General features: G+C 70.0%; 52 protein-coding genes and 1 riboswitch (2 of these 53 only partly in view). Of the genes, 22 read left to right on the forward strand and 30 right to left on the reverse strand.

From position 1 onward, the window contains the following. A protein-coding gene (locus KZC51_RS07745) for a RidA family protein (RefSeq protein WP_247629421.1) crosses the window boundary here: on the reverse strand, positions 1–171 show its 5' end (the start). It extends 234 nt beyond the left edge of the window; 171 of the gene's 405 nt are visible here — the first part of the coding sequence; the start codon lies at positions 169–171; its stop codon lies off the left edge, out of view. A 25-nt stretch (positions 172–196) separates the two neighbouring features. Here KZC51_RS07745 and KZC51_RS07750 point away from each other — a divergent pair, with 25 nt between their 5' ends. The 5 genes from KZC51_RS07750 (at position 197) to nagB (ending at position 7,720) form a co-directional block, all read left to right on the forward strand. Then, a complete protein-coding gene (locus KZC51_RS07750; RefSeq protein ID WP_247629422.1) occupies positions 197–1,414 on the forward strand; it encodes an alanine racemase in 1,218 nt (405 codons plus the stop codon). Next, the gene (locus KZC51_RS07755; protein ID WP_247629423.1) at positions 1,405–4,686 is read left to right on the forward strand and encodes a family 20 glycosylhydrolase; all 3,282 of its coding nucleotides are present in this window, start codon (positions 1,405–1,407) and stop codon (positions 4,684–4,686) included. Before KZC51_RS07750 ends, KZC51_RS07755 begins: the two co-directional genes overlap by 10 nt. Positions 4,687–4,760: 74 nt before the next feature. Beyond that, positions 4,761–5,948, forward strand: coding sequence for an ROK family transcriptional regulator (locus KZC51_RS07760; RefSeq protein WP_247629424.1), 1,188 nt, complete (start codon positions 4,761–4,763; stop codon positions 5,946–5,948). A 34-nt stretch (positions 5,949–5,982) separates the two neighbouring features. Beyond that, positions 5,983–6,948: an ROK family protein gene (locus KZC51_RS07765; protein ID WP_247629425.1), complete on the forward strand. Its 966-nt coding sequence runs from the start codon at positions 5,983–5,985 to the stop codon at positions 6,946–6,948. Continuing rightward, positions 6,941–7,720 (forward strand): glucosamine-6-phosphate deaminase, encoded by a 780-nt coding sequence (gene nagB, locus KZC51_RS07770; RefSeq protein WP_247629426.1) that lies wholly within the window; start codon positions 6,941–6,943, stop codon positions 7,718–7,720. The genes KZC51_RS07765 and nagB overlap by 8 nt, the downstream gene beginning before the upstream one ends. Before the next feature lie 6 nt (positions 7,721–7,726). On the opposite strand, the gene KZC51_RS07775 is transcribed toward nagB, so the two are convergent. The 6 genes from KZC51_RS07775 to KZC51_RS07800 form a co-directional block, all read right to left on the reverse strand. Further along, positions 7,727–8,134 carry an NUDIX hydrolase gene (locus KZC51_RS07775; RefSeq protein WP_247629427.1) on the reverse strand — a complete coding sequence of 136 codons (408 nt, stop codon included), beginning with the start codon at positions 8,132–8,134 and terminating at the stop codon, positions 7,727–7,729. Then, the gene (locus KZC51_RS07780) at positions 8,127–9,491 is read right to left on the reverse strand and encodes an FAD-binding oxidoreductase (RefSeq protein WP_247629428.1); all 1,365 of its coding nucleotides are present in this window, start codon (positions 9,489–9,491) and stop codon (positions 8,127–8,129) included. The genes KZC51_RS07775 and KZC51_RS07780 overlap by 8 nt, the downstream gene beginning before the upstream one ends. Positions 9,492–9,515: 24 nt before the next feature. After that, complete coding sequence (locus KZC51_RS07785) at positions 9,516–9,887, reverse strand: YrdB family protein (RefSeq protein ID WP_247629429.1); 372 nt, start codon at positions 9,885–9,887, stop codon at positions 9,516–9,518. Between the two features lie 9 nt (positions 9,888–9,896). After that, the gene (locus tag KZC51_RS07790) at positions 9,897–11,987 is read right to left on the reverse strand and encodes a sigma-70 family RNA polymerase sigma factor (protein WP_247629430.1); all 2,091 of its coding nucleotides are present in this window, start codon (positions 11,985–11,987) and stop codon (positions 9,897–9,899) included. Between the two features lie 470 nt (positions 11,988–12,457). After that, a complete protein-coding gene (locus tag KZC51_RS07795; protein ID WP_247629431.1) occupies positions 12,458–13,630 on the reverse strand; it encodes an N-acetylglucosamine-6-phosphate deacetylase in 1,173 nt (390 codons plus the stop codon). Next, entirely contained in the window at positions 13,627–15,138 is a 1,512-nt protein-coding gene (locus tag KZC51_RS07800) for a beta-N-acetylhexosaminidase (protein ID WP_247629432.1), read from the reverse strand. Before KZC51_RS07800 ends, KZC51_RS07795 begins: the two co-directional genes overlap by 4 nt. A gap of 111 nt (positions 15,139–15,249) precedes the next feature. Then, positions 15,250–15,334: riboswitch (ZMP/ZTP riboswitch) on the forward strand. 38 nt (positions 15,335–15,372) lie between these two features. Here KZC51_RS07800 and glyA point away from each other — a divergent pair. Both glyA and KZC51_RS07810 read left to right on the forward strand, forming a co-directional pair. Continuing rightward, the gene (glyA, locus tag KZC51_RS07805; RefSeq protein WP_247629433.1) at positions 15,373–16,647 is read left to right on the forward strand and encodes a serine hydroxymethyltransferase; all 1,275 of its coding nucleotides are present in this window, start codon (positions 15,373–15,375) and stop codon (positions 16,645–16,647) included. A 125-nt stretch (positions 16,648–16,772) separates the two neighbouring features. Further along, complete coding sequence (locus KZC51_RS07810) at positions 16,773–17,651, forward strand: bifunctional methylenetetrahydrofolate dehydrogenase/methenyltetrahydrofolate cyclohydrolase (RefSeq protein ID WP_247629434.1); 879 nt, start codon at positions 16,773–16,775, stop codon at positions 17,649–17,651. Positions 17,652–17,726: 75 nt separating this feature from the next. Here the strand turns inward: KZC51_RS07810 and KZC51_RS07815 are convergent, their stop codons facing one another. Beyond that, complete coding sequence (locus tag KZC51_RS07815) at positions 17,727–18,296, reverse strand: phage holin family protein (RefSeq protein WP_247629435.1); 570 nt, start codon at positions 18,294–18,296, stop codon at positions 17,727–17,729. A 173-nt stretch (positions 18,297–18,469) separates the two neighbouring features. Here KZC51_RS07815 and KZC51_RS07820 point away from each other — a divergent pair, with 173 nt between their 5' ends. From KZC51_RS07820 to KZC51_RS07845, 6 genes are all read left to right on the forward strand, one after another. Then, positions 18,470–19,234 carry a helix-turn-helix domain-containing protein gene (locus KZC51_RS07820; protein WP_247629436.1) on the forward strand — a complete coding sequence of 255 codons (765 nt, stop codon included), beginning with the start codon at positions 18,470–18,472 and terminating at the stop codon, positions 19,232–19,234. A gap of 85 nt (positions 19,235–19,319) precedes the next feature. After that, a complete protein-coding gene (locus KZC51_RS07825; RefSeq protein WP_247629437.1) occupies positions 19,320–20,315 on the forward strand; it encodes an ABC transporter substrate-binding protein in 996 nt (331 codons plus the stop codon). After that, entirely contained in the window at positions 20,312–21,352 is a 1,041-nt protein-coding gene (locus KZC51_RS07830) for a FecCD family ABC transporter permease (protein ID WP_247629438.1), read from the forward strand. Before KZC51_RS07825 ends, KZC51_RS07830 begins: the two co-directional genes overlap by 4 nt. Further along, the gene (locus tag KZC51_RS07835; protein WP_247629439.1) at positions 21,349–22,371 is read left to right on the forward strand and encodes a FecCD family ABC transporter permease; all 1,023 of its coding nucleotides are present in this window, start codon (positions 21,349–21,351) and stop codon (positions 22,369–22,371) included. The genes KZC51_RS07830 and KZC51_RS07835 overlap by 4 nt, the downstream gene beginning before the upstream one ends. Next, a complete protein-coding gene (locus tag KZC51_RS07840) occupies positions 22,371–23,192 on the forward strand; it encodes a siderophore-interacting protein (RefSeq protein ID WP_247629440.1) in 822 nt (273 codons plus the stop codon). The genes KZC51_RS07835 and KZC51_RS07840 overlap by 1 nt, the downstream gene beginning before the upstream one ends. Continuing rightward, a complete protein-coding gene (locus KZC51_RS07845; protein WP_247629441.1) occupies positions 23,189–23,977 on the forward strand; it encodes an ABC transporter ATP-binding protein in 789 nt (262 codons plus the stop codon). The genes KZC51_RS07840 and KZC51_RS07845 overlap by 4 nt, the downstream gene beginning before the upstream one ends. 18 nt (positions 23,978–23,995) lie before the next feature. Here the strand turns inward: KZC51_RS07845 and KZC51_RS07850 are convergent, their stop codons facing one another. The 7 genes from KZC51_RS07850 to KZC51_RS07880 form a co-directional block, all read right to left on the reverse strand. Next, positions 23,996–24,715: a DUF6882 domain-containing protein gene (locus KZC51_RS07850; protein WP_247629442.1), complete on the reverse strand. Its 720-nt coding sequence runs from the start codon at positions 24,713–24,715 to the stop codon at positions 23,996–23,998. Positions 24,716–24,788: 73 nt separating this feature from the next. Then, positions 24,789–25,589 carry an HpcH/HpaI aldolase family protein gene (locus KZC51_RS07855; RefSeq protein ID WP_247629443.1) on the reverse strand — a complete coding sequence of 267 codons (801 nt, stop codon included), beginning with the start codon at positions 25,587–25,589 and terminating at the stop codon, positions 24,789–24,791. Beyond that, entirely contained in the window at positions 25,574–26,359 is a 786-nt protein-coding gene (locus KZC51_RS07860; RefSeq protein WP_247629444.1) for a 2-keto-4-pentenoate hydratase, read from the reverse strand. Before KZC51_RS07860 ends, KZC51_RS07855 begins: the two co-directional genes overlap by 16 nt. 122 nt (positions 26,360–26,481) lie before the next feature. Then, a complete protein-coding gene (gene hpaD, locus KZC51_RS07865) occupies positions 26,482–27,618 on the reverse strand; it encodes a 3,4-dihydroxyphenylacetate 2,3-dioxygenase (RefSeq protein WP_247629445.1) in 1,137 nt (378 codons plus the stop codon). 33 nt (positions 27,619–27,651) lie between these two features. Further along, complete coding sequence (gene hpaE, locus KZC51_RS07870) at positions 27,652–29,151, reverse strand: 5-carboxymethyl-2-hydroxymuconate semialdehyde dehydrogenase (RefSeq protein WP_247629446.1); 1,500 nt, start codon at positions 29,149–29,151, stop codon at positions 27,652–27,654. Beyond that, entirely contained in the window at positions 29,148–29,834 is a 687-nt protein-coding gene (locus KZC51_RS07875) for a GntR family transcriptional regulator (RefSeq protein ID WP_247629447.1), read from the reverse strand. The genes hpaE and KZC51_RS07875 overlap by 4 nt, the downstream gene beginning before the upstream one ends. Continuing rightward, a complete protein-coding gene (locus tag KZC51_RS07880) occupies positions 29,831–31,333 on the reverse strand; it encodes a fumarylacetoacetate hydrolase family protein (protein WP_247629448.1) in 1,503 nt (500 codons plus the stop codon). The genes KZC51_RS07875 and KZC51_RS07880 overlap by 4 nt, the downstream gene beginning before the upstream one ends. Before the next feature lie 140 nt (positions 31,334–31,473). Here KZC51_RS07880 and KZC51_RS07885 point away from each other — a divergent pair, with 140 nt between their 5' ends. Further along, positions 31,474–32,853 (forward strand): MFS transporter, encoded by a 1,380-nt coding sequence (locus KZC51_RS07885; protein ID WP_247629449.1) that lies wholly within the window; start codon positions 31,474–31,476, stop codon positions 32,851–32,853. Positions 32,854–32,962: 109 nt separating this feature from the next. Here KZC51_RS07885 and KZC51_RS07890 read toward each other — a convergent pair whose 3' ends face one another. After that, positions 32,963–33,670 (reverse strand): IclR family transcriptional regulator, encoded by a 708-nt coding sequence (locus KZC51_RS07890; protein ID WP_247629450.1) that lies wholly within the window; start codon positions 33,668–33,670, stop codon positions 32,963–32,965. 157 nt (positions 33,671–33,827) lie between these two features. Here KZC51_RS07890 and KZC51_RS07895 point away from each other — a divergent pair, with 157 nt between their 5' ends. Next, positions 33,828–35,699 carry an FAD-dependent monooxygenase gene (locus KZC51_RS07895; protein ID WP_247629451.1) on the forward strand — a complete coding sequence of 624 codons (1,872 nt, stop codon included), beginning with the start codon at positions 33,828–33,830 and terminating at the stop codon, positions 35,697–35,699. Positions 35,700–35,812: 113 nt separating this feature from the next. Further along, positions 35,813–36,187, forward strand: a complete 375-nt coding sequence (locus KZC51_RS07900) for a VOC family protein (RefSeq protein WP_141872774.1) — start codon at positions 35,813–35,815, stop codon at positions 36,185–36,187. Between the two features lie 32 nt (positions 36,188–36,219). On the opposite strand, the gene KZC51_RS07905 is transcribed toward KZC51_RS07900, so the two are convergent. From KZC51_RS07905 to KZC51_RS07925, 5 genes are all read right to left on the reverse strand, one after another. After that, positions 36,220–36,759 (reverse strand): hypothetical protein, encoded by a 540-nt coding sequence (locus KZC51_RS07905; RefSeq protein WP_247629452.1) that lies wholly within the window; start codon positions 36,757–36,759, stop codon positions 36,220–36,222. Then, on the reverse strand, positions 36,756–38,327 hold the full coding sequence (locus KZC51_RS07910) for an HNH endonuclease signature motif containing protein (protein WP_281731727.1): 1,572 nt from the start codon (positions 38,325–38,327) through the stop codon (positions 36,756–36,758). The genes KZC51_RS07905 and KZC51_RS07910 overlap by 4 nt, the downstream gene beginning before the upstream one ends. A gap of 304 nt (positions 38,328–38,631) precedes the next feature. Further along, entirely contained in the window at positions 38,632–39,066 is a 435-nt protein-coding gene (locus tag KZC51_RS07915; protein WP_247629453.1) for an NUDIX domain-containing protein, read from the reverse strand. A gap of 46 nt (positions 39,067–39,112) precedes the next feature. Further along, a complete protein-coding gene (locus KZC51_RS07920) occupies positions 39,113–39,967 on the reverse strand; it encodes a PhzF family phenazine biosynthesis protein (RefSeq protein WP_247629454.1) in 855 nt (284 codons plus the stop codon). 25 nt (positions 39,968–39,992) lie between these two features. Continuing rightward, positions 39,993–41,642: a thiamine pyrophosphate-binding protein gene (locus KZC51_RS07925; protein ID WP_247629455.1), complete on the reverse strand. Its 1,650-nt coding sequence runs from the start codon at positions 41,640–41,642 to the stop codon at positions 39,993–39,995. A gap of 206 nt (positions 41,643–41,848) precedes the next feature. On the opposite strand from KZC51_RS07925, the gene KZC51_RS07930 reads away from it, so the two are divergent. The 4 genes from KZC51_RS07930 to KZC51_RS07945 all read left to right on the forward strand — a co-directional run bounded on the left by KZC51_RS07930 (position 41,849) and on the right by KZC51_RS07945 (position 45,926). Next, positions 41,849–43,546, forward strand: coding sequence for a circularly permuted type 2 ATP-grasp protein (locus KZC51_RS07930; RefSeq protein WP_247629456.1), 1,698 nt, complete (start codon positions 41,849–41,851; stop codon positions 43,544–43,546). Beyond that, a complete protein-coding gene (locus KZC51_RS07935; RefSeq protein WP_247629457.1) occupies positions 43,540–44,466 on the forward strand; it encodes an alpha-E domain-containing protein in 927 nt (308 codons plus the stop codon). The genes KZC51_RS07930 and KZC51_RS07935 overlap by 7 nt, the downstream gene beginning before the upstream one ends. After that, on the forward strand, positions 44,463–45,308 hold the full coding sequence (locus tag KZC51_RS07940; RefSeq protein WP_247629458.1) for a transglutaminase family protein: 846 nt from the start codon (positions 44,463–44,465) through the stop codon (positions 45,306–45,308). Before KZC51_RS07935 ends, KZC51_RS07940 begins: the two co-directional genes overlap by 4 nt. 90 nt (positions 45,309–45,398) lie before the next feature. Further along, the gene (locus tag KZC51_RS07945; protein WP_247630609.1) at positions 45,399–45,926 is read left to right on the forward strand and encodes a phosphoribosyltransferase; all 528 of its coding nucleotides are present in this window, start codon (positions 45,399–45,401) and stop codon (positions 45,924–45,926) included. Between the two features lie 27 nt (positions 45,927–45,953). On the opposite strand, the gene KZC51_RS07950 is transcribed toward KZC51_RS07945, so the two are convergent. From KZC51_RS07950 to KZC51_RS07985, 8 genes are all read right to left on the reverse strand, one after another. Then, complete coding sequence (locus tag KZC51_RS07950; protein ID WP_247629459.1) at positions 45,954–47,477, reverse strand: ATP-dependent DNA ligase; 1,524 nt, start codon at positions 47,475–47,477, stop codon at positions 45,954–45,956. Positions 47,478–47,523: 46 nt separating this feature from the next. After that, on the reverse strand, positions 47,524–48,294 hold the full coding sequence (locus KZC51_RS07955; protein WP_247629460.1) for an enoyl-CoA hydratase/isomerase family protein: 771 nt from the start codon (positions 48,292–48,294) through the stop codon (positions 47,524–47,526). A gap of 25 nt (positions 48,295–48,319) precedes the next feature. Next, positions 48,320–49,483, reverse strand: coding sequence for a 1,2-phenylacetyl-CoA epoxidase subunit PaaE (gene paaE, locus KZC51_RS07960; protein WP_247629461.1), 1,164 nt, complete (start codon positions 49,481–49,483; stop codon positions 48,320–48,322). A 1-nt stretch (position 49,484) separates the two neighbouring features. Beyond that, positions 49,485–49,994 carry a 1,2-phenylacetyl-CoA epoxidase subunit PaaD gene (gene paaD / locus KZC51_RS07965; RefSeq protein WP_372491795.1) on the reverse strand — a complete coding sequence of 170 codons (510 nt, stop codon included), beginning with the start codon at positions 49,992–49,994 and terminating at the stop codon, positions 49,485–49,487. Further along, positions 49,991–50,842: a 1,2-phenylacetyl-CoA epoxidase subunit PaaC gene (paaC, locus tag KZC51_RS07970; RefSeq protein ID WP_247629463.1), complete on the reverse strand. Its 852-nt coding sequence runs from the start codon at positions 50,840–50,842 to the stop codon at positions 49,991–49,993. The genes paaD and paaC overlap by 4 nt, the downstream gene beginning before the upstream one ends. After that, on the reverse strand, positions 50,839–51,180 hold the full coding sequence (gene paaB, locus KZC51_RS07975) for a 1,2-phenylacetyl-CoA epoxidase subunit PaaB (RefSeq protein ID WP_247630610.1): 342 nt from the start codon (positions 51,178–51,180) through the stop codon (positions 50,839–50,841). Before paaB ends, paaC begins: the two co-directional genes overlap by 4 nt. Further along, entirely contained in the window at positions 51,180–52,157 is a 978-nt protein-coding gene (paaA, locus tag KZC51_RS07980) for a 1,2-phenylacetyl-CoA epoxidase subunit PaaA (protein ID WP_247629464.1), read from the reverse strand. The genes paaB and paaA overlap by 1 nt, the downstream gene beginning before the upstream one ends. A gap of 84 nt (positions 52,158–52,241) precedes the next feature. After that, complete coding sequence (locus KZC51_RS07985) at positions 52,242–52,661, reverse strand: pilus assembly protein CpaE (RefSeq protein ID WP_247629465.1); 420 nt, start codon at positions 52,659–52,661, stop codon at positions 52,242–52,244. Between the two features lie 74 nt (positions 52,662–52,735). Between KZC51_RS07985 and KZC51_RS07990 the strand changes: the two genes are divergently transcribed. Beyond that, positions 52,736–54,874, forward strand: coding sequence for a RecQ family ATP-dependent DNA helicase (locus tag KZC51_RS07990; RefSeq protein ID WP_247629466.1), 2,139 nt, complete (start codon positions 52,736–52,738; stop codon positions 54,872–54,874). A gap of 17 nt (positions 54,875–54,891) precedes the next feature. On the opposite strand, the gene paaK is transcribed toward KZC51_RS07990, so the two are convergent. Beyond that, entirely contained in the window at positions 54,892–56,190 is a 1,299-nt protein-coding gene (paaK, locus tag KZC51_RS07995; RefSeq protein ID WP_247629467.1) for a phenylacetate--CoA ligase PaaK, read from the reverse strand. 225 nt (positions 56,191–56,415) lie between these two features. On the opposite strand from paaK, the gene KZC51_RS08000 reads away from it, so the two are divergent. Beyond that, on the forward strand, positions 56,416–57,123 hold the 5' portion of the coding sequence (locus tag KZC51_RS08000; RefSeq protein WP_247629468.1) for an aldehyde dehydrogenase family protein. 702 nt of this gene lie beyond the right edge of the window; only the first 708 of its 1,410 coding nucleotides appear in the window; it begins with the start codon at positions 56,416–56,418; its stop codon lies off the right edge, out of view.

Here is a 57,123-nt window from a genome sequence, read left to right on the forward strand (position 1 = left end):
CGTGCGGGTGGTCTGGGCGGCGACATCGCCGGGGTACAGGTACTCGTTGGTCGCCGGGTCGACGGGGCCCTGACCGGACACCTGAACGATCGGCCCCTTGCGGATGCCCTGCGAGAACGTGTGGGCGGGAGCGGGGGCGGCGTCGGTGGAAACGCGGGTCTTCGCAGTCATGTGGCCAGCCTAGTAGCCTTGTTAGATGCCTCTACAAATTCCGGATCCCGTACTCGGTGCCTGGGCGAAGGGATTCCCGGCACGTGCCGCCGGCCTGCGTCTGTCGGAGGTCGCGGCAGCGGGTCTGCGCCTCTCGGACCTGAGCACTCCGGTGCTCACGGTGCACGAGGCCGCTCTCTCCCACAACGAGTCGACCGTGTTCGCCTGGGCGCGCGAGCAGGGCGTCCTGCTCGCCCCGCACGGCAAGACCACCATGGCCCCTGCATTGTGGCAGCGGCTGCTGGATGCCGGTGCCTGGGCGATCTCGGTGGCGACGCCCTGGCAGGCCGAGGTCGCCGTCGATGCCGGCGTTCCCACCGTGCTGATCGCCAACGCCGTGACCGACCCCGCCGCGGCACGGAGGTTCGCTGAGCTCCTGGCTGCGGACCCGGAACTGCGGATCCTCTGCTGGGCGGACTCCGTCGCCACGGTCGACATCCTCGCCGCGGCCACGATCGATGCCCCTCGGCCGCTGGACGTGCTGGTCGAGCTCGGAGGTGCGGACGGGCGCACGGGCGCACGGACCGTCGCAGAGGGGGAGCGGATCGCCGCGGCCGTCGCCGCAGCCCCCGGGCTCCGACTCGCGGGAGTCGCCGGGTACGAAGGACCGTTCGGCCCGGACCGCAGCGCCGCGTCGGTCGCCGCGGTGGACGCCTACCTGCAGACCCTCGTCGAGCTGCACGGGCGTCTCGACTACCCCTCCGGCATCCGTCCGGTGCTCAGCGCCGGCGGCAGCTCCTTCCCGGATCGGGCGGCCGCCGTGCTGGCCCCGCATCGCGAGAGTGCCGACGTGGTCCTGCGCTCCGGCGCGTTCCAGATCCACGACGACGGCTTCTACGCGCGCATGTCGCCGTTCGGACCTGTCACCGGCACCGCGCCGCTGCAGTCCGCGATGCACGCCTGGTCCCGGGTGGTCTCGCAGCCGGAGGAGGGGCTCGCCCTGCTCGACGCCGGGCGGCGCGACGTGCCGTTCGACCTCGACCTGCCGGTGCCGCAGTCCGTCGCTGGCGAGATCACCGCGCTGAACGACCAGCACGCCTTCCTGCGCCTCGCCGACGGTGAGACCGCCGGGGTCGGCGACGTCGTCCGGCTCGGACTCTCGCATCCGTGCACGGCTTTCGACAAGTGGCGGGTCGTCGCCGTGATCGATGACCCGGATGCCGTCGACCCCCGCGTGATCGGGGCGGTGGCGACGTGCTTCTGAGCGCCGAGAAGGCTGCCGCGGGTCAGGTGAGGGTGTACCGATCCGCGACGGTCGTCGACGGCACCGGCGCCCCGCGCTACGTCGCCGATGTCGCGGTGGAGGGCGTGCGCATCGTCGCGATCATCCCCGCCGATGCCGCCGCGGGTGAGCGGGCGTCGGTGGAGATGCCGGACGGTGCGGTCGAGGTGGATGCGCGCGGGCTGGTCCTGGCTCCCGGGTTCATCGACATGCACGCGCACAGCGACCTCGCGGTGCTCACAGGGAGCGCGCACGATGCCAAGATCCGCCAGGGTGTCACGACTGAGGTGCTCGGACAGGACGGGCTGGGGTACGCGCCTCTCGACGACGGCGCCGCGGCCGTGATCCCGGCGCAGATCGCCGGGTGGAACGGTCTTCCCGCCTCCGCGCCGTGGCGGGACATGGACGACCTGTTGCGCGACATCGATGCGGCATCCGTCGGCAACGCGGCTGTGCTGGTGCCCCAGGGCAATCTGCGGATGATGGTCGTGGGGCACGAGAACCGTCCGGCGACGCCGGACGAGATCGACGAGATGTCCGAGCTGCTGGGAGCGGCCCTCGATGCCGGCGCGTTCGGGATGTCGAGTGGGCTCACCTACACCCCGGGCATGTACGCCGACACCGCCGAGCTGGAGGCGCTGTGCCGCGTCGTCACCGAACGCGGTGGTTACTGGGCGCCGCACACGCGCAGCTACGGCGGCGGGGCGCTGGACGCATATCGGGAGGTGCTCGACATCGGTCGCCGCACCGGATGCGCCATCCACCTGACCCACGCGACGATGAACTTCAGCCCCAACCGCGGGCGGGCGGGCGCGCTGCTCGCACTGATCGACCAGGCCATCGCCGATGGGGTCGACGTCACCCTCGATACCTACCCCTATCTCCCCGGCGCCACGACGCTGGCGGCGCTGCTTCCGAGCAGGCTCGCCGAGAGCGGGGACCTGGTGCAGACGGTCGCCGGACTCGATGCCGCCGCCCGCGAACGGGTGCGCGTCGAACTCGAGGACGAGGGGTGCGACGGGTTCCACGGCGAGCGAGCCGACTGGGCGCAGATCCAGATCTCCGGCACCGCGAACCCCGCTCTCGCCGACCTCGTCGGCCGGACCGTCGCCGAGATCGCCGCGGCCTCCGGTCGCCGCGCGGTCGACGTGGTGCTCGACACCGTCGTCGCAGACGCGGGCGCGACCGGCATACTCATGCATATCGGCGACGAGGAGAATGTGCGCGCGATCATGCGGCATCCCCGTCACACCGGCGGCAGCGACGGCATCCTGATCGGCGCCCGCCCGCATCCGCGTGGACGCGGCACGTTCCCGCGGTACCTCGGCCACTATGTGCGCGAGCTCGGGGTCCTCACGCTCGAAGAAGCCGTCCGGCACCTCTCCGGAACTCCGGCGATCCGCCTCGGGCTGGATCGCGCGGATCTGCCCCGCGGTGTTGTCCGCGTCGGCGCGGCGGCCGACCTGGTGCTGTTCGACCCGCGGACGATCGCCGCGGGGGCGAGCTTCGACGAGCCGCTGGAGCCGCCGACCGGCATCGTCGAGGTGCTGATCGCCGGGGTGCCGGTGCTCGCGCAGGGCGAGGTCACGGGAGCGACGCCAGGGCGGGCGTTGCGCATGCCGCCGCCGGCCCACCGTGCCACGGTGCCACTCGTCGAATCCCGGATCGATCCTGCAGCGCCGACATTCATGTGGAGCGCCGACACCCCTATCGTCGCCCCGGCCGCACTCGCGGCGTCCGTCGCCCGGCTCGGCGGCGGGGGAGGTGCGGAGGCAGCGCCCGCCATCCATCTGCTGGTGGATGCCGAGGTCGGTGACGCCCCCTCGTCCGCCGGTCGGATCGGTGCCGAGGCCTTCACGATCTCCGTCACGGCCGACCGCATCGAGATCAGGGGTGCGACGGCCGCGGGCGTCTTCCGTGGCGCGACGACTCTGCGACAGCTCCGAGGCGCGGATGCCGACGTCGCTGTCCTGCCCGCGGGCGAATGGTGGGGTTCCCCGGCCTACGGCTGGCGGGGTGTGATGCTCGACGTCGCGCGGCACTTCCGGCCGGTCGAAGACGTCCGGCGGCTCATCGATCTGCTCGCGGACCATCAACTGAACATCCTGCACCTGCACCTGTCCGACGACCAGGGGTGGCGCTTCGAGGTGCCCGGGTATCCACGTCTGACCGAGGTCGGGTCCCGTCGCACGGCGACGCAGCGCGGACACGGTCCGCTCGCCACCGTCGAGCCGGGAGTTCACGAGGGGCACTACACGGCGGAGGAGCTGCGCGCGCTGGTGGCCTATGCGGCGGAGCGGTTCGTCACGCTCGTGCCGGAGGTCGAGCTGCCCGGTCATATCCAGGCGGCGCTCGCCGCGTATCCCGAGCTCGGTAACCTCGACGTCGGCGAGCCGGCGACCGGTCCGTGGGAGCGCTTCGGCGTGAATCCGCGCACGCTCGCGCCCACCGAAGCTGCGCTGGTGTTCGGGCGAGCCGCGATCGACGCGCTGTGCGATGTCTTCGATTCCGAGTGGATCGGGATCGGTGGAGACGAGGTGCCGGTCACCGAATGGGCGGAGAGCGCGGCCGCACGCGAGCGGATGCAGGAGCTCGGTCTGGCGACCGCGCACGATGTGCAGCCGTGGTTCACCGCGCATTTCGTCGCGCACGTGCGCAGCCGCGGACGCACAGCACTCGCCTGGGATGAGGTGCTCGAAGGCGACGTCCCCGAGGGGGTGAGCATCCTCGCCTGGCGCGGACCTGTCGCGATGCGCGAGGCGCTGCGGCGTGGCATCCCGGCCATCGCCTGCCCCGATCTCGAGGTGTACCTCGACTACCCCCAGTCGGAGTCCGCGGAGGAGCCGATCCGCGTCGGTCCGCCGCTGCCGATCGAGCGGGTCTACACGCTCCGGGTCGAGGAGGGGGCCGCCGGCGGTCAGGCGAACGTCTGGAGCGAGCACCTGGCGACCCGCGATCGCGTCGACTTCGCGATGTTCCCTCGGCTGGTGGCGGTCGCCGAGCGGCTGTGGGACGGCGGTGAGCCGAGGGCGTACTCCGACTTCGCGCAGCGACTCCCCACGCATCTGCTCCGCCTCAGGGCGGCGGGGGTGCGGTATCGTCCACTCGACGGCCCGACGCCTGAACAACGCCGTCCTGGAGTGCCCGGCAAGCCGTTGACGATTCAGGCGCGTGAGGGGATCGTCGCCGGTCTGGTCGAGCGCCTCGTGGAGAGGGCGAACGCGGCTGCTGCTGAGGCACCCGCATCAATGTAACGTTTCGGTAACCCTCGCCGCGCACCGCGGGGCAAAGGTTGCGTAATTTATGTTCGTAAGGTCTACTAACAAACATGTCCGTGTCGGATGAACCGCGTGTGCCACCGTCGTCAGAGTACGCCGGTGGGAACACGCATGCCTTCGGGCCAGGGCGGCACCTGCGCTCCCGTTCGAAGGTGCTCCCCGAGCACGCGCGCGGGCACAACCGCGCTCTCGTGCTGCAGACGCTCTACCACGCGGGCGCGATGTCACGCGCCGATCTCTCGCGCGAGACCGGGCTGACGAGAGTCACCATCTCCGACCTCGTCGCCGAGTTCATCGCCGACGGCATCGTGATCGAGATGGGCGTCCGTGAGACGGTCGGCCCCGGCAAGCCTCCGATCCTGATCGACATCGATCGGGTGGGGCACCAGATCATCGGACTGGACCTGTCCGGTCCGAATGCGTTCGTCGGTGCCGTGCTCAGCCTCGATGGCGACGTGCTGGAGCGCCGCGAGGTCGAACGCCCGGAGTCCGCCGACGGCGCCGCCGCCTACGCGGCACTTCTCGAGCTCGCGCGGCTTCTGGTCGCCGCGTCCACGCAGCCGCTGCTCGGCGTCGGCATCGGCACCCCCGGTGTGGTGCGCCCCGACGGTGTCGTGCTGAGCTCTCCGAACCTCGGCTGGACGAACTTCCGGCTCGAGGCGAAGCTCGGCGCCGACCTCGACCTCCCCGTGCTCGCGCGCAACGACGCGAACGCCGCCGTGCTCGCGGAGTACACCTTCGGCGACGCCAAGGCCGACTTCATGCTGATCAAGATCGGGCGAGGGGTCGGTGCCGGGCTCATCACCGGCAGCCAGCCGCTGCTGGGGAGCCGCTTCGCCGCGGGAGAGATCGGTCACGTCGTCGTCGGCACCGACGGCGGCCCCCGCTGCGCCTGCGGCAAGGACGGCTGTCTGGAGGCCTGGCTCAGCGTCACGCGCCTGCGTGAGGCTCTCGCCGCCGACCCGGGAGCCCGGGACGAGATCCTGCGTGACGCCGGAACACGCATGGCGATCGCGATCGCACCGATCGTCGCCGCCCTCGACCTCTCCGAGGTCGTGCTCTCCGGCCCCGCCGACCTGCTCGACGGCATCCTGATCGATGCCGCGATCGAGACGCTGCACGCCCGGACCCTCGAAGGCGTCTTCGAGGACGCGCTCATCCGTCTCACCCACCAGGACGACATCGTGCTGCGGGGCGCGGCTGTCATGGTCCTGTCCGGACAGCTGGGTGTCTCATGATCTCCGCCACGCAGGCGCTCGGGAGCGACATCCGATGAAGGGTGTCGACCTCGCCGACCGCTCCGGTCGGCAGATTCGTGTGGGCCTGGACGTCGGCGGGACCAAGATCGACGCGGTCGCCGTCGACCCCGAGGGAGAGATCCTCGGCCGGCTCCGTCGTCCCACCGGCTGGGGCGAGGACGCGGTGCTCGAGAACATCGCGCTCGCCGTCGGTGCCCTCGCCGATCAGGTCGGGTTCACGGTCTCCGGCATCCGCTCGGTCGGCGTGGGCATCCCCGGCCTCGTCGACGCCGGCACCGGGCGCGTACTGCACGCCGTGAACCTCGGCGTCGACTCGTTGGACCTCGCCGTGCGCGCAGAGCGGGCGCTCGGTGTGCCCTTCTGCGTCGAGAACGACGTGAAGGCGGCTGCCCTCGGCGCCGCCGCGCTCCGCGGGGTCAGCGGGTCCATGGCCTATCTGAACCTCGGCACGGGCGTCGCGGCCGGCATCGTGATGGACGGCCGCATCTGGCGCGGTGCGCGCGGCACGGCCGGCGAGGTCGGACACATCTCGGTCGACCCGAACGGACGACTCTGCGGCTGCGGTCAGCGAGGCTGCATCGAGACGTTCTGCGGGGGAGGGGCGCTCGCCAAGGCCTGGGGCCGGCCCGGGGCTCTGCCGGTGCGCGACGTCCTCGATGCCGCAGACGCGGGTGACCACGACGCCATCGCTCTGCGCGCCGATCTCTACCGGGGTGCCGCGGCCGCCGTGCGCGTGCTGGTGCTCTCGGCCGATGTCGAGACCGTCATCGTCGGCGGTGGCCTCACCTCGCTCGGCCGGCGGTTGGAGGACGGCATCCGGCGCGCCCTCCTGGCCGGGGCCGAGGCCTCGCCCTTCATGCGTTCCCTGCACCTCGATGAGAGAATCGAGATGCTGCCGGCGGGCTCTCCCGCGGCAGCCTTCGGCGCCGCCCTCGTCGGCGCATCCCTATCTGAGAAGGAGCCCGTTTCCCATGGCTGAGGTCGTCATCGTCGAGAACGCAGAGGCCGCGGGAACGCTGGTCGCGACCGAAATCGTGGAGCTCATCGCGCGGCGCGCCGATGCCGTGCTGGGGCTCGCCACCGGGTCGACGCCGCTGCCCGTCTACCAGGCTCTGCGCACCCAGCTCGCCGGACGCGACCTGTCACGCGTACGCGGCTTCGCTCTCGACGAGTACGTGGGGCTGGATCCCGCGCACCCGGAGAGCTACCGATCCGTCATCACGCGCGAGGTGATCGAGCCGCTGGGCCTCGACCCGCAGCGCATCCACGTGCCCAACGGCGCCCACGCGACCATCCAGCACGCGGGCGACGACTACGAGACCGCGATCGAGTCCGCGGGTGGGGTGGATCTGCAGATCCTCGGCATCGGCACCGACGGGCACATCGGGTTCAACGAGCCCGGGTCGTCGTTCGCGTCGCGCACCCGCGTGAAGACTCTCACCGAGCAGACCCGCGAGGACAACGCCCGCTTCTTCGACTCGATCGACGACGTGCCCAAGCACTGCATCACGCAGGGCCTGGGCACCATCCTGAAGGCCCGTCACCTCGTGCTGCTCGCCTTCGGCGAGGGCAAGGCCCAGGCGGTGGCGGATGCCGTCGAGGGGCCGCTCACGGCGTTCCTGCCCGGTTCGGCGATCCAGCTGCACCCCCACGCGACCGTGGTCGTGGATGAGGCGGCCGCATCGCGCCTGAAGCTCGCCGACTACTACCGCTACACCTTCGCCAACAAGCCGTCCTGGCAGGGCATCTGAGCGAGCTCAGCGGGCGAGCCCCGGCCAGGCGAGTGGCAGCAGGTACTCCAAGCTGAGAGGCGCGAGCGGGAGCATCGTCACGTCATCCGGGGTGATCCAGCGCAGCTCGGCGAGTTCGGCCTGCACGGCGACAGCGTCAGGGTCGATCGAGACGGCGAAGGCGTCGGCGACCACACGGTGACCCGGCTCGTTGGCGGCGGCAGCGACGAATCTGCCCAGGGGGCGCAGGTCGCTCTCGACGAGCAGCACCCCCAGCTCCTCGTGCAGTTCGCGGATCAGGGTCTCAGCGGCCGACTCCCCGGCCTCCGGCTTGCCGCCCGGCTGCATGAACCGGGTCGTGCCGTGTTTGCGGACGACGAGCACCCGATCGGCCTCGTCGACGATCACGGCTGCGCTCACATGGATGTCAGGCATCGGCGGAGAACACCTTCCCGGGGTTGAGGATGCCGTGCGGGTCGAACACCTGCACGATCTGCCGCTGCAGCTCCCACTGATCGGAGCCGAGCTCATCGACCAGCCAGCGTCGCTTGAGCACGCCGATGCCGTGCTCGCCGGTCAGCGTGCCGCCCAGACGGATGGCGGCACGGAACAGCTCGTCCGCGGCGGCCCAGATGTGCGGCGGGGTCTCGGGCCCCTCGAAGATGAAGTTGGGGTGCAGGTTGCCATCGCCCGCGTGCGCCACGGTGGGGATCGTCAGGCCGAACTCGCGTTCGATGCGAGCGATCTCGTCGAACATCTCCGGCATGGCGCTGCGCGGCACCGATACGTCTTCGATCAGCGTGGTCCCGAGCGTGGTCATCGCCGCGTGCATGGAGCGGCGGATGGCCAACAGCCGCTCGCCCTCGTCACGGTCATGCGACACCAGGGGCTCGCCGTCATGCGCGCGCAGCACCGTGGCGATCATGTCGGCCTCGGCGATCGCGGCAGGGCCGTCGGTCTGGATCGTGAGCTGGGCTGCGCCCGGGGGAGGGGTGGGGAGTCCGAGCAGGGCGTGGACGGCGGCGAGACTCGCGGCGTCCATCAGCTCCATGATCGCCGGCTGCACGCCCGATGCGGTCACGGCCGCGGATGCCGCCGCCGCGCTGCGCACATCGGGGAAGGTCGCGGTGACCGTGCACGTGGGGCCCACGACCAGGCGCCGCAGCTTGAGGGTTGCCCCCACGATCACCCCGAGGGTGCCCTCCGAGCCGATCACGAGCGAGGTCAGGTCGAGCCCGGTGACGCCCTTGACGCTGCGGTGTCCGAGGTGCAGCAGTCGCCCGTCGGCGAGGACGAGGTCGACACCGAGCACGGCATCGCGCACGACGCCGTACTTTGCGCACAGCAGCCCACCCGCGCCTGTCGCGATATTGCCGCCGACCGTGGAGATCTCGCGGCTGGCAGGATCCGGCGCCCACCAGACCCCGTGCGCGGAGAGCAGGCGGTTGAGGTCGGCGTTCAGGATGCCGGGCTCGACCACGGCGAGGAGATCGTCGGGACGGATCTCGACCACGGCATCCATGCGACGGGTCGACAGCACGATCTCGCCGGCCCCGGCATTGGCCGCCCCGGCGAGGCCTGTCCCAGCGCCGCGGACGACCACAGGAGTGCGCGTCGCGGTGGCGATGCGCAGGGTCTGCTGCACCTGCGCAACGGTCTCGGCATGCACGATGGCGAGCGGGCGGCCGGCGGCGGCATGGCCCGAGCGATCTGCGCGTGCCTGCTCCAGGGCCGCCTCGTCGAGTTCGACGAGATCTCCGAGTGCCTCCTGCAGCTGTGCGACGACGTTCATGACCCGGCGCTCATGCCAAGGCGGTCATGACAGCGCGCGGCGTCCGCTGATCACGCCGGCGGCGATCGCGACCAGACCGAAGGCCGTCCCGATCAGCGCCTGGTCCATCGACCACCACGCGATCGTGACGCCGACGTAGATGAGCAGCTCGACGGCCGCGCGGAGGAACGGATGCACGCGCAGCACCGGACGCGGGGAGAGGAACAGCGCCCAGACGAGCAGGACCACGACCGGGGTGCCGATGCCGAGGACGATGTTCCAGGGGAGCGGCCACGTCGCCAACCCCCACAGGGCGAGCGAGGCGATGGCCAGGACCAGGACGATCGCGCGGACGACGTCGATGGCGGTGATGACCGGACGCTCGACGCCAGGTACGGGTGCAGAATCCTGGGGCATGCTCCCAGTCTATTCGGCGCTCGACGGCTCCTCCGCCGCGACAGATGCGCTGTCTGCAGGCGCCTCTGCCGTGCTGGTGTCCGCGGCGGGTGCGGAGGCTGCTGCCACCTCTTCGACCGGAGCTGCTTCTTCAACCGGGGCTGCTTCTTCGACCGGAGCCTCTCCGACGGGAGCGGCAGGCGTTGCCGGCACCTCCTCGACCGGAGCCTCGACAACCGGCGTCTCATCGACAGGGGCGGCCGGCTCCAGGGGCGCGGTGGCGTCGTCGGTGCCGGGAACGGGTTCCTCCGCGACCGGCGCGTCGACGGTCGAGACGTCGATCGTCGACGGATCCGCACCGTCATCCGTGAGGACGCACACCAGCAGCCACCACTCGGGGAGGGGCGCAAGTTCCCAGAGCGTGGTCGTGGTCACCGTGCCGACCGTGTCGCCGTTCACATAGGCGAGGTCGACCGTGGCGTTGCCGCACAGCTGGGCCCGGCTCGCGGTGAGCGCGATCGTGCCGTGACCCACCGCAGCGCCCTCGACGTCGGGAGCGAGAGTCGTGGTCGCGCCGCCGCTGCCATCGATCCGGGCACGGACGGTGGCTGAGGCGGCGCCGGACACCTGCACGATGTAGTGCGCGACGAAGAACTCCTCCGCCTCGCCGATCCACTCGATCCAGGCCTCACCCTGGCCGACCGTGGGCGATCCCTCCGGAACCGCAGGGTCGACGGGATCGACCGGGTCGACGGGATCCACCGGGTCCACGGGGGTGACCGGGTCGACCGGCTTCCCGGGGACGACGGGAACGGGAGGAGCGATGACCGGACCGGAAGGCTCCACGGCATCGGATCTCGCCTCGTCGGCAGGCGGAGCGGCGTCTTCCTTCGGCTCGGGTGCCGGTGCTTCGATGACGACGGGCTCGTCGAGCGCCATCGAGGCGTCGGGCCCGACGTCTGCCGAGATCGAGGAGGGGTCGCTGTCGCCTGCGCTGGGTTGCGATGCGACCGGCTGCGCGCCGGTGAGACCGGGGATGATCGTCGCGGCCGCGACGACCCCCGCGACGACGAGCGCCGCGGAACCCGCGCCGACGAGAGCCCCCATGCCGGTGAGGATGCCGCCGCTTGCGGCCCCGCCGCCTGCCGAGCCGGCGGCGCCGCCGGCAGCGGTGGTTCCACCGGCCCCGCCGCCCGAACCGCTCCCCGCTGCGGAACCGCTCGCGGCGGTCCCACCGGACACGGCCGTGCCGGGGTCTCCGGCGACGACGACGCCGGGGATGGCCGAGGGCGCTGCGGCGAGGGCGACGATCGGAGCGCCCCCACCCTGCAGCGTCGCCAGGTAGCCGGCCGAGCCGGTGATGCCGAGGACGAGGGGAAGCAGGACCAGAGCGAGTCGCTTCGAGACATCCTTCGCCTCGGCGGCGACGATCATGCAGCGTGCGCACTCGTCGAGGTGCAGTTCGAGGCGCCTGTAGTCACGGGCACTGAGATTGCCGCGGGAGTAGGCACCCAGGTGCTCGATGGTCCACTGGCAGTCGGAACCGGGGGCGGCGCTGCGCAGGTGAGCCTGGATCCACGCCTCACGCAGCCCCTCCCTGGCGCGGAAGGCGAGCTGGGAGACGGCGCCGGACTTCATGCCGAGCAGCGGCGCGACATCCTGCGGCTTCATCTGCTCGATCTCGGTGTACCAGAGCACTTCCTGCCACCGCGAGGGCAGACTCCGGAACGCCTGTGCGGTGAGGCTGCGGTCGAGCGCCTCGTTCGCTGCTTGATCGGTGCTGTCCGGGTCGGCGACGGAGTCGAGTTCATCGATCGTCGACTCGCGGCGGGAGCGCCCCCAGGCGGCCGCAGTGTTGCGGATGCTCGTGAACAGGTAGGCGCGGAAGGAGCCGTTGGGTCCGCCGCCCTTCACGATCGCCTGGTAGATGCGTGTGTACGACTCCTGCACGAGGTCGTCGGGGTCGATGGAAGACGTGACGGAGCGGGCGACCGCGAGGCCGGACGGGTAGTGGCGTCGCCAGAGTTCTCCGAACGCCTCCGTGTCGCCCGAACGGGTGCGGAGGATCAGATCGGCGTCGGCGATCGGTTCGTCGTGCGGAACGTTCTCTTCTTCGTGCACTTTCATCCATCTGTCTCGGAGCACTCGTGTGCCCTCACAAGAGAGACGCGGGAGGGCGGCCCTCATCACGCGTCTTCTTCATTCTCACCCGAATTTCCCAGCAAGGCCACCCCTTCACGGAATTCCCTGCAAATCTTCTGACACAGAGAACCCCAGTTCGGAGGGCTGTTCGGTGCGGGCCGACGAAGAATCTCGAAAAAAGATCGCGAAGCCGCGTAATGAACCGGCCGCGCCTTCGTCTCATCCCATAGAGACAGCCATACGAGCTCCTCCGGGGGGCGGAGTTCGGGCGCTGGTGCGAGGGGCAACTGCACCAGCAGGGCGGGTCGGGAGCCTCGGGGGAGGAGTTCCCGGCCCCCCTCTCTATGAAGCGGGAACGAGGCCACCGATCTGGGGACCGGTGGCCTCCCTCCCGCGAAGATGAACCGGAGCACGCAGAGTTGCGCGTCGTCGCGCGTCGTGCGGACCTCTTACTCGTTGAGGCGTTCTCCCACCCACACGCGGACGACGCGCAGCGCGGCATCCCACAGCACGGCATCTCCGACGCGGCCGGGGCGCAGATCGCCGATCTCGGCGTCTCGGCCGATCGCTCGTGCCGGTGTCTCGGTCAGGGCTTGCACTGCCGCAGCCAGAGACGCACCGGCGCTCACCGCCCTCTGCAGCGCGATGTCCTGCGTGAGGGTCGAGCCGGCGATCGAGCCCGTGTCGTCGGCGCGGGCGATGCCATCGGCCACCGTGACGCTGACGGCTCCGAGGTCGTAGTGCCCGTCGGCGCTGCCGGCGGCGGCCATGGCATCCGTGATCAGTGCGACCCGCCCCGGGGCCGTGTCGAACAGCAGCTTGATCACGTGCGGGTCCAGGTGCACGTCATCGGCGATGGCCTCGAGCACCACCCGGTGATCGGCCGCGGCGGTGAGCACCGGGCCCGGCGCTCGGTGGTGGATGCCCGGCATGGCATTGAAGGCGTGCGTGAGGATCGAAGCCCCCGCCTCGAATGCGGCCGCCGCGACTCCCGCATCGGCGCTCGTGTGCCCGACAGCGGCCGCAGCTCCCGCCGCCACGATCTGGCGGATCGCGTCGTATCCGCCCGGCAGTTCCGGCGCGATCGTGACCTGGCGCACGGTGCCGCGCCCCGCCTCGAGCAGTCGGGCGACGTCATGCGCCGCTGGCGCGCGCAGCAGCGTCGGCTCATGCGCGCCGTGGTGCGCCGGATCCAGGAAGGGACCTTCGAGATGAGAGCCGAGGATGTCGGCGTCGGTGCGCATGAGGTCGGCGACCAGCGCCACGTTGCGGGCGAGTTCGTCGAGCGGTGCGGTGACGAGCGAGACGACCGCGCGCGTGGTGCCGTGCGCGCGGTGCAGCGCCCGCGCGGCGCGGATCGCGTCGACGCCGTCGTCGAACGAGGCGCCGGCTCCTCCGTGGCCGTGGATGTCGATCAGGCCGGGGGTGAGCAGTGCGCCCTCTCCCGCCGTCGCGACGGCATCCACGACCTCGTCGGCCGCTGCCCAGTCCGCACCGGTGCCGTGCGCGGCGACGCGTCCCTGCTCGATCCGGACCCAGGCGTCCTCCACGACCTCGCCGCGGTCGACGAGCCGGGCGGAGTGGATGAGCAGCGAACCGCTCGTCGAGGACTGCACACTCATCGTTCGCTCCAGGGGATCTCGGCTGCGGCGTGGAATTCGACCCCTTCAGCCTTCCACAGCGGCGCGAGCGTCCCGAGCCGCGTGCGGAACGATTCCCACGTGCGCTCGGGTCCCGCCTGCGGCGACCACGCGACCTCGGCCTGCGCTGCGGCGCGGGGGAAGACCAGTTGCTCGACCTCGCCGAGCGTGCGAGTGGTCTCGGACCACAGCGGCGCCTCGATGCCGAGGATCGCGGTGTCGGGCACATCGAGCACCGCCGTGGGCTCCCACTCGTACGCGGTTCGCACATCGGTGATCCCCGCCCAGGTCAGCCCGAGTGGGAAGTCGGGGTCGTACTTCATGTCGAGATAGGTCACGTCGGCCGCCGACATGAGGAGAGCGCCTCCGCGCTCGACGAAGTGCGCGGCCTCCTCGGCGTGCGTGCCCTCTGGTGTGGTCTTGCCCCAGTACTGCCCGACGGTTCCCTCGGCGATGTCCGCCGCGGAGCCCATCTCGTGCCACGCCACGGGGATCTTGCCCGCGTCGACGACGATCGCGGTCGCGCGCGCGGCGAACAGGTCGAAGTCGGCCTGGGGGGTGCCCAGGGACTCGTCACCGCCGATGTGGATGTACGGACCGGGCGTCATCTCGGCCAGTTCGCGTACGACATCGCGCACGAAGTCGTAGGTGTGCTCCTCATGGATGCGGACGCTGGAGTGCCCGACGCCCCAGCCGAGATACGTCTCTCCAGCGACGGGCAACGGCTGATCGAGCCGCGCCGAATCCGCGATGAGGTTGTCGTTCAGCACCGGTGCCTCGACGAGCTCGGGGTACGCGACGCCGATCGCGTGCGTGTGGCCGGGGAGGTCGATCTCGGGGATCACGAGCATGTGGCGTGACGCCGCGTACGCCACGATCTCCCGGTAGTCGGCCTTCGTGTAGAAGCCGCCGGGGTCACCGTTCGCCGAGGTTCGGGACGCCCTTTCGGTCAGCAGCGGCCAGGAGTCGATGTGCACGCGCCACCCCTGGTCGTCGCTCAGGTGCAGGTGCAGGTGGTTGAACTTGAGGGCACTGGTGCTGTCGATGAACTTCTTCACATCGTCGACGCCGAAGAAGTGGCGCGCTACGTCGAGCATGACCCCGCGCCGCGGGAAGCGCGGGGAGTCAGCGACGTCGGCGCCGAGCAGCGCCCATCCGGAGTCGTCCTGTCGCAGCAGCTGCAGGAGCGTCTGCACGCCGTAGAAGAGCCCGGCTTCGTCGGCGCCGACGAGGATCGCACGGTCGCCGACCTCGAGCGTGTATCCCTCCCGTCCTGAGGAGCGGGCGTCGACGAGGAGCTCGATCTCGGCGGGAGCCTCGTCGACGGTCGCGATTCGGATCCCGGTGCGCCGCTCGACCGCGTCGATGAGCTGGGCGACGGCGGGGGAGGAGCCGAGCACGCGCGTCGTCGGGGTGATCGGCATCCGTCCCTCCCGTGCGATCGCTGACACGGGCGCGGGGACGAGCGGAAGGGGGTGAGTAAGGACCATGAACAAAACCTACCCGTCGGCGTCGCCGAGCGGAACGGCGGATGTCGAATCGATTCTGCGATGGACTCCCGGTATGCGGCAGCCTGCGCAGCCTCCCTCATCGGCTATGCTCGTAACCGTCGCGACTGGCGTCTGGGTGGACTACCACCGGGGAGCGACTGACCACGGAATTCGACCGCGCGCCTGGGCCGATTGGTACACCCTTCGAATCCGTTGTCAGAGGAGCAAGTCATCATGACCGACCGTTATTTCAACGCCCCCCTCTCCGAGGTCGACCCGGAGATCGCCGAGGTCCTGGATCGCGAGCTGAAGCGTCAGCAGACGTTCCTCGAGATGATCGCCTCGGAGAACTTCGTGCCGGTCTCCGTGCTGCAGTCGCAGGGATCCGTGCTCACCAACAAGTACGCCGAGGGCTACCCCGGTCGCCGCTACTACGGTGGCTGCGAAGAGGTCGACGTCGCCGAGGAGCTCGCGATCTCGCGCGCCAAGAGCCTGTTCGGTGCGGAGTTCGCGAACGTGCAGCCCCACTCCGGTGCATCGGCCAACGCGGCCGTGCTGCACGCCATCGCCCGCCCCGGCGATACTCTGCTCGGCCTGTCGCTCGACCAGGGCGGCCACCTCACGCACGGCATGAAGATCAACTTCTCCGGCCGTCTCTACAACATCGTCGCGTACGGCGTGAACCCCGAGACCTCGACGATCGACATGGACGAGGTGCGTCGCCTCGCAATCGAGCACAAGCCCAAGGTCATCATCGCGGGCTGGTCGGCCTACCCGCGCACGCTCGACTTCGCCGCCTTCCGTGAGATCGCCGACGAGGTCGGCGCGCTGCTCTGGGTCGACATGGCGCACTTCGCCGGTCTGGTCGCCGCGGGTCTGCACCCGAACCCGGTACCCTTCGCCGACGTCGTCTCCTCGACCGTGCACAAGACCATCGGCGGCCCGCGCTCCGGCTTCATCCTCACCAACGACGCCGACATCGCCAAGAAGATCAACACGGCCGTGTTCCCCGGACAGCAGGGCGGACCGCTCATGCACGTGATCGCCGCGAAGGCGACCGCGTTCAAGCTCGCCGGAACGCCGGAGTTCAAGGAGCGTCAGGAGCGCGTGCTCCGCGGCGCTGCTCTGCTCGCCGAGCGGCTCTCGCAGCAGGACGTGAAGGATGCCGGCATCGCCGTGCGCTCCGGTGGCACCGACGTGCACCTCGTGCTGGTCGACCTGCGTGACGCCGAGGTCGACGGCAAGCAGGCCGAGGACCTGCTGCACGACATCCACATCACGGTGAACCGTAACGCGGTGCCGAACGACCCGCGCCCGCCGATGGTCACCTCGGGTCTGCGCATCGGCACGCCCGCGCTCGCCACGCGCGGATTCGGTGATGCCGAGTTCGCCGAGGTCGCCGACATCATCGCGCTTGCGCTGCTCCCCGGTGCCGATGTCGAGGCTCTGCGCGCCCGGGTCGACGCCCTGGCATCCGCCTTCCCGCTGTACCCCACGCTGCAGCAGTAGCACTCCCTCCCCCCACTCCCGCGAGTGCACGAGTTCTCGCCGAGTGCACGGCTTGTCGACGTGACGAAGCCGTGCACTCGCGCAGAAGTCGTGCACTCGGCGAAGAAGACCGAAGGAAGTCACACATGACCGCGAAGATCCTTGACGGGAAGGCGGCGGCGGCCGCGATCCGCGCCGAGCTGACCGAGCGCGTCGCGGCGCTGAAGGCGAGAGGGGTCACCCCCGGCATCGCGACGGTGCTCGTGGGCGCCGACCCGGCCTCGCAGCTCTACGTCGGCATGAAGCACCGGCAGTCAGAGGCGATCGGGATGAACTCGATCCAGCGGGAGCTCCCCGCGGATGCCACCCAGTCCGATGTCGAGGCGCTGATCGACGAGCTCAACGCCGACCCGGCGTGCCACGGCTACATCGTGCAGCTGCCGCTGCCGAAGCACATCGACACCGACGCGATCCTGGAGCGCATCGACCCGGCGAAGGATGCCGACGGCCTGCACCCGACCAACCTCGGTCGGCTCGTGCTCAACGTCAACAGCCCGATCCACACCCCGCTGCCGTGCACGCCGCGCGGAGTGATCGAGCTGCTGCTGCGCAATGACTACGACCTGAAGGGCACGCATGTGGTCGTGGTGGGCCGCGGCGTCACGATCGGACGCTCGATCGGTCTGCTGCTCACGCGCCGCGACCTGAACGCCACGGTCACGCTCACGCACACCGGCACGGTCGACATGCCGCGCTACCTGCGCGAGGCCGACGTCATCGTCGCGGCAGCGGGGGTGAAGCATCTGATCCGTGCAGAGGATGTGAAGCCCGGCGCGGCCGTCCTCGACGTCGGCGTGACCCGCGAGACCGACCCCGAGACCGGCAAGAGCCTCGTGTTCGGCGACGTGCACCCGGATGTGGCCGAGGTCGCCGGCTTCCTCTCCCCGAACCCCGGTGGGGTGGGGCCGATGACGGTCGCCCTGCTCATGACGAACGTCGTGGAGGCCGCCGAGCGCGTCGCCTGACCACTCCGTTCGCAGCGAGGCACCCCTTCCATCGCGGAGGGGTGCCTTTCTGCGACCTGAGCGGATGCGGCGGCGTCAGCCCAGCTCGTCGAGCATGCGGCGCTGCTCCGGCGTCAGGCCATCCTTCAGCTCTGCGCGGGCCGCGGCCGTCTCCGGAGCCTCCGCCGCAGGAGCAGGAGAGGCGGACGACGAAGCGGCGTCCGACGTGCGGCGCGCCTGCACCTTGCCCTGCACGGCGTCGTAGACCTGGGCGGCCTTCGCGCGCAGCTTGTCATCGACCTGGTCGTAGATCATCCAGCCGAAGAGCAGGAAGAGGGGAGGCAGCGCGAAGCCCCAGAAGCCGGATGCGCGCACGCCGCTGAGCCAGACCGTGAGCACCCACACGATGAGCTCGACGAGGTACACCAGCACGTACTGCACGACCTTCTCGCCCGCCTTGGTGCGCTCGGCCGCCGACTTCGCGGCGGACCGACGGAACGCGGCCGCGAGCGTCGGCTTCACGAACAGCGCCACCAGCGTCAGGATCACGGCCGCCCACAGGGCGTGCAGGCCCACGGAGACACCGGGGAACAGCAGGCCGATGAGCAGCAGGACGGCCACGTTGAACACGTACAGCGCGGCGAACCGGATGATTCCGTTCTTCATGCGACCAGAATCCCACACCCTTCCGTCGGTCGGCAGCATCGCGACGGCGGGGGAGTCGTCGTCGACGGAGCCCACGCCCGCGGCCCGGTCATACACTGGGGGCGCCGCATCCGCATCCGCGTCCACGCATGTTCGGCCTCCGACGATCCGCCTCCGCCCCCGGGAGCCCTCCCATGACGATCGATCCCGATCCGCTCCTGGATTCCGTCGACATCCTCACCACCTCCGAAGGGGCGCACTGGCCCGCCCACGTCCACGACGACCATGAGCTGCTGTCGGCGATCACGCGTACCGTGACCGTGGTCACCCCGGACGCCGTCTACATCGCGCCTCGCGGAACGAGCATCTGGATCCCGGCGGGCGTCGTGCACGAGGTCACCGCAGCGCCGGGCAACAGCATGCGATGCACCTGGTTCGAGCCCGATGCTGCTGCAGAGCTGAGCTCTCGCGTCGTCGTGACCACGGTGCCGCCGTTGCTGGACGACGTGCTCGCGCAGCTCTCGCGCTACACCGATCCCGTGCGCCGTGCGCGGGCCGAGGCCTTCGCCCTGGATCTGCTCGGCGACTCCGGCGACGCGGAGGTCGGACTGCCGACGCCGTCCAGCCCGTGGTTGCGGGCGGTCACCGATGCGCTGGTCGCCGCGCCGGCCGACCGACGCACGGTGGAGGTGTGGGCTGCGCAGTCGTCCGTGAGCGTGCGCACCTTCACCCGGCAGTTCGCGACGGAGACGGGGATGGCGTTCTCGCGCTGGAGGGCGGAGCTGCGCCTGCGCATGGCGATGTCGATGCTCGCGAACGGGACCGAGGTCGGCCGAACCGCCCGCGCCGTGGGCTTCGAATCGCTCGCCGCGTTCTCTGCGGCGTTCCGGCGGCGCACCGGGGTGTCGCCGCGCGCCTTTGCCCGCAACCACGGTTCGGTGACCGATTCGCGCGCATAATCGACCGATCAACGCAACTTCGGCCATCGAACCGGCAGAAGAGGCGCGACATAATTAGGTAACCCTTGCCTAATTGGAGATTCTCTTGCGCCCTTCCCCGCGCCTGCGAGCCGCGCTCGCCGCAGCCGTCATCGTCCCTCTCGTCCTCACGGCCACCGCATGTGCGCCCGATGCCGACTCGTCCTCCGACGACGGCGCGGCAAGTGGCGACACAGTCGTCGTCGACTCCGTGTACGGCGAGGTGACCGTTCCCGCCGCCCCGGAGCGGGTCGCGGCGATCTCGTATGACACCCCGTGGCAGGTCATGTCGCTCGACCTGCCCGTCGTGGCCGCGATCGACTACACCCAGTGGATCGACGGCTACACCGAGGACCAGCAGGCGTACATCGCCGATGCGGCGAAGGTCGGCAGCTACGGCGAGGTCAACTTCGAGGCACTCGCCGGCGCCGCCCCCGACGTCATCGTCGGCGACGCGTACGAGGTCGACGAGGCGACGTTCACGCGTCTCAGCGAGATCGCCCCGACCGTCATCGTCGGCGGTGACGAACGCGGCGACTGGCAGTCCATCACCGAGGATCTGGCCACCGCGCTCGGCGCGCACGATACCTGGGAAGAGGCGAAGGCCTCGTACGAGGCACGTCGCGACGAGGTCAAGGAGCAGTACGCCGACGTCATCGCCGCGAACACCTGGGCGAACTTCTCGCTCGGCAACGAGGTGGGACAATTCTCGATCCAGCTTCCCAGCGGGTCGACCGGCAACCTGGTCGTGAACGAGATGGGCCTCACCTACGGCGACGGCATCCCCCAGGACACGGATGACGGCGCCGGCTACGTGTCGCTGCCCCTCGAGCAGATCGGCACGGTCCTCGACGGCGTCACGGTCGGGCTCACCTACGAGAACCCCGACGGCTCGAAGATGCCGGGGATCCAGGACGTGATCGACAGCAGCCTGTTCCAGCAGCTCGAGATCGCGAAGACGGATCGGGTGTACGGACTCGTCTCGAACGTCACCGACTACCGCACCGCCGAGGAGTGGATCGACGAGCTCGTCGCCAAGGTGCTCGAGCCGCTCTCGCAGTGACGACTCTCGCCACGGGTGGGCGCCGGACGCTCCGCCGCCCACCCGACGCGGTCGTCCTGCCGATCGTGGTGCTCCTCCTGCTCGCCGCCGTCGCGGTGAGCATCGCCGTCGGTCCCAGGACCTTGACCTTCGACGACCTGCTCGCCGCGCTGACCGCCCCCACCGGCACGGAGGCGGATCTGATCGTGCGGGATGTGCGGCTGCCGCGCACGTTCGTCGGCATCGCCGCGGGAAGCGCCCTCGCGGTCGCCGGTGTGATCATGCAGACCCTCACCCGCAATCCGCTCGCGGAGCCGGGCCTGCTGGGGGTCAACGCCGGTGCCTCTTTCGCCGTGGCGATCGCGATCGTCGTGCTGCGCATCGGGGAGTTCGGCGCGACGATGTGGTTCGCATTCCTCGGTGCGGCGGTCGCGAGCGCTCTCGTCGCCGTGATCGGCGGAGTGGGACGCGGTGCGTCCATCGGGCGGCTCACCCTCACCGGCGTGGCCATCGGCGCGGTGCTGTCGGCGGCGACCGCTGCTCTCAGCCTGATCGACCCGCACGCCTATCAGTCCCTGCGGCTCTGGGGCGCCGGCGCTCTCGGCGGGCGTTCGCTCGACGCTGCCGTGCTCACGCTCCTGGTCGTCGCCGTCGGGCTCGTCCTCGTGGTGCTGATCGCGCCGGGACTGGGGCTGCTCGCACTCGGAGAGGACACGGCCCGTGCTCTGGGAGGCCGGATCGGCATCGCGCGCCTGGGCGGATTCCTCGCCATCGTCGTGTTGTGCGGCGCGGCGACGGCGGCGGCAGGGCCGATCGCGTTCGTGGGACTTCTGGTGCCGCACGCGCTGCGGGCGGTGTTCGGGCCCGACACCCGGCGACTGCTGATCTACAGTGCTCTGGTCGGTCCGATCCTGCTGCTGCTCGCGGATGTTCTCTGTGGCATGCTGATCGCCCCGCGTTCGATACCGGTCGGGGTGATGACCGCGTTCCTCGGAGCGCCCGTGCTGGTCGCGCTGGTGCTCTCGCGGCGGGTGCAGGCGGAGGGGGCGCCATCGTGAGTACTGCCTCCGTCGTCGCGGTCCCCTTCGCGACCGGACGTCGTCGCCGGATCATCTGGATCTCCTCCGCCCTCGTGCTCGTGGGGTTGGCGATCGCCGGTCTGAGCCTCGGCGACGCCGCCATCCCGGTTCCCGACGTGTTCGCCGCCCTGTTCGGTCGGGGTGAATCCGGCACGCGGCTGGTCGTGGTCGGCTGGAGGCTGCCGCGTGTGGTGCTCGGCGCCGCGATCGGCGCGATGCTCGCGCTGTCCGGAGCGCTCTTCCAGGTCATCACTCGCAACCCGCTCGGCAGCCCCGACATCCTCGGCTTCTCGGCCGGCGCGTACACCGGTGCCCTCCTGGTCATCGTCGGCGGCTCGGTGAGCACGGCTGCCCTCACCGCGGGGGCGGTCGGCGGAGGCATCGCCGCCGCGGCGCTCGTGTTCGTCCTCGTCGCGCGGCGTGGGGCCGGGGGCACCAGGCTCATCATCGTGGGCATCGCCCTGACCGCGATGCTCGGCGCCGTGAACACCATGATCGAGCTCGCCGCCGACGATGTGGTGGCGCACACCGCCGCGATCTGGGGCGCCGGCTCCCTCAACGGCATCGACGGTCGCTGGATCCCGCTCATCCTCGGTGCGCTCGCGCTGGGAGGGCTCGCGATCGCGGTGATGGCGCCAGCGCTCGCGCTCTACGAGCTCGGGGAGGACCGGGCGACGTCGCTCGGGGTGCGCCCGGTCCGGCTGCGCATCTCGGCGATGTTGATCGGCGTGGTGCTGCTGGCCGTCACGATCGCCGCAGCAGGTCCGATCGCGTTCGTCGCGCTGGCCGCCCCGCAGATCGCCCGCCGCGTCTGGCGGAGCGGGCCGATGCCCTTCGCCGCATCCGCCATGACCGGCGCGGTGCTGCTCCTGTTCAGCGACCTGCTCGCGGCGCGGCTGTTCGCGCCGACCATGCTGCCCACCGGTCTCGTGACGATCGGGATCGGCGGACTCTACCTCGCCTGGATGCTGTCCGGGGCGAATCGAAGGAGGCGCTGATGCGCACCGACATCCCTGTGTACACCGCCGAGGTGGCGGCGCGTCGCACCGTGACACCGCACATGATGCGCATCACCCTGCGCGGCGCGCGCACCGGGGCAGGTGAGCGCTTCGCCTCGTGCGGCAGACCCGACGAGTTCTTCGGTCTGTGGCTGACGACGGCCGACGGGCAGGAGGTGAAGCGGTACTACACGGTGCGCGCGTGGCGCCCCGAGAGCGATGAGCTCGACATCGACTTCGTCGTGCATGCCCAAGGCCCGGCGACGCAGTGGGCCCGTGACGCGCGCCTCGGCGACACGGTGGCGTTCGACCTTCCCCGCGGGCACTTCCACGCGCCGGAGGGGACGGCGCGCACGCTCCTCATCGGCGATGCCACCGCGCTGCCCGCGATCGGGCGCATCCTCGACGAGCGTGCGGCGTCCGATCCGCCCGTGCGGGCGATCCTGTCCGTCGACGACCCCCGTGACCGACAGCAACTCCGTCTCCGCGGCCGCGACAGCCTCACCTGGGTCGCGGCGGAGGACATCGTGGCCGAGACTCTCGCCGCCACCGCCGAGGGACCGGATGCGACCTACCTCTGGTTCTCGGGGGAGGCGACGACGATGCGCGAGATCCGCCGTCACGTGCGGCACGAGCTCCGGTGGCCGACGACGCAGTACATGACGATGGGCTACTGGCGCCGTGACGCCGAGCGCTGGGGACGGAGGTTCGAGCAGCAGACCGAGCTGCCCGCACAGCTGGCCGCGATCTGGGAGAACGGCGACGACGATGAGACACAGCGGGACCTCGCCGACGCGCTGCTGACGAGGTACGGACTGTGACCGACACGACATTCGACATCCGCGGCCTGTCGGCCGGCTATCCGCACGGGCGGGCTGTCTCCACGGGACTCGACCTCACGATCACCCGCGGCTCCTTCGTCGCGATCATCGGCCCGAACGCCTGCGGCAAGTCGACGTTGCTGCGCACGATCGCGCGACTGCTGCCCGCACTCGCCGGATCCGTTCTGCTCGACGGGCGCGACATCCGCGAGCGCGGGGCGAAGGAGCTCGCCAGGGAGCTGGGTCTGCTCAGCCAGTCGGCGGAGGCGCCGGACGGGATGCGGGTGGCCGACCTGATCGCCCGCGGCCGGTATCCGCACCGACGCGCATTCTCGGCGTGGAGCGACGCCGACGAGCAGGCGGTGCGGCGGGCGATGGAGAGGACCTCGGTGCTCGAGCTGACTGATCGCCCGGTCGACGAGCTCTCGGGTGGGCAGCGGCAGCGCGTGTGGCTCGCGATGGCTCTCGCCCAGGAGACCGACGTGCTGCTGCTGGACGAGCCGACGACCTTCCTCGACATCACGCATCAGCTCGACATGCTGGATCTGTTCCGCGCGATCAACCACGAGCACGGCACGACCGTCGTCGCCGTGCTGCACGACCTGAATCAGGCCGCGCGGTATGCGGATCGGATCGTCGCGATGCGCGACGGGGCCATCGTGCGCACCGGAGCCCCGGAGGAGGTGCTCACGCCCGAGGTGATGTCGCGCGTGTTCGACCTCGACTGCACCGTGATCGCCGACCCCGAGACCGGCACGCCGATGGTGGTGCCGCGGCGACGGTGACGGAGCCGGTGCTGCGGGTCAGGAATCGGCGAGCGTGCTCTCGATCCCGGTGATGCGTGCCTGCTCGTCGAAGCGGAAGGTGGCGGAGCCCGAACCATCCACGACGGTGGCGCCGCCGAACGACTCATCCGTCCACGTGAGCGTCCAGTTCGCGAGACGAGCGAGGTCCCACACCGCCGTGCGGGCGTCGGTGAGCGCCGTGCCCGACAGGATACGGGGGAGGGCGATGACCGCGTCGGCTACGGTGAGCGGCGCGATCGGCGCATCGAGCAGGAAGACGGCACGGGTGCCGCCGCCGACCGGCGCGGAGTAGTAGGGCGCGCGGCCGGTGAGTTCGACCGCGACGCCGCCGACCACGTGGGCGGCCTGTGCGATCCACTCCTCGTCGGCTGCGGCGTCGGCCGGGAACGGCACCTCGGGGCTGGTGAGCTCGACGATGCCGTGCTCGGCGCCGTAGGCCTGCAGCTGTGCCGCGATGCCCTGCGGGTCGCCCTGGGGGTGGGCCCAGGCCCACAGCAGGGAACGGGGGCCCGGCGCGATCGTCGCGATCAGGTGAGCGCGCGTCACGAGCTGGCGCGACGGGTCGGCGTTCGCCGTGAAGGTGAGGGTGCCTGCAGCCATGTCGGCGTCCCAGCGGTGCTCGCCGAGCGCATCGGCGGCGGCGGAGAGCGCGTCCTGACGGAGCGCGGTGAACAGGGCGGCACGGTCGGCGAGGGGCTGGAGCGCGGCGAAGGTCATGAGGACAGTCTCGCCCGTCCGGCTATGAATACGCCAGGATCAGGTCCGAGATCAGGGGCGGCACGGACTCCGCTCAGTAACTGTCGCGCTCGGTCGCCTCTGCGGTGATGAAGCGCGCGGCGAGGGCCTCCGATGCCCGCGCGAGCAGCGCGACATCCGCCCCGACCGCCACGAAGTCGGCACCCGCCGCGATGTAGGCGTCGGCGGCGACCGGGTCGAAGGCGTTGACTCCGACCGGCTTGCCCGCGGCCTGCACGGCGGTGAAGACGTGTTCCACCGCGGTCACGACGCTCGGGTGGGTCTGCTGCCCCAGCAGGCCCATCGAGGCGGAGAGGTCGGACGGACCGACGAACACCGCATCGATGCCGTCGATCGCGGCGATCTCGGCTGCCGCGTCGACCCCCGCCGTGGTCTCGATCTGCACCGTGAGGGAGGTGTGCTCCGCCGACTCCTGGAGGTAGCGGTCGACGCGGTTCCAGCGGGCGCTGCGTGCGAGCGCGCTGCCGACGCCGCGTACACCCTCCGGCGGGTAGCGGGTGGCGGCGACCGCGGCCTGGGCCTCGGCGGCCGACGACACCATCGGCACGATGATGTTCTGCGCTCCCAGGTCGAGCACCTGCTTGATGGCGACCGTGTCGTTCGACGCCACCCGCACGAGGGGGGCGATCGGATAGGCGGCGGCGACCTGCAGCTGCAGCAGCACCGATTCCAGCGTGTTCGCCGAGTGCTCCATGTCGATGAGCAGCCAGTCGAGACCGGACCCTGCGGCGACCTCCGTGACGAGCGGGCTCCCCGAACAGGCCCACATGCCGATCAGGGCGCGCTCCGACGCCGCGAGACGTGCGCGGAAGGAGGGCGCTAGATGAAACGGCATGTGATCGTTCCCATCGGTCCGTAGTCGCACAGCACCTCGTCGCCGCGAGACACCCACATCGGGCGTGTGAACGATCCTGCCAGGATGATCTCCCCGGCCTCGAGACGCGCGCCGTGCTGGTGGAACTTGTTCGCGAGCCAGGCGACGCCGGTCGCCGGGTGGCCGAGCACGCCGGCCGCGACGCCGGTCTCCTCGATCTCCCCATTGCGGGAGAGCACCCCGGGGACCCAGCGCAGGTCGATCTCATCCGGACGCTTGTGCACATCGCCCAGCACCATCGCGCCGTACGCGGCGTTGTCGCTGATGGTGTCGACGATCGTGCGACCCTCGAGCTCGATGTGCGAGTTCAGCACCTCCAGGGCGGGCACGGCGTAGTCGATCGCCGCCAGCGCGTCCTCGAGCGTGCAGTCGGGGCCTGCCAGCGGCTGCTTCAGCACGAACGCGAGCTCCACCTCGATGCGCACGTTCGAGAAGTGGTCGACGGGGATCTCGGCACCGCTCGGATACACGGTGTCGTCGAACATCACGCCGTAATCCGGCTCCGTGATACCGGTCGCCTGCTGCATCGCCTTCGAGGTCAGGCCGATCTTGCGCCCGACCAGCCGTCGACCGGCCGCGAGATTCTGGTCGCGCCAGACGCCCTGGATGGCGTACGAGTCCTCGACCGTCGCCTCCGGGTAGCGGGCGGTGATCCGCGGGATCACGGCGTGGGTGCGATCCGCCTCTGCGAGCTCGGCCGCGATCTGCGCGATGGTTTCGTCTGACAGCATCCGTCTTCCTCCTAGGGGTCGTGGTGCCGGGAGCGTCCTTCGTCTCGTCGCTGGGCTCCTCGCTCAGGAACCGGCTGTCTTCAGGGACCGGTCCCTGAGCGAGCGCAGCGAGACGAAGGGCGTCACAACTGGTTGCCGAGCTTGCCTTCGCGCTCGTCGGCCCGGGTGTAGCTGAACCCGTCGGCGCCGATCGTGACGGCCATCTCGGAGCTGTCGGTGCGCGCGACGACGGGCTGCGGGTTGCCGTCGAGGTCGAGCACGAGCGAGGCATCGGTGTACCAGGAGGGGACGACGGGGTTGCCCCACCAGTCACGGCGCTGGTTGTCGTGCACGTCCCAGGTGACCACCGGGTTGTCCGGGTCGCCGGTGTAGTAGTCCTGCGTGTACACCTCGACGCGGTGCCCGTCGGGGTCGCGCAGGTACAGGTAGAACGCGTTGCTCACGCCGTGGCGGCCGGGTCCGCGCTCGATGGCGTCCGACCGGCGCAGCGCGCCGAGCTTGTCGCAGATCGCGAGGATGTTGTGCTTCTCGTGCGTCGCGAAGCACACGTGGTGCATGCGCGGACCGTCGCCGCCGGTCATGGCGGTGTCGTGCACGGTGGGCTTGCGGCGCATCCACGCGGCGTAGACGGTTCCCTCGTCGTCCTGGATGTCCTCGGTGACGCGGAAGCCGAGGTCCTGCATGAACCCCACGGCGCGGGGGACATCGGGGGTGACCTGGTTGAAGTGGTCCAGGCGCACCAGCTCGCCGGGGATGTGCAGGTCGTAGCGCCAGGACATGCGCTCGACGTGATCGGACTGGTGGAAGTACTCGTACGGGAACCCGAGCGGGTCGATCACGCGCACCGAGTCTCCGACTCCCTTCACGAAGCCCTCGGGGTTGCGCCGCACGTCGCAGCCGAGCTCGGTGTAGAACGCCACGGCGCGGTCGAGGTCTTCGGGGGTGCGCACACGGTACGAGAACGCGGCGACCGCGGCGATCGGGCCCTTGCGCAGCACCAGATTGTGGTGGATGAACTCCTCGGTCGATCGCAGGTAGATCGCCTCGTCATCCTCCTCCGTCACATAGAGACCGAGGATGTCGACGTAGAACTGACGGGATGCCGCCAGGTCGGTGACGATGAGCTCCATGTAGGCGCAGCGCAGGATGTCCGGAGGCGTGCTCTGCGGAGTCGCGACCGGGTTGTCGGAGCGGATCGGAGCCTCCTGGGATACGTAGAAGCCCGAGGAGGTCAGGGTCATGTCTTCGCGGTGTGTCATGTCAGCGTCCTTGCGTGATCAGGCAGAGCGGGGTCAGTTCTTGCCGAAGGTGGGGTTGTGGGACTTCTCCGCGAGCGTGATGTGCACGCTCTGCTGGTCGGTGTAGAAGTCGATCGAGCGGTAGCCGCCCTCGTGGCCGAGGCCGGAGGCCTTCACGCCGCCGAACGGGGTGCGCAGGTCCCGCACGTTGTTGCTGTTGAGCCACACCATGCCGGCCTCGACCGACTGAGCGAAGTTGTGAGCGCGCTTGAGGTCGTTCGTCCAGATGTACGCGGCGAGGCCGTACTTGGTGTTGTTCGCGAGAGACAGCGCCTCCTCGTCGGAGTCGAACGGCGTGATCGCGACCACGGGTCCGAAGATCTCCTCCTGGAAGATGCGGGCGTCGGGGGAGACGTCGGCGAACACGGTCGGTGCGACGAAGTTGCCCTCGTCGAAGCCCTCGGGACGACCGCCGCCGGCGACCAGGCGGCCCTCGGTCTTGCCGATCTCGACGTAGCTCATGACCTTGTCGTAGTGCTCGGGGTGCACGAGCGCGCCCACCTCGGTGGCGGGGTCGTGCGGGTAGCCGACCTTGACCCGCTTCGCCTGTGCGGCATAGCGCTCGACGAACTCCTCGTAGATCGAGCGCTCGACCAGGATGCGGGAGCCGGCGGTGCAGCGCTCGCCGTTGAGGGAGAAGACGCCGAAGATCGTGGCGTCGACGGCGGCTTCGAGGTCGGCGTCGGCGAACACGACGGCGGGCGACTTGCCGCCGAGCTCCATCGACAGGCCCTTGAGGAAGGGAGCCGCGTTGCCGAAGATCAGCTGTCCGGTCGAGCTCTCGCCCGTGAACGAGATGAGCGGCACGTCGGGGTGCTTCACGAGCGCATCGCCGGCGTCCTCGCCGAGGCCGTTCACGAGGTTGAAGACGCCCGCGGGCAGCCCGGCCTCCTCGAAGATGCCGGCCCAGAGGGATGCCGACAGCGGCGTGAACTCGGCGGGCTTGAGCACGACCGTGTTGCCGGTCGCGAGTGCGGGGCCGAGCTTCCACGACTCGAGCATGAACGGCGTGTTCCACGGAGTGATGAGCCCGGCGACGCCGATCGGCTTGCGGTTGACGTAGTTCATCTGCTTGCCGGGCACCTTGAAGGCGTCATCGGACTGGGCGACGATCAGGTCGGCGAAGAAGCGGAAGTTCTCGGCGGCGCGGCGGGCCTGGCCCAGTGCCTGCGTGATCGGCAGACCGGAGTCGTAGGACTCGAGTTCGGCGAGACGCGCGTCGCGGGACTCCACCAGATCGGCGATGCGGTGCAGCACCCGGGAGCGCTCACGCGGCAGCATCCGCGGCCAGGGTCCTTCGTCGAACGCGCGCTTCGCCGCGGCGACCGCGAGCTCGATGTCGGCCTTCTTGCCTGCGGCGGCGGTGGTGTAGGTCTGGTTGGTCACCGGGTCGAGCACGTCGAAGGTGTCGCCGTCGACCGAGTCGACGAAGGCGCCGTCGATGTAGTGCTGGATGTGGTCAGGAAGGTCGGCGGGGATGCGCGAGTCGGTCATGAGACTTCTCCAAGTGTCTGGTGGGAACGGGTGTGCAGGGCGTCGAGGAACGCGTCCCTCGTGCGCCAGCGATGGTTGCGGGCGGCGAGCTCGATCTCGAGAGGCTCTGCGCCGGAGCGGATGAGCTCGAGGATCTGGGTGTGCTCCTCGACCGAGTGCTGGGCGCGGCCGGGCACATAGGCGAACGTGGAGTCGCGGATGCCGGACAGGCGGGCCCATCCTCGGTGCACGAGGTCGAGCAGGTGCGGGTTCGGGCAGGGCTCGAACAACAGCGAGTGGAACTGCCGGTTCAGCTCGGTGAACGTGTGCGCATCGAGGTGGCCGAGCATACGCGACATCTGCTCGTTGACCTCGGCGGCGGCATCGAGCGCCGCCGCGTCGAGCAGGGGAGCGGACAGCGCGGTCGCTGCACCCTCGACGATGCCGAGCGTCTGCATCGTGTGGGCGTACTCGCTCTCGTCGACGAGCGTGACGCGGGCGCCGACGTTGCGCTCGAACGTGACGAGTCCTTCGGCCTCGAGGCGGCGGATCGCCTCGCGCACGGGCACCACGCTCATGTCGAGCTCTTCGGCGATCGACCCGAGCACCAGACGGTAGCCGGGTCCGAACACATGGGCCGAGATGCGCGAGCGGATCCAGGCGTACGCCTGCTCCGACTTGCTCGCGCCGCTGACGGAGGTCATCGTCCGGCCCCTGCGCCTGTCGAAGGGCCGGTGGCCGCGATGTAGCGCGCGCGCCACTCGGGGTTCAACGGGAACAGTCCGTCGACGGGGTGACCGGCGGCGACCTGCTCGGCGATCCAGGCATCTTCGATCTCCTGCGCGAGGGCGTCGTCGGCGATCTGCTCTGCCAAGGACGGCGGGATGACGATCACGCCGTCACCGTCGCCCACGATGATGTCGCCCGGCTGCACGGTCGCGCCGCCGCAGGAGATCGTGATGTCGACGTCCCACGGCACGTGCTTGCGGCCGAGGACCGAGGGGTGCGCGCCCTTCGAGAACACCGGCAGACCGATCTCGGCGACCGCATCGAAATCGCGGATGCCGCCGTCGGTGACGACCCCGGCCGCGCCGCGGGTGCGGGCGCGGAGGGCGAGGATGTCGCCCAGGGTGCCGGTGGTCGCGTCGCCGCGGGCCTCGATCACGATGACCTCGCCCTCGTCCACGGCATCGAAGGCGCGCTTCTGCGCGTTGTATCCACCGCCGTGCGAGGCGAACAGGTCTTCGCGGAACGGCACGAACCGCAGCGTCTTGGCCGTGCCGACGATCTTGCTGCCGGGGATGTTGGCGTGCACGCCGTCGATGAAGCAGGCGTGGTGTCCGCGCTTGCGCAGCTGGGCCGAGAGCCCAGCGGTCGGGGCTTCGAGGAGCTTGGCGCGGAGCTCGGGGGAGAGGCCTGCGTCGGTCTGGGGCCCTGAGCCTGTCGAAGGGAGGGGAGGGAGTCCTGCTGCTTCGCGAGAGCCCCATGCCTCGGTGCGCTGCAGGTCGTCGACGGCGGGGAGCGAGCCGAGCTCGCCGTCGAAGGGAATGTCCCCCTGCGTGACGGTCGTGACGAGTCGGCCGGAGGAGGGCGCTCCGTCGGCATCGGGCGCGTCGACCTCGACCTCGACGACGTCGCCGGGGACGATGACGGATGATCCGGCCGGGGTGCCGGTGAGGATCACGTCGCCCGGTTCGAGAGTGAAGTGCTGCGAGAGGTCGGCGACCAGCTGCGCGAGCGGGAAGATCAGGCCGGCCGTGGTGTCGTCCTGGCGGAGGTCGCCGTTCACCCAGGTGCGCACGCGCAGCGCAGTGGGGTCGACCTGGCGCGCATCGATGAGGTGCGGACCGAGCGGGGTGTAACCGTCTCCGCCCTTGGAGCGGACGTTCGAGCCCTTGTCGTTCGCCCGCAGGTCGTACAGCCCGAGGTCGTTCGACGCGGTGACGGCACCCACGTGCGCCCAGGCCTCGTCGAGCGGGACGCGGCGGGCGGCGGTGCCGATGATCAGCGCGATCTCGCCCTCGAACGCGAGCAGCTCGGTGCCCGCCGGGCGTTCGACCGTGCCGCCGGAGGAGGCGACCGAGCTCGCCGGCTTGAAGAAGTAGGAGGGGGCCGCGGGGCGTCGGCCGCGCTGATCCGCCCGAGACGCGTAGCTCAGGTGGATCGCGATGATCTTGCCGGGGCGGTCGATGGGATCCGTCACGGGGCGCCTCCTCGCGCTCGTCTGCAACGCCTTGTGCGTCGTATTTGAAATCATATATCATCGGTTCACCCCTCGGCAAGCATTCGGATTCCCGTCCGCCGCACGCCGTGACAGTGCAGTCACAACCAAAGGAGACACCCATGAGCGGGCAGTCACAGGATGGGTTCACGCCCACCGGAACCATCGCGACAGCGGCGGATCGGCGTCGCGTCGTGTTCGCCACCGTCGTCGGGACCACCGTGGAGTGGTACGACTTCTTCATCTACGCGACCGCGGTCGGCCTCGTCTTCGGGCAGCTCTTCTTCGAGCCGCTGGGCGCGAACAGTGCCCTGATCGCGTTCGCGACCGTCGGGGTCAGCTTCCTCTTCCGTCCGCTCGGGGCGTTCCTCGCCGGTCACTACGGCGACAAGCTCGGGCGCAAGACCGTGCTGATGTGGACGCTCATCCTGATGGGTGCCGCGACCGCGCTGATCGGCATCCTGCCGACCTACGAGGCCATCGGCATCACCGCGCCGATCCTGCTGGTGCTGCTGCGCATCGTGCAGGGCATCTCGGCCGGAGGCGAGTGGGGCGGCGCCGTGCTGATGGCGGTCGAGCACGCTCCCCGCACGAAGCGCGGCATCTTCGGCGCCTCGCCGCAGATCGGTGTGCCGCTGGGTCTGCTGCTCGCCTCGGGCGTCATGGCGCTGATGACGGCGATCGCTCCCGGGGAGCAGTTCGCGATCTGGGGCTGGCGGATCCCGTTCCTGCTGAGCGTCGCGCTGATCCTGGTCGGCTACTACGTGCGCCGCAAGGTGGAGGAGAGCCCGGTGTTCACCGAGCTCGCCGCCCGCAAGGAGAAGGCGCGCATGCCGATCGTGCAGCTGTTCCGCAAGCACGCCCTGCTCGTGGTCATCGCCGCGCTCGTCTTCGCGGGCAACAACGCGGTCGGCTACATGACCACCGGTGGATACATCCAGGGCTACGCCACGAACCCCGAGGGGCCGATCGGCCTCGATCGCGGACCGGTGCTGTGGGCCGTCGCCGGCTCCGCCGTCACCTGGCTGCTCACGACGCTCCTGGCCGGATGGGTGTCCGACCGCATCGGTCGCCGCTCGACCTACATGATCGGCTGGGTGCTGCAGCTGGTGGGCGTCTTCACGCTGTTCCCGCTCGTGAACACCGGAGACATCGGTCTGCTGTTCGCCGGACTCGCGATCCTCACGATCGGCCTCGGCTTCACCTACGGTCCGCAGGCGGCGCTGTACACCGAGCTGTTCCCCGCCAGCATCCGCTTCTCGGGCGTCTCGATCTCGTATGCGATCGGTGCCATCGCCGGTGGGGCGTTCGCTCCGACCATCGCCACGGCGATCGTGCAGGCGACCGGTTCCACACAGGCGGTCACCTGGTACCTCGCCGGGATGACAGTGCTCGGCCTGATCGCGACGCTGCTGCTGCGCGACCGCTCCGGCATCCCGCTCGGACCGGATCACGAGGAGGAGCAGTCCGTGAGCCCGATCCGCGGACTCGCGAAGGTCTGACCGCACACTGACGTCCACAACTCAGGCGCGATCGGGCGATGACCCGGCGGATCGGCCGTGGTCCGCGGATCGACTCCGATTTCGCCTGAGTTGTGGACAGCCGCCGACCTCAGCCGTCGAGCGCTTCGCGGATCACGGATGCCGAGTGCTGCAGCCGTGCCGCGATCGCCGCATCATCCAGGTCGGTCGCGACGTGCACCACGGCGATCGCCGCGGGGCGCTGGCCGCGCAGCACGAGCGGGACGGCGACGGACTGCACCGTCGGGATCACCTCGTCATGGCTGGTGCTGTAGCCCCGGCGTTCCGTCAGAGCGATCGCCTCGCGAAGGGCGGGGGAGACGTCAGCCGGCCAGTCGGCCGACCTCAGCTGCGCCAGGATCGCCTTGCCCGGTGCGCCGACGGTGACCGGATGCCGGGCGCCGGGGCGCTGGGCCACGCTCGCGACCGCGTGTCGAGGCTCGACGCTGGCCAGCGTGATGCACTCCACCCCGTCGAGCACGGCGAGGAAGCAGGTCATGCCCAGCTCGTTCGCGATCGCCGTGAGCTCGGGGAGGGCCTCGGCCTGCAGGTCGTGCGCCACGCCTGCCGCCAGGGCCGCCATGCGGGCGCCGAGCCCGACCGCGCCCGCCGCGTCGCGCACCACGAGACCGTGGTCTTCCAGGGTGCGCAGCAGGCGATAGGCGATCGAGCGGTGCACGCCGAGGCGCAGGGCGATGTCGTCGATCGTGAGCGGGGTGCGTGCGTCGGCGAGCACTTCGAGGATGCGGATGCCGCGGCTCAGGGTCTGCGAGGCGGGAGAGGTGGTGGTCACTGCCATGAGAGCGCTCCTCGGCGTCGCTCGCGCGTCCCTTCCTTGCGTTTGGAGGGGGGTGCGAATATGCTGTGTTCAATAGTAGAACTCAGTGTTCCAATATAGAACACTGACACGCGTAACGCAACACCCAGACAGTGCAGTCCGGAAGGAATCGACGACGATGCAGTTCCACCACCACGGTTACGTCTCCGGCAATCCCCGCGTGCAGGACGCGGCAGGCGTCGGTGTCGACCGCCCCGCCGAGCTGCCGGAGCAGGTCGATGTGCTCATCGTCGGATCCGGCCCCGCGGGTATGCTGCTCGCCGCGCAGATGTCGCAGTACCCCGGTGTGACCACTCGCATCATCGAGAAGCGCGAGGGGCGGCTGGTGCTCGGTCAGGCCGACGGCATCCAGCCGCGCAGCGTCGAGACGTTCCAGGCGTTCGGCTTCGCGGAGCGCATCGTCGCCGAGGCGTACAACATCGGCTGGATGAACTTCTGGGGCCCGAATCCGCAGAACCCCCGAGAGATCGTCCGCACCTCGCGCACCGCGGACTACGCCTACGACATCTGCGAGTTCCCGCATCTGATCGTGAACCAGGCGCGGGTGCTCGACTACTTCGCCGAAGCCGCCCTCAACGGTCCGGGGCGCATCGCGCCGGACTACGGCGTGGAGTTCCTCGGCCTCACCGTGCACGACGACGGCGAGTACCCGGTGGAGGTGCGCGTGCGGCACGTGGCGGGGGAGCAGGCGGGCGTGGAGCGCGTCATCCACGCGAAGTACGTCGCCGGATGCGACGGTGCGCGCAGCGGCGTGCGCGAGGCGATCGGGCGCACGCACGTGGGTGGCAGTGCCGCGCACGCGTGGGGCGTCATGGACGTGCTCGTGAACACGGACTTCCCCGACTGGCGCACCAAGTGCGCGATCAACTCCGAGGCAGGCAACATCCTGCACATCCCCCGCGAGGGCGGCTACCTCTCGCGCATGTACATCGATCTCGGCGAGGTCGCGGCGGACGACGACCACCGAGTGCGCAAGACGCCGGTCGAGGAGATCATCCGCAGGGCGAACGACATCCTGCATCCGTACACGATCGACGTGCGGCAGGTCGCGTGGCACAGCGTCTACGAGGTCGGGCACCGCGTGACGGACGGTTTCGACGACGTGATCGACGAGTCGGGACGCACACCGCGCGTGTTCCTCACCGGCGACGCGTGCCACACGCACAGTGCGAAGGCCGGGCAGGGCATGAACGTCTCGATGCAGGACGGGTTCAACCTCGGCTGGAAGCTCGGATCGGTGCTCACCGGTCGTGCGAGTGAGGCGCTGCTGTCGACCTACGGTGCCGAGCGGCGCCCCGTCGCCCAGCAGCTCATCGACTTCGATCGCGAGTGGTCGAGCCTGATGGCGCGCAAGCCGGAGGAGATCTCCGACCCGAACGAGCTGGCGACCTACTACCTCGCCACGGCGGAGTTCCCCTCCGGGTTCATGACGCAGTACACCGCGTCGATGATCACGGGTTCCGATGCGCATCAGGCGCTCGCCGGAGGATACCCGCTGGGCAAGAGGTTCAAGTCCGCCGAAGTGATCCGGGTCGGCGACGGGAACGTCGTGCACCTCGGGCACCACGCGAAGGCGGATGGACGCTGGCGCGTGTACGCGTTCGGCGACCGCACGGGCGAGACCCTCGCCACATGGGCGGAGCAGGCCGAACCGCTGTTCGCGCGCTTCACCCCGACGGATGCCGACATGGATGCCGTGTTCGACGTCAAGGCCGTCTACCAGCAGCCGTTCGAAGAGATCGAGGTGACATCGGCGCCGGCCTTGTTCCAGCCGAAGACCGGTCCGCTCGGGCTGACGGATTGGGAGAAGGTGTACGCGTCAGGGCCGAGCAAATGGACGGAGACCGACATCTTCGCCGCTCGTGAGCTCTCGCGCGATGGCGTCGTGATCGTCGTGCGACCGGACCAGTACATCGCCGCGATCCTGCCCCTGGAAGACACGGCGGAGCTGGCGGAATTCCTGGAGGGCGCGCTGCTGCCTGCGCGCTGAGCGCCCGCTGCCCGCCTGCCGGTCATCCGAGGCGGACGATCCCTGGAGGATGTCGGTGCTGCGGCGTACCGTGGACGCCGACGGGCGACGACGCCCGACAGGAGGAGTGTGTGATGACCTGGAAGATCGAGCTCATCTTCATGCCGGTGAGCGATGTCGACCGTTCGAAGGAGTTCTACACGAAGATCGGGTTCAACCCCGACCACGATCAGACGCCGACCGAGGGCTTGCGGTTCGTGCAGATGACGCCGCCGGGCTCGGCCTGCTCGATCGCGTTCGGTACCGGGCTCGACATCCCGCTCGAGCCCGGACAGCAGAAGACGATCCAGGTGGTCGTGCCGAACGCCGACGAGGCGAAGGCGCAGCTCGAGGCGGTCGGCGTCGCGACCAAGGGCGTCGAGGACCTCGGATGGGGGCGGTTCGTCTGGTTCGACGACCCGGACGGCAACACCTGGACGCTGCAGGAGCTTCCGGACTACGCGGCTTGAGATCGGGGGAGTGCGCGCGGCGTCGACTCGCGTCAGCCCGCGCACTCCGTCGACTGGTCGGTGATGATCCACTCGGTGGCCGGACGCGTCATCACCACGGTGCCGCAGTCGCCGGAGCCGAGGTAGGTCACGAAGAGGGTGGCATCCGTGTCGGTCTCGTGCTGCACGGCGATGTCGACGTCGGTGCTCTGATCGAGTGAGCGATAGAGCTCGGCGGTGGTCGTGATCATCTGCTCGCAGCTGTCGATCCCGGTGACTCCGTTCGCCTCGAGCTCGGCGATCATGCGGGTCACGAGCTCCGGCGTGAGACGGGCGCAGGCGGTGTCGACGTCGGGCAGTCGAGACGCCTCCAGCCATTCGCGGAATCCGTCGGTGGCGCTCTGGGGCGATTCGGTCTCTGCCGGCTCGAGAGTCTCTACTGCCACTGGGGTGGGGGATGCTGCGGTCGGTGTCGCCGTCGCCGAGCCTGACGCGTCCGTGCCCGGCGAGCACGATGCCAGGGCCATCATGACGACGAAGACCGCCGCAGCGATCGCCGTCTTTCCGTATCCACTCACGCGCCACGTAGTCACCCGTTGATTCTGGCAGATCGTCGCCCGGTGGCCGCGCTGGTGCTTGCCCTTGTGCGTGTGCGTGTGCTTGTGCTCTCGGACCGGGGTCGTGGTCGCCGCCATCGTCGTGCGGGGTCCCACCAGGCGGGTCCGCGGACGGTGGGGGTGCCGTTGTCCATGCGGATCTCCCACCCGGACGTATCAAGGGTGTGATGGTGGTGCCAGCACAGTGCGACACCGTTGTCGGTATGCGTCGGCCCACCGCGGGCATGCTCCTGCACATGGTGGATCTCACACCACGACGCCGGAACATGGCACCCGGGGATCAGGCATTCCGTGTCGCGGAGGGCGATCGCCCGCCGTTGGTGGGTGGTGAAGATGCGGTCCGTGTTCCCGATGCCGATGATGCGGCCTTCGGGGTCGAACAACACCCGTTGGATGGTGCCTCCGCAGGCGGTGTGCCGGGCCGTGCCGATCGTGGTCGGCGTGTCGATCCCGTCGATGTGCGCCCACCCTCGGCCGGTCGCATAGGCCTCCGCGGTCACCGACACGATCAGCGTCGGCGCCGCCCCACCCAGTCTGGGCGTGTCCTCGTGTCGGGCGGCGATGCCGAGCATCGCCGCCAACGCGTCGTGCTGCCTCTGCGCCCGCGAGCGGGTGTCGATTTGCCCACCCGGATCCCCGGACGGCAACACGTCACCGTCCCGATCGGCGCGGTCCTGCGCACCCTGCCCGTCATCGTCGTCGGACGGCACGAACCGTACGCCTGGCAAGGGTGGTCCGTCGGCTTTCGGGTTCAGATACGCGTCCCAGATCCGTTGCAGCTGCCCCGCTGTTTCCGGCAACAGGTCCCCGCGGATCGGGATCAGCCCGTTCTTCGCCCGGCCCAGGATCACCCCACGCCCCCGCATCGCGATCTCCTCCGCCGGCTCCGCTCCATCCGGATCGAGGAACATCACGATCCGTTGCGCGAGGATCCGCAGATCCTCCGGCGTCGCCGCCGGCGCGGCAGGTTCATGATCGACATCGGCATCGGCATCGGCATCGGCATCGGCGTCGGCGTCGACGTCCTCGGCGATGTCCCATCCGCGCGCCCACGCCGCGAGCTCCGCGTCGGCCCGTAGTCGGTCCGCCGCCGCGACACGCCCCCGCGCCTGCTCGATCGGCCCTGTCGCCGCCAACAACCCGGTGATCCCGATCACCCCGTCCACCAACGCCGCCCGCAACTGCGGCCACAACGCCGGCAACCAGCCCCCGGAACGGATGTCCACCTCCCGCCGAACCAACCGGGCCGCCTTGACCACCCGCCCCGCACCCGCCGCATCCGTGCGCAGCACCCGCTGCAACAGCTCGCTCATGCTGCGGCACCCGAACTGTCCGCAGAACGCCGCATCACCCGCCCCGGCCGGTCGTGCCGGCACCGACGCCACCGCCTCCACGACCAGCGCCTCCGCCCGCCGCAGCACGTCACCCGCCGCGCGCAACAACTCCAGCTTCTCCGCATCCGACAACCCCGCCACCGTGTCCGGACGCAGCACCCCGTCCAGGTCGCTCACGACCTGATCGAGCACATCCACAGGGTGGTTCATACCCCCATTCAACCGAGGACCACCGACGTTCCCACCCCAGAATCACCCGAAAACATCCCAGGTCAGAGCAATATTCCAGAACACGATCCACGCCCACCCGCACTCCACAGAACCGCCCGCGAAGCGACCTCTCCACAGCTGTCGTCGAGACGGCGAGCCCCCGCATCGGCGCGCCCGCGGCACCTACCGAGTGCGCGAGCATCTACCGAGTGCGCGAGCTCCCATCGAGCGCACGACCTACCCGCGCGAACACCCCATACGCTCGGCACCCACCCCGCGCACTCGTCCTCCGAGCGCCGCAGCGTCAGCCTGCGTCGAGGGCGAGCAACAGTTCTGTCGCCCCGTCCGGGAAGAGCAGCCGCGTGCCCTCGCGCACCTCGGCGATCGGCACCCACCGCACGGGACTGCCCTCGTCGAGCACGTGAAGCTCGGCGTCCAGGGGCACTGCGTCCAGCGCCGACGAGGTCAGCGCGTAGATGTGGGCGATCTCGTGGCCGGGTACGCCCTCGTACGTGAAGATGTTGTCGCGCACACCGAGGAGCGTCGCGGTTTCGAGGGTGACGCCGAGTTCCTCCATGAATTCTCGATGCAGGGCTTCGTCGGCACGCTCCCCGAACTCGATGCCGCCGCCGATCGCCCGGAGGAAGTCGAGCCCGCGGGACGAATCCGTGCCGAACAGGGCGAGCACGTGGCCCTCCTTCACGGGCAGGCCGACGGCGATGTTGCGGATGGCAGGCATCCCGGAAGGCTAACGCACGCGCGGATCCGCGAGCGATCGGGGTGCCTCAGGAGAGGCGGACCGCCCTGCCGGACACCACGATCCCGCCGCGGGGCGGGATCGTCACGGTGAGCAGGCTCGGGCGTCGCACGTGAGCGCCCTGATGGATGCGGATGGTCCGATCCACCACCCCGTGCTCGCGCAGGAAGGCGCCCGTGGATGCCGCCGCGGAGCCCGTCGCCGGGTCCTCGGTGATGCGGCCGACCGGGAAGAGGTTCCGCGCGTCGACGTCGGACTCGTCCGCCGCGTGCAGCACCGTGACGGTGCCGTGCCACCCCTGCTCGCGCATCAGCGCCGCGACGGGGGCGGGGGAGAAGCGGAACTGGTCGAACAGCTCGCGATCACGGATGACGAGGATCGGATGCCAGTTCCCGGCGAAGGCTTCCTTGGGCGGGAAGCGCGGATCGAGATCCGACGGCTCGAGCCCGAGCAGGCCGAGCAGGCGCGCGAGCACGCCCTCGTCGAGATCCCGCACCTCCGGTTCGACGCTCGTGAACGACACCGTCACCGTGCCCTCGTCGTCCGACGCGGATCGGAGCGCCACCTCGCCGCCGCCGGTCTCGAAGAGCATCTCGCCCACCCCACCGCGCTCGGCCAGCGCCACGGCCGTCGCGACTGTCGCGTGTCCGCAGAACGGCACTTCCGCAGCGGGCGACCAGAACCGCACGTGGTAGCGGGGCGTGCCGGCGTCGTCGCGGCGGGAGGTGACGAACGCCGTCTCGGAGTAGCCGACCTCGGCGGCGATCTGCAGCATCCGCTCGTCGCTCAGATCGGCAGCGTCGAGCACGACACCGGCGGGGTTGCCGCCGGTCGGATCGGCCGCGAAGGCGTTGTACCGCAGGACTTCGGGAACATCCGTCATGACGAGGAGCCTAGTCGCCGTCGCGTCAGGAGTTCACGCGGATGATCTCCTGCTGGTAGGGCGCGATCACGTCGCCGGAGATGCGCAGGTCCAGCAGCAGGAACCGACGGGTGACGGCATCCTCCGCGGTCCACGCGGCCAGGCGATCGAGGTCGGCGAGCGTGCGCACCACCACGCCTTCGGCGCCGACGGCTGCACCGAAGGCGGCGAAGTCGACTTCGGGGATGCGCATCGGTCCCTCGGCGAGTCCCTTCAGGCCGTACAGGTTCACTTCGGCGCCGTAGGCCGCGTCGTTCCAGATGACGGCGATGCCGCGCCCGCCGGCGGCGCGAACCGCGGACTCCAGGTCGGCGATGGCCATCAGCCCGCCGCCGTCTCCCGAGGTCAGCACGACCGTCGCATCGCGTCGCGCCCGTGCGGCACCGACGACGCTGGGCCAGCCCTGACCGATGGACTGAAACGCGGTGCCGATCATCATCATGCGATCCGGAGCCGCGACCGGCCAGTACATGTTGGCCCAGCCGATGAAGTGTCCGCCGTCGGAGACGACGACGCGGTCCTCCGGCAGCAGCTCGGCGATGCGGCGAGCAGCAGAACGGGGGTCGAGGCGTCCGTCCGGGGCGAGGTCGTCACCGGCGTCGTAGGTGCGGGCGGCGGCGACGTCGACGCTCTCGCGCCACGGGGCTGTGGGGGTGGTGGACGAGAGGCGCGACACCAGGGCCTCGGCGGCCAGGCGTGCGTCGGCACGCACGAAGCCGCCGATGTGCGCGTGGGTCGCCGCCGGGGTGATGTCGATCTGGAACACGCGGGTTCCCGGGGCGAAGAGCTCGCCGAAGCGCATCGTGAACTGGTTCAGGGAGGCGCCGAAGACCACCGCGACGTCCGCGGAGCGGATGAGCTCCATCGCCCCGTCCGCGCCGAATCCGCCGGTGACGCCGAGGTCATAGCGGCCATCCGGGAAGACACCGCGACCGAGCGCCGAAGAGGCCGTGAGAGCACCCGTCGCCTCGGCGAGCTCGCCCAGCGCGGCGCTCGCTCCGGCGAGCCAGGCTCCGCGCCCGGCGAGGAGGAACGGACGCTCAGCGCTCTGCAGCGCGGCGGCGATCTCGTCGAGCATCCCGTCGGCGAACTCGCCCTTCGGCGCGAGAGGTGCGGGCACACGCGGCGAGGGAGCATCCGCCACGGGCCCGGCTTCGAGCGCGGCGACGTCATAGGGGATCGCGAGCACCACGGGCACGCGGTACGTGAGCGCGTGCTCGATCGCGATCACGGTGGTGGCAGCGGCATCCGCGCGCCCGACCGTATAGGTGCGTGCGCCCACAGCCGAGGCGAGCGCGATCTGGTCGACGTCCCACGGACGAGGGCCCGAGGTCGGCTCGTCGCCCACCACCAGCACGAGTGGCACGTGCGCCTGCACGGCCTCGGCGAGCGCCGTGAGGGTGTTCGTGAAGCCGGCGCCGTAGGTCGACGTGCCGGCGGCGATGCGTCCGGACGCCCGGAAGTGCGCATCCGCGGCCACCACGGCGCCCTGCTCGTGCCGGACGGCTGTGAAGACCGCGGAGGTCTGGGTCTCGATCGCGTCGAGGAAGTAGGCGTTGCCGTTGCCCATCACGCCGAAGACGGCATCGATGTGCTGGGCGAGGGTGAGCGCGACGTGCGCAGAGACGGTGGGCATGCGGAAGCCTTTCGAGACAGGGACGGAGAACGGGGTATCCGTATGTGTCTCGCCTCCGCTGCAGTGCGGGGTGCTTCGTGCCCCTTTTTCGGGCACCGGCCGCCGAACGGCCGGACAGATGAACTCTACCGCTCCGGCCTGGCTCTGTCGCCGCTCCGACTTCCCTCGGAAACATCATCGAAACCACGCCGCGGAAGTATTCCGACATGGAGTCGCTGTTCAACGGATACACCTCTCGTCGGTCGCCGGTGCGGAATGGGCCGCAGCCCTGGGATGAGATGTTCCCCTCCGAGGCGCTCCCGGGCGGCGGAGAGGTGCGCGTGCCGTACCGCGACATGTACCCCGCGCTGGCCGGGATGGACGACGCGGAGCTGCGGGCGCGGACGGATGCGCTCGCCAGCTCGTACCTTGCGCAGGGGGTGACCTTCGACTTCGCCGGAGAAGAACGGCCGTTCCCGCTCGACGTGGTCCCGCGCGTGATCGCCGCGGATGACTGGACCTACGTCGAGTCCGGGGTGAAGCAGCGCGTGCGCGCGCTGGAGGCCTTCCTCGCGGACGTGTACGGTCCGCAGCTCGCGGTGCACGACGGCGTGATCCCCGCATCGCTGATCAGCTCGTCCTCGCACTTCCACCGCCAGGCGGCCGGGATCGTCGGGGCGAACGGCGTGCGCATCCACGTCGCCGGCATCGACGTCATCCGTGATGAGAAAGGCGCCTGGCGGGTTCTGGAGGACAACGTCCGGGTGCCCAGCGGCGTCAGCTACGTGCTCGCCAACAGGCGGGTCATGGCGCAGACGCTCCCCGAGCTGTTCACCAGCCTGCGCGTCCGACCCGTCGTCGACTACCCGGGACGGCTGCTGCAGGCCCTGCGCGCGGCGGCTCCGGCGGGGGTCGAGGATCCGACGGTGGTCGTGCTGACCCCCGGCGTCTACAACTCCGCGTACTACGAGCACACCCTGCTGGCGCGCATGATGGGCATCGAGCTCGTCGAGGGTCGCGATCTGTTCTGCTCGGGCGGGCGGGTGTGGATGCACACGACCGCGGGGCCGACGCGTGTGGACGTCATCTACCGCCGTGTCGACGACGAGTTCCTGGACCCGCAGCACTTCCGGCCGGATTCGGTGCTGGGGGCACCAGGCCTGATGCTCGCGGCACGACTGGGCAACGTCACCCTGGCGAACGCGATCGGCAACGGCGTCGCTGACGACAAGCTCGTCTACACGTATGTGCCGGAGCTCATCCGCTACTACCTCGGCGAGGACCCGATCATCCCCAACGTCGACACCTGGCGTCTGGAGGAGCCGGAGGCGTTGGAGGAGGTGCTGGACCGGCTGGACGAACTGGTCGTGAAGCCGGTCGACGGGTCCGGAGGGAAGGGGCTCGTGGTCGGACCCGACGCCTCGCGGACGACGCTCGACGCGTTGCGGGCGACCCTGCTGGCCGATCCGCGCGGATGGATCGCGCAGCCCGTGGTGCAGCTGTCGACGATCCCGACGCTGGTCGAGGACGGATTCCGGCCGCGGCACGTCGATCTGCGCCCCTTCGCCGTGAACGACGGAGACGACATCTGGGTGCTGCCCGGCGGACTCACCCGGGTCGCGCTGCCCGAGGGACAGCTGGTCGTCAACTCCAGTCAGGGCGGAGGGTCGAAGGACACCTGGGTTCTGGATCCCTCCCTCTTCACCGGGCCGAACACCACGGTCGCCGGTCTCTCGGACCCGGCCTCCGACGAGGTCTCGATCGCCACCGGGGCGATCGCGGTCGTCACCTCCCCGGTGCGCGAGGAACCGCATCCGCCCTTCCTCTCCTCGCCGCAGGACGAGGACCTCGAGGCGCGCCACCACCAGCAGCAACAGCAGCAGCAACAACACGTGCAGCAGGCGGAGGAGGGTCTCTCATGCTGAGTCGCATCGCCGAGGCGCTGTTCTGGATCGGTCGCTATGTCGAGCGCGCCGACGGCACTGCGCGCATCCTCGACGTGCACCTGCAGCTGCTCCTGGAGGACCCCTGGGTGGAGGAGGACACCGCGTGCCGTGCGCTGCTCTCGGTCATGGGCACGACGGTCGAGGGCGATGCGCCGCTCGGACGTGACGACGTGGTGCGGCTGCTCGCACTGGATCGGGAGCATTCGGCGTCGATCGCGCACTCGATCGCCGCCGCCCGCGAGAACGCCCGCCGTGCGCGCGAGATCATCTCGACCGACCTGTGGGAGACGCTCAACGAGTCCAACGCGCGGATGCCGCGGTGGATCGCCTCGGACAAGACGCACCCCTTCTTCCGCTGGGTCCGTGACCGTTCCGCCCTGGCATTCGGCGTCGTCGACTCCTCGACGAGTCGCGACGAGGCGTGGCAGTTCTTCGTGCTCGGCCGGTCGATCGAACGGGCAGACATGACCGCGCGGCTGCTCGCGACGCGGTCGCTGACGGACGCCGGCGGCCCGAGCTGGACCACGCTGTTGCGCAGCTGCGGCGCGTACGAGGCCCATCTGCGCAGCCATCGCGCGGTACCCACGGCCGCGTCGGCGGTGGAGTTCCTGCTCGTGGACCGGCTGTTCCCGCGGTCCGTGCTCTCCAGCATCCTGCAGGCGGAGGAGTGCCTGCGCGGCATCGACCCGGCGGGCGCGTTCGGTGCCCCGGACCGCGCTCACCGGGTGCTCGGACGGATGCGCTCGGAGCTGGAGTACCGACCGGTCGGTGACATCGTGCACAGGCTCTCGGAGAGCATGGAAGAGGTGCAGGTGGGGATGTCGGAGGCGAGCGACGCGATCAGGGAACGGTACTTCCCCTCGATCGCGATGCCGGTGTGGATCGGAGAAGCGCTGTGAGCCGTCTGCGGATCGTGCATCGGACCGGGTTCCGCTACGAGAAGCCGGCGACCGCGTCGTACAACGAGGCGCGGATGCTTCCGCACTCGCGCGAGGGCCAGTTCGTGCTGCAGGCGACGCTCGACATCTCGCCGACCGCGACCCAGCACTCGTATGCGGACTACTGGGACACCCGGGTGTCGACCTTCGAAGTGCTGACTCCGCATCAGCTGCTGTCGGTCACCGCGACGAGCATCGTGGACGTGCGGACGACGTCCCCGTCGACTGCCGCGATCGACTGGGACGAGCTCGCCGCCCGCATCCCGCTGTCGCTCTCGCTCTCCGAGGGGGTCACACAGACCCCCGCCACGGCGCCCGATGCCGAGATGATCGCGCTCGCGCAGCGGATCAGGGCCGAAGGGCGAGACGTCGACGCCACCGCGTTCGAGATCTGTCGCACGGTCGGCGAGGCCATGGAGTACCAGAGCGGCGTCACCGGGGTGAACTCCACTGCACGAGACGCGTGGCCCGCGCGCTCGGGTGTCTGCCAGGACATCGCCCACGTCGCGCTCGGCGTGCTGCGCGCGGTCGGCATCCCGGCGCGCTACGTGTCCGGATATCTGCATCCTGATCCGACGGCGCCGATCGGGCAGCCCGTCATCGGCGAATCCCACGCCTGGGTCGAGTGGTACTCGGGGGAGTGGCGAGGGTACGACCCGACCAATCTCGCCGAGATCGGGGAGTCGCACGTGTACGTCGGCCATGGTCGCGACTACGCCGATGTGGCGCCGCTGCGGGGCGTGTACGCCGGGCCGAGTGCCTCGGAGCTCTTCGTGTCGGTCGAGGTCACGCGGCTGGAGTGATGGTCCGCGGCGAGGGGTCACGACACGCCGCGCCCGGGGCGGTCCGTGCGGCGTGTCTTGACCCCTCACGTGGAAACAAGCGCCGATCGGATGCAGGAGAATGAACCGGTGACTGATGCAACGATCGAGCGCGAGACGCTCACCTGGGACGGATTCGGCGCGGCGACCCGCGAGCTCGCACGCACCATCGTCGACAGCGGGTTCGTGCCCGAGGTCGTCGTGGCGATCGCGCGCGGGGGCTTGCTGCCGGCCGGTGCCATCGCCTACGGTCTGGGGGCGAAGAACTGCGGCGCGATCAACGTCGAGTTCTACACCGGCATCGGCACCGTGCTCGACGCCCCGGAGGTGCTGCCGCCGGAGCTCGACATGGCCTACCTCGACGGCCGCCGCGTGCTGCTGGTCGACGATGTCGCGGACTCCGGTCGCACCCTCGCCCTCGCCGTGCAGCTGCTGAAGGACAAGGGGGCCGATGTGCGCTCGGTCACCATCTACACGAAGCCCACGACGATCATCCAGCCCGACTACGCCTGGAAGGACACCGATCTGTGGATCAACTTCCCGTGGTCGTTCCAGGGCACCGTGGTCGAAGAAGACCAGGGACTCGCTCCCTCCGCCTGAGCGCGGCAGACTGCGGACTTCCGAGGGTCAGCTCGGCAGCAGTGCGCGCAGCGTCTGGATCGTGTCGGCTTCGGCGGCGGTCTTGTCGGCGCGGTAGCCCTTGACCCGGGCGAAGCGCAGCGCGATCCCCCCGGGATAGCGGGGCGAGCGCTGCACGCCGTCGATCGCGATCTCGACCACGATCTCCGGCCGGAGGAACACGGCGGCGGCCGAGCGGTGCGTCTCGAACTCGGGGAACGTCTGCGTCTGCCACTGCAGCAGGGCATCGGTGAGCCCCTTGAACGTCTTGCCGACCATCACGAAGGCGCCGGGCTCCCCGAACTCGCCGTCCGGGTCGAGCGCACCCAGATGCAGGTTCGACAACCAGCCCTGACGTCGACCGGATCCCCATTCCGCGCCGAGCACCACGAGGTCGTAGGTCAGCACGGGCTTGACCTTCACCCAGGAGGTGCCGCGCCTTCCTGCGGCGTACGGCGAGTCGATCGCCTTGATGACGACGCCCTCATGGCCGGCGGCGAGGGCGTCTCGGGAGAGCTCCTCAGCCGCAGCGGCGTCGGCCGTGACGATGCCGGGGATGCGCCAGTCGGAGGCGACGCGCTCGAGCTCCGCGAGGCGGGTGGAGAGCGGCTCGTCGATGAGGTCGCGGCCGTCGACGTGCAGCAGGTCGAAGAACCAGGGGCGCAGCAGGAGCTCTCGGGAGACATCGGCGCCGAACCGCGACATCGTCTCCTGGAACGGGCGTGGGCCCCCGTCCTCATCGAGTGAGAGCGTCTCTCCGTCCAGGATCAGATCGCGGGCGGGAAGCGATCGCACGATCTCGACGAGCTCCGGCACCCGGTGCGTGATGTCGGCCAGGCTCCGCGTGTACACGCCGACCTCCTCGCCATGGCGGTGCACCTGGATGCGGGCGCCGTCGAGTTTGTACTCGACTGAGGCCCTGCCGGTGATCTCGAGTGCGGCGGTAGGACTCGCGGCGGTACCGGCGAGCATCGGCAGTACCGGGCGGCCGACCTGCAGGCCGACGGCCTCGAGTTCCGCGGCGGTGCCGGTGAGCGCGAGGTGCGCGCTCGTGCCGAGATCTCCCGAGAGCATGGCCGCGCGACGGACGAGGGCGGGCGCGCGACCGGAGGCACGAGCGATCGCGTCGAGCAGCACGCCGCCGAGCGCTCCCGTGCGCAGTTCGCCCAGGATCGACCTGGTCAGGAAGTCCCATTCGCCAGCCGTGGTGCGGGCGGCGAGGTCGCCGAGGATGACGCTGCGAGACGTGTTCGACCCCGTGCCGGATGCCGCGGCCAGAGCATCGAGAGCCTGATCGACGTCGGCGACGCGCAGTGTCGATGCATCCGCATGATGCACGTCGAGGGCCGCGATCCCTCGCCAGCCCACTCCGAGGCGCCCCTGTCGCGGCGCCGCCAGCAGCAGCCCGACGAGCGGCGCGATCTCTGCGGGTTCAGCGCGCGCGAGCAAACCGGCCAGGGCGTCGATCTTCGCGAGGCGCGATCGGGTCGCTGCGACCTCTTCTGTCGTGGTGACGAGCTCGGAGAGCATCATCCCCGCATTCTGCCACCGGGGTCTGACACCGACGAGGCCGGGGATGTCAGACCCCGCGGAACACCGGCTTCCGCTTCTCCTGGAACGCGGCGAAGCCCTCGCGGTAGTCGTCCGTGTCGCACAGTGCAGCCTGAGCAGCGTTCTCGATGCCGACCGCATCCCACAGCGTGAGCCGCTCATCGCGGATGCGGGCGATGAGGTGCTTGCTCGCGAGGAACGCCGCCGTGGCTCCGCGGGCGGCCACAGCTGCGGCGTCCGTCGCCGCCTCGATGACCTGGTCGTCGGGGAACACGCGCGAGAAGAGTCCGGAGGTCACCGCCTCTGCGCCGGTCATCAGCCGTCCGGTATAGATCAGGTCGAGCGTCTTGTGCGCGCCGAGCCGGTCGAGGAACAGCGCGTGCCCGCCCGAGTCGAGGGTCGCGCCGAGCGCGGCGAACGGAGAGCCGATCTTCGCGGACTCCGCGACGTACACGACATCGGTCGCGACCAGCAGGCCGAGTCCGACACCCAGACAGGCGCCATGCGCCGCGGCGAAGGTGGGGGCGGGGAATCGCGCCATCCGCTGCAGCAGTGGCGTCACCAGGCCGCCGAGGTAGCCGATCACGTCGTCGTCGCGCGGGTCGACGCCCGAGATGTCGCGTCCGGCGCAGAACGCACGCCCTTCGCCGCGGAGCACCAGGGCGCGGACGCCGGCCCGCTCCGCCTCGTCATAGGCGGCGCCGAGATCGCGCAGCGCCTGTTCGTCGAGGGAGTTCAGCTTCGCCGGGGCGTTGAGCGTGATGTGCGCGACGTCGTCGGCGATGGTCAGGTCGATCATGTGTGCTGTCCTTCCGGCGGTCTGCTCAGACGTCGTAGTCCACGACCACACGGTCGCTGGTGGGGTGGGACTGGCAGGTGAGCACGAAGCCGCGCTCGAGCTCGTCCGGCTCCAGGGCGTAGTTCTCGGTCATGGTCACGCTGCCCTCCACGACGCGCGCCCGGCAGGTGCCGCAGACTCCGCCCGCGCACGCGAACGGGGCGTCCGGCCGCACGCGCAGTGCGGCGTTCAACACCGACTCGTGCGCGTCGACCGGGCTCTCCACCGTCGACGAGACGCCGTCGAGCGTGACCTCGATGCGCACGGTCTTCTGCCCGGCGCGCACCTCAACGGGTCGTGCGGCGCGCGCCGGCTCGTCACCGGTCGTGAACAGCTCGAAGCGGATGTGCGAGCGATCGACGCCGACGTCGGCGAGCACCTCGCGGCACAGGTCCACCAGGGCCAAGGGGCCGCACAGGAACCACTCGTCGACGGTCGACGGCAGGATCAGGGTGCCGAGGATCGTCCGCAGCTTCTCCTCGTCGATCCGCCCCGAGAGCACAGGGGCGGTGCGCTGCTCGCGCGAGAGCACGTGATGCAGCACCAGACGGGTGGGGTAGCGGTCCTTGAGGTCGGCGAGGTCTTCCAGGAACATGACGTCGAGGGTGGCCCTGTTCGTGTACAGCAGGGTGAAGCGCGAGGTTTCCGACCGCGTCAGCACGGTGTGTGCCAGCGCCATGAGCGGAGTGATGCCGGAGCCGGCGGCGATGCCGACGATGTGCCGGTGGTCGAGATCGTCGAGTGCCGAGGTGAACGTGCCCTGCGGGCTCATCACGTCGATCGCGAATCCGGGATGCAGTCCGGTCTGCGCCCAGGTGGAGAACAGCCCTCCCTCGTCGCGCTTCACCGCCACGCTCAGGCGGGTGGCACCGCCGTCGTCGCGGTGCTCGGGTGCGCGGCACAGGGAATAGGAGCGCCGCACCTCGACGCCGTCGAGTGTGGTGCGCAAGGCCACGTACTGACCGGGAAGGTGGTCGTAGTCGTCGGCGAGCGCAGCGGGCACCGTGAACGTGACCTCGACCGCGTCGTCGGTCAGAGGTCGCACGTCCTCGACCGTGAGGGTGTGGAAGCGGGCGCGCTTTCGTGGCGCCGCATCGGTGCGGGGAACCTCGCGCGAGACGGCAGCAGGGGATGAAGTGAAGAGCGACATGTCAGTGCACCTTGAAGTGATCGAACGGCTCGAGGCACGCGCGGCACTCGAACAGGGCCTTGCATGAGGTCGAGCCGAACCGCGAGACCTCGCGGGTGTCGAGGGATCCGCAGCGCGGGCAGCGCACGCTCAGCGCCAGGCGGATGGGGCCCGTAGACACAGCTGCGCGCCCCGAGGGCGGTGCGATGCCGTACTCGGCGAGCTTGGTCTTGCCGGCATCGGTCATCCAGTCCGTCGTCCAGGCGGGGGAGAGCACGAGGCGCACCTCCACCTCCCGATACCCCGCCGCGGTGAGCGCGAGGATGACGTCGTCACGGATCGTGTCCATCGCCGGGCAGCCGCTGTAAGTCGGGGTGATGTCGACTGACACGCGCGATCCGTCGACCACGACTGCCCGCAGCACGCCGAGATCCTCGATCGTGAGCACGGGCACCTCGGGGTCGGCGACGGCCGCCGCGATGCGCCAGGCCTCCTGCGTCGGAGTCGTGTCGTCGCTGTGCACCGGAATCACCACGTGGCCCCGGGATGCCGTCGCGCGAGCACCTGCATCTCGGCGAGGATGTGACCGAGCGGGGTGGCGTGTGCGCCATGACGGCCACCGGCGGACGAAGCGGCGACCGCGGGCACCGACAGCTCCGCCTCGGCGAAGACCGTGTCGACGACGGCGTCGAAGCCCGGGCGCAGACTCGACGGTCGCACCGCGGCGTCGCCGAGGCGTTCGATCAGCTCGTCGTCGCGGAACAGCTCATCGACGTACGGCCAGACATCGGCGTTCGCGCGGATGATCCGCGCCCGCGACTCCTCGGTGCCTCCGGCCAGGCGCAGCATCCACTGCACCGCGTGGTCGCGGTGATAGTCGACCTCTTTGAGTGACTTCTCCGCGATCGCCGCGAAGGTCGCATCGCTGCTCGCCCGCAGCGCGGAGTACAGCTCGAACATGTAGGTGGCGGCCACGAACTGCCGCGCGATGGTCTGGGCGAAGTCGCCGTTCGGCTGCTGCACGATCCACGCGCAGCGGAACGCCGGCTCATCGCGGAAGAACGCCAGATCATCTTCGCTGCGGCCGTCGAACGAACCGGCGTAGTGCAGGAACGACCGGGCATGGCCGAGAAGGTCCAGGGCGATGTTGCCCAGCGCGACGTCCTCCTCCAGCTCGGGAGCCCGGGAGATCCACGCACCCAGCTGCTGCGAGAGGATCAGCGCATCGTCCCCGAGACGCAGGGCGTACTCGGCGATGTCGGCGGATGCGGCCACGGCGCCGACGCCGGAGAGCTCCTGGGAGAGCTGGAGCTCATCGACCGAGACGTCGCCGTGCGCGTCGGCCTCCGGGATGGGTCCCTGAGCTTGTCGAAGGGTCACAGGTGCGGCACCCCCTCGGACGCCGTGTAGTACACGGCGTGACGGTAGTTCTTTCCGGCGGGGCTCTCGAAGTACGCGCCCTTGGCATCGGGGTCGCTCGTGGTGATGGCATCCGCGGGCGCGACCCAGATCGAGACGCCCTCTCCGCGACGCGTGTAGAGGTCGCGCGCATTGCGGATCGCCATCTCGGCATCCGGCGCGTGCAGCGACCCGACGTGCACGTGGCTCAGACCGCGGTTCGCGCGCACGAACACCTCCCACAGCGGCCACAATTCCCGACCCTGGGTCCCTGGGGCCTGTCCTGAGCCTGTCGAAGGGTCGGCGCCCGGGGTCGCCATCACGCCACCGCCGTCGAGGTGACGGCCTGCTTGCGGGCGTACTCGGCTGCGGCCTCCCGCACCCACGCACCTTCTTCATGTGCGGTGCGGCGGCGCTCCAGGCGCTCGGCGTTGCAGGGCCCGTTGCCGCGCAGCACCTCGAAGAACTCGTCCCAATCGATCTCGCCGATCACGTACTGACCGGTCTCCTCGTCGAACCGCAGGTCGGGATCGGGCAGCGTGACGCCGAGGATCTCGGCCTGCGGCACCAGCATCCCGACGAAGCGCTGGCGCAGATCGTCGTTCGAGAACCGCTTGATCTTCCACTTCATCGACTGCGCGGAGTTCGGCGACTGCTCATCCGGCGGACCGAACATCGCCAGGCTCGGCCAGTACCAGCGGTTCACGGCATCCTGCGCCATCTGCCGCTGCTCTTCGGAGCCCTGCATGAGGCTGAGCAGGATCTCGAACCCCTGGCGCTGGTGGAACGACTCCTCCTTGCAGACGCGCACCATCGCGCGGCCGTACGGACCGTACGACGCCCGGCACAGCGGCACCTGGTTGACGATCGCGGCGCCGTCGACGAGCCAGCCGATCGCGCCCATGTCGGCCCAGGTCGGGGTGGGGTAGTTGAAGATCGAGGAATACTTGGCCTTGCCGCTGATGAGCTGGTCCATCATCTCGTCGCGGGTGATGCCGAGGGTCTGCGCGGCGGAGTAGAGGTAGAGCCCGTGCCCGGCCTCGTCCTGCACCTTCGCCATCAGGATCGCCTTGCGCTTGAGGCTCGGGGCGCGCGTGATCCAGTTGCCTTCGGGCTGCATCCCGATGATCTCGGAGTGCGCGTGCTGCGAGATCTGACGGATCAGCGTCTTGCGGTACGCCTCGGGCATCCAGTCGCGGGGCTCGATGCGCTGTTCATTCGCGATGAGCTCATCGAACAGGCGCTCCTCGTCGGAGATCTCGCCCGATACGAGGCTGAGGTCTGCAGGGCTGGTCATCATCGACTCCTCATCCTCCGATCTTTACTGACCGGTCGTTGAGTAATTCTGACATGACGATGCGCGACACGCAAGACGCGACGCTCAGCGAGAGCGGGAGACCAGCTCGAGAAGAGCCCTGCCGTAGGCCTCGGCGGGATCGGGATGTTCGAACCGGAGCGTCTCGCCGGCGAGCTCGATCTCGACCAGGAACGTGTCGGTCAACCGGGACAGGCGGCGGAAGGTCCCGCGCAGGAGATCGCGAAGCTGATCCTCCCTGGGCAGCCAGACGGCGTCGGCGAGCGTGACCGCGTCGAGCGCCCACTCGGTGGTGCCGTTGAACGCCAGATCGGTGCCGCTCGGTGTCTGACGGGCCTCGATGGTCATGGCACTGACGGTGAAGACGTCGGCCTCGGCTTCGAGCTCGATCTCCTCCGGCAGGTCGAGCTGGAACCGGTCCCCATCGGCCGGATGCCACACCAGACCCGCATCACGCAGGGCGACGGCGAGTTCTCGGGTGATCACAGCTCCACGCTAGACGACCGCGTGCGCGCGGGGGCCGCGCGGGGCATGTCGGTGGAGTGGGGCAGAGTGGGGTCATGGTCTCCACTGCTCCGTCCGACACCCGCGAGGGCGACACCCGAGGAGCCGCGCTCGCCGCGCTGCGGGAACTCGTCGGTCGCGCCGATGCCGACTTCCACGACGGGCAGTACGAGGCGATCGAGGCTCTGGTCGCCGGCAGGCGTCGCGCGCTGGTCGTGCAGCGCACCGGATGGGGCAAGTCGGCGGTGTACTTCGTGGCCACCCTGTTGCTGCGGCGACAGGGGGCCGGGCCCACGGTGCTGGTCTCGCCGCTGCTGGCGCTCATGCGCGACCAGATCTCCGCGGCCGAGCGTGCCGGTGTGCGTGCGGTCGCGATCAACTCCACCAACGCCCACGAGTGGAGCGATGTGCTGACGCGGCTCGATCGCGATGAGGTCGACGTGCTGCTGGTCTCGCCCGAGCGCTTGAACAACCCGTCCTTCCGTGAGGAGCAGCTGCCGGCGCTCGTCGGCCGCATCGGCATGCTGGTCGTCGACGAGGCGCACTGCATCAGCGATTGGGGACACGACTTCCGTCCCGACTATCGGCGGCTGCGCGACCTGATCGCGCAGATGCCCGCCGATGTGCCGGTGCTCGCGACCACGGCGACCGCGAACGGCCGCGTCGTGGCCGATGTCGCAGAGCAGCTGGACAGTCTGCACGGTGGCGGTGAGGCAGGAACGGCCGAGGTGCTCACGATCCGTGGCCCGCTCGCCCGCACCTCGCTGCGCCTCGGTGTGCTGCGGCTGCGCGACTCGGCAAGCCGACTCGCCTGGCTGCTCAGCCACCTCGACGACCTTCCGGGCTCCGGCATCATCTACACCCTGACCGTCGCCGCCGCGGTCGACACCGCCCGACTGCTGCGCGAGCACGGTCACGATGTGCGTGCCTACACCGGCCAGACCGACACCGACGAGCGCGCCGAGTCCGAGGGGATGCTGAAGCGCAACGAGGTCAAGGCGCTCGTCGCGACCAGCGCCCTCGGCATGGGCTTCGACAAGCCCGATCTCGGGTTCGTGCTGCACCTGGGCGCACCGTCGTCGCCCGTGGCCTACTACCAGCAGGTCGGTCGTGCGGGCCGTGCCAGCGAGAGCGCCGACGTGCTCCTGCTGCCGGGGGTGGAGGACCGCGACATCTGGCACTACTTCGCGACCGCGTCGATGCCCGACCGGGAGCGCGCGGAGCGAGTGATCACGGCGCTCGGCGACACCCCGATCTCGACGCCGGCGCTCGAAGCCATGGTCGACATCCGCCGCACACCGCTCGAGTTGCTGCTGAAGGTGCTCGATGTCGACGGCGCCGTGCGACGCGTGCAGGGCGGGTGGGTCGCCACGGGCGAGCCCTGGGCCTACGACGCCGAGAGGTACGAGCGCATCGCGGCCGAACGCGTCGCCGAGCAGCAGCACATGCTCGACTACGAGAAGACCGAGGGCTGCCGGATGGAGTTCCTGCAGCGCTCGCTCGACGACGAGACCGCGGCGCCGTGCGGTCGCTGCGACAACTGCGCCGGCGGATGGTTCCCCCGCGAGATCGGTGCGGCGGCCACCACCCAGGCGTCGGAGTCGCTCGACCGGGTCGGTGTGCCGATCGAGCCGCGTCGCGCCTGGCCGACCGGCGCCGATCGCCTGGATGTGCCGGTGCGGGGTCGCATCCCCGCGGACGAGCAGGCGGGCGAGGGGAGGGCGCTCGCCCGCCTCACCGACCTCGGTTGGGGAGGCGCGCTGCGCGAGATCTTCGCGGCAGGCGCTCCGGATGCCCCGGTGTCGCCGCAACTGCTCGCCGCCTGCGTCCGCGTGCTCGCCGGGTGGACGTGGGAACAGCGCCCGGTGGCGGTGGTCGCGATGCCGTCGCGGTCGCATCCGCAGCTCGTCGACTCGCTCGCCCGCGGTCTCGCCGAGGTCGGGCGTCTGCCGTTCCTCGGCGCGCTCGCACCCGCGGGCGGCGGACCGAGCGGACAGCCCGGCGGCAACAGCGTGTTCCGACTTGCGGGCCTCTGGGATCGACTGAGTGCCGAGCATCTCGAGGTTCCGGCAGGGCCCATGCTGATCGTCGACGATCTGGTCGACAGCCGGTGGACCGTGACGGTCGCGGCGCGCACACTCCGTCGGGCGGGCGCGACGGCGGTGCTGCCCTTCACTCTCGCGCTGCGCGGGTGACCCCGGCCGTCGCGGCCTCAGCGCAGGTCGTAGACGCGCTTGTACTTGCCTTCGCTGCGCGGTAGGGCCCCCGGTTCTTCCAGGTGCACGTCGACGGTCGTGCCCACGTGCACCTTGATGCGCTGCTGCAGCACGGCGGCCGCCGCCTCGCACACCTCTCGATCGAGCTGCGGATGCCGTTCGATCCGCACGGTCATCGAGTCCATCCGGCTCTCGCGGCGCAGCTCCAGCACGAAGTGCGGCGTCAGGGTCTCGATGCCCATCACGAGCTCCTCGATCTGCGTGGGGAAGAGGTTCACGCCGCGAAGGATGATCATGTCGTCGTTGCGTCCCGTGATCTTCTCGATCCGCCGTGCGGCCGGGAAGGTCGTGCCGGGCAGGAGTCGGGTGAGATCGCGGGTGCGGTAGCGGATGACCGGGAACGCCTCCTTCGTGAGCGAGGTGAAGACGAGCTCTCCGAGTTCGCCATCCACCACCGGTTCGCCCGATTCCGCGTCGATCGTCTCCGGGAGGAAGTGGTCCTCCCAGATGTGCGGGCCGTCCTTGGTGAGCACGCTCTCACTCGCGACACCCGGCCCCATCACCTCGCTGAGCCCGTAGATGTCGACCGCGTCGAGGTTCATGCGTCGCTCGATCTCGCGGCGCATCTCGTTCGTCCAGGGCTCAGCCCCGAGCACGGCGATGCGCAGCGACGTCGAGCGCGGATCGATACCCGCCTCCTCCATCGCGTCGGCGATGGTCAGCAGGTAGCTCGGTGTGCACAGGATCGCGTCCGGCTCGAAGTCGTGGATCATCTGCACCTGGCGGGCGGTCTGACCACCCGACATCGGGATCACGGTCGCGCCGAGCCGTTCGATCCCTGCATGCGCCCCGAGTCCACCCGTGAACAGACCGTAGCCGTAGGCGTTGTGCACGCGCATACCGGGTCGGATGCCGGCGGCGTGCAGCGAGCGGGCGATGAGATCGGCCCAGCGGTCCAGGTCACCCTGCGTGTAGGCGACCACGGTCGGGCGTCCGGTGGTGCCCGACGAGGCATGCACCCGCCGTACCTCCGCCATCGGCACCGCGACCATGCCGAACGGATACGTCTCGCGCAGATCGGCCTTGGTCGTGAACGGCAGTCGGCGGATGTCGGCGAGCGTCCGGATGTCGTCGGGCGTGACGCCGTGCTCCGTGAACCGGCGATGGTAGTGCGGCACGTTCTCGTACGCGTGGCGCACGGTCCACTGCAGGCGCCGCAGCTGGAGCTCTGCGAGCTCGGCGTGCGAGTGCAGCACGGATTCGCCGGCACCGGTCAGCAGTTCGATCGTCGTCATCGTGACTCCTTCATCACTTTCCCCGGTCCGCAGCGGTGCGGACGCAGGACGGTTCATCGTCATCTCATCAATCGGTCAGGGGGTTCGGTCCGCGGTGTGCGTACAGGCCTGTGCCCCATGCGCACGATGCCCGCGTTTCGGCACTCGTGGCCTGTACAGGCCGCGGCGAGCGTTTCTAGGCTCGGGGCAACCGGACAGAGCAGTCCGCGGAATGAGGAGGATGCTGTGACCACGACGACGACGATCCTGGAAGCCGTCAGCGTGCCCGAGAGCGTGGGCCGCGCGATCCCGGATGCCGCCACGAGAGAGACCATCGGCTATGCGCCGGTCTACACGGTCGCCGACCTGAACGATGCGGTCGCGGCCGCACGCGCGGCGCAGCCGGCCTGGGCCGCGATCGGCCACGCGGAGCGCAGCCGCATCCTGCACGCGATCGCGGATGACCTCGAGGCGCACAGCGAGGAACTCGCGGTGCTGCTGTCGCGGGAGCAGGGCAAGCCGCTGAACGGACCCAACGCCCGTTTCGAGGTGGGTGCCTGTGCACTCTGGACCCGTACGGCCGCCGACACCGCGATCGAGCCGGAGGTCGTGTTCGAGGCGGGGGAGTCCCGCGCCGAGGTGCACTACGACCCTCTGGGTGTGGTCGGCGCGATCGGCCCGTGGAACTGGCCCATGATGATCACGGTCTGGCAGATCGCCCCCTCGCTGCGGATGGGCAACACCGTGGTGGTGAAGCCCAGCGAGTACACGCCGCTGTCGGTGCTCGCGCTCGCCGAGATCTACAACCGGCACCTGCCGGCCGGCGTGCTCACGGTCATCTCCGGAGACCGCGAGGTCGGCGCGGCCATCGCGGCGCACCCCGATCTCGACAAGATCATGTTCACCGGGTCGACGGCCACCGGTCGTCGCATCGTCGAGGCCTCCGCGGGAAGT

The sequence above is a fragment of the Microbacterium croceum genome (assembly GCF_023091245.1).
GTDB lineage: Bacteria > Actinomycetota > Actinomycetes > Actinomycetales > Microbacteriaceae > Microbacterium > Microbacterium croceum.

Coding starts and splice junctions, on each gene's coding strand:
- paaK (WP_247629467.1), bottom strand. CDS start 56,190: ATGACGACGATCGAACTGCTGACCGGTGCCGGCGAATCCGTGCTGCAC.
- paaE (WP_247629461.1), bottom strand. CDS start 49,483: ATGTCGCTCTTCACTTCATCCCCTGCTGCCGTCTCGCGCGAGGTTCCC.
- hpaD (WP_247629445.1), bottom strand. CDS start 27,618: ATGACACACCGCGAAGACATGACCCTGACCTCCTCGGGCTTCTACGTA.
- KZC51_RS07945 (WP_247630609.1), top strand. CDS start 45,399: ATGCAGGAGAATGAACCGGTGACTGATGCAACGATCGAGCGCGAGACG.
- KZC51_RS07800 (WP_247629432.1), bottom strand. CDS start 15,138: ATGGTCCTTACTCACCCCCTTCCGCTCGTCCCCGCGCCCGTGTCAGCG.
- KZC51_RS07860 (WP_247629444.1), bottom strand. CDS start 26,359: ATGCTGTCAGACGAAACCATCGCGCAGATCGCGGCCGAGCTCGCAGAG.
- KZC51_RS07910 (WP_281731727.1), bottom strand. CDS start 38,327: ATGAACCACCCTGTGGATGTGCTCGATCAGGTCGTGAGCGACCTGGAC.
- KZC51_RS07820 (WP_247629436.1), top strand. CDS start 18,470: ATGACGATCGATCCCGATCCGCTCCTGGATTCCGTCGACATCCTCACC.
- KZC51_RS07815 (WP_247629435.1), bottom strand. CDS start 18,296: ATGAAGAACGGAATCATCCGGTTCGCCGCGCTGTACGTGTTCAACGTG.
- hpaE (WP_247629446.1), bottom strand. CDS start 29,151: ATGACCGACTCGCGCATCCCCGCCGACCTTCCTGACCACATCCAGCAC.
- KZC51_RS07930 (WP_247629456.1), top strand. CDS start 41,849: ATGGAGTCGCTGTTCAACGGATACACCTCTCGTCGGTCGCCGGTGCGG.
- paaA (WP_247629464.1), bottom strand. CDS start 52,157: ATGACCAGCCCTGCAGACCTCAGCCTCGTATCGGGCGAGATCTCCGAC.
- glyA (WP_247629433.1), top strand. CDS start 15,373: ATGACCGACCGTTATTTCAACGCCCCCCTCTCCGAGGTCGACCCGGAG.
- KZC51_RS07915 (WP_247629453.1), bottom strand. CDS start 39,066: ATGCCTGCCATCCGCAACATCGCCGTCGGCCTGCCCGTGAAGGAGGGC.
- KZC51_RS07850 (WP_247629442.1), bottom strand. CDS start 24,715: ATGACCTTCGCCGCGCTCCAGCCCCTCGCCGACCGTGCCGCCCTGTTC.
- KZC51_RS07925 (WP_247629455.1), bottom strand. CDS start 41,642: ATGCCCACCGTCTCTGCGCACGTCGCGCTCACCCTCGCCCAGCACATC.
- KZC51_RS07795 (WP_247629431.1), bottom strand. CDS start 13,630: ATGAGTGTGCAGTCCTCGACGAGCGGTTCGCTGCTCATCCACTCCGCC.
- KZC51_RS07885 (WP_247629449.1), top strand. CDS start 31,474: ATGAGCGGGCAGTCACAGGATGGGTTCACGCCCACCGGAACCATCGCG.
- KZC51_RS07760 (WP_247629424.1), top strand. CDS start 4,761: ATGTCCGTGTCGGATGAACCGCGTGTGCCACCGTCGTCAGAGTACGCC.
- KZC51_RS07810 (WP_247629434.1), top strand. CDS start 16,773: ATGACCGCGAAGATCCTTGACGGGAAGGCGGCGGCGGCCGCGATCCGC.
- KZC51_RS07875 (WP_247629447.1), bottom strand. CDS start 29,834: ATGACCTCCGTCAGCGGCGCGAGCAAGTCGGAGCAGGCGTACGCCTGG.
- nagB (WP_247629426.1), top strand. CDS start 6,941: ATGGCTGAGGTCGTCATCGTCGAGAACGCAGAGGCCGCGGGAACGCTG.
- KZC51_RS07750 (WP_247629422.1), top strand. CDS start 197: ATGCCTCTACAAATTCCGGATCCCGTACTCGGTGCCTGGGCGAAGGGA.
- KZC51_RS07785 (WP_247629429.1), bottom strand. CDS start 9,887: ATGCCCCAGGATTCTGCACCCGTACCTGGCGTCGAGCGTCCGGTCATC.
- KZC51_RS07765 (WP_247629425.1), top strand. CDS start 5,983: ATGAAGGGTGTCGACCTCGCCGACCGCTCCGGTCGGCAGATTCGTGTG.
- KZC51_RS07855 (WP_247629443.1), bottom strand. CDS start 25,589: ATGCCGTTTCATCTAGCGCCCTCCTTCCGCGCACGTCTCGCGGCGTCG.
- paaB (WP_247630610.1), bottom strand. CDS start 51,180: ATGGCGACCCCGGGCGCCGACCCTTCGACAGGCTCAGGACAGGCCCCA.
- KZC51_RS07900 (WP_141872774.1), top strand. CDS start 35,813: ATGACCTGGAAGATCGAGCTCATCTTCATGCCGGTGAGCGATGTCGAC.
- KZC51_RS07950 (WP_247629459.1), bottom strand. CDS start 47,477: ATGATGCTCTCCGAGCTCGTCACCACGACAGAAGAGGTCGCAGCGACC.
- KZC51_RS07895 (WP_247629451.1), top strand. CDS start 33,828: ATGCAGTTCCACCACCACGGTTACGTCTCCGGCAATCCCCGCGTGCAG.
- KZC51_RS07775 (WP_247629427.1), bottom strand. CDS start 8,134: ATGCCTGACATCCATGTGAGCGCAGCCGTGATCGTCGACGAGGCCGAT.
- KZC51_RS07840 (WP_247629440.1), top strand. CDS start 22,371: ATGCGCACCGACATCCCTGTGTACACCGCCGAGGTGGCGGCGCGTCGC.
- KZC51_RS07955 (WP_247629460.1), bottom strand. CDS start 48,294: ATGATCGACCTGACCATCGCCGACGACGTCGCGCACATCACGCTCAAC.
- KZC51_RS07890 (WP_247629450.1), bottom strand. CDS start 33,670: ATGGCAGTGACCACCACCTCTCCCGCCTCGCAGACCCTGAGCCGCGGC.
- KZC51_RS07990 (WP_247629466.1), top strand. CDS start 52,736: ATGGTCTCCACTGCTCCGTCCGACACCCGCGAGGGCGACACCCGAGGA.
- KZC51_RS07935 (WP_247629457.1), top strand. CDS start 43,540: ATGCTGAGTCGCATCGCCGAGGCGCTGTTCTGGATCGGTCGCTATGTC.
- KZC51_RS07920 (WP_247629454.1), bottom strand. CDS start 39,967: ATGACGGATGTTCCCGAAGTCCTGCGGTACAACGCCTTCGCGGCCGAT.
- KZC51_RS07780 (WP_247629428.1), bottom strand. CDS start 9,491: ATGAACGTCGTCGCACAGCTGCAGGAGGCACTCGGAGATCTCGTCGAA.